Annotated in this window: 58 protein-coding genes, 1 tRNA gene and 1 other RNA gene (1 of these 60 running past the window's edge); 28 read left to right on the top strand and 32 right to left on the bottom strand. The window is 64.4% G+C overall.

Annotated elements, in window-relative coordinates:
- A protein-coding gene (locus OXG30_07255) for a beta-eliminating lyase-related protein (protein MCY4134697.1) crosses the window boundary here: on the bottom strand, positions 1 to 878 show its 5' portion. The gene continues 160 nt to the left of window position 1, outside the view; only the first 878 of its 1,038 coding nucleotides appear in the window; it begins with the start codon at positions 876 to 878; its stop codon lies off the left edge, out of view.
- Between the two features lie 23 nt (positions 879 to 901).
- Between OXG30_07255 and OXG30_07250 the strand changes: the two genes are divergently transcribed.
- From OXG30_07250 to OXG30_07235, 4 genes are read left to right on the top strand one after another with little or no spacing between them, the layout of a single operon-like run.
- Positions 902 to 1,726, top strand: a complete 825-nt coding sequence (locus OXG30_07250; protein ID MCY4134696.1) for an inositol monophosphatase family protein — start codon at positions 902 to 904, stop codon at positions 1,724 to 1,726.
- 46 nt (positions 1,727 to 1,772) lie between these two features.
- Positions 1,773 to 2,453 (top strand): response regulator transcription factor, encoded by a 681-nt coding sequence (locus tag OXG30_07245; GenBank protein MCY4134695.1) that lies wholly within the window; start codon positions 1,773 to 1,775, stop codon positions 2,451 to 2,453.
- A gap of 20 nt (positions 2,454 to 2,473) precedes the next feature.
- Entirely contained in the window at positions 2,474 to 3,931 is a 1,458-nt protein-coding gene (locus OXG30_07240; GenBank protein MCY4134694.1) for a HAMP domain-containing sensor histidine kinase, read from the top strand.
- Positions 3,928 to 4,746, top strand: coding sequence for a GerMN domain-containing protein (locus OXG30_07235; protein MCY4134693.1), 819 nt, complete (start codon positions 3,928 to 3,930; stop codon positions 4,744 to 4,746). The genes OXG30_07240 and OXG30_07235 overlap by 4 nt, the downstream gene beginning before the upstream one ends.
- Before the next feature lie 39 nt (positions 4,747 to 4,785).
- Here OXG30_07235 and OXG30_07230 read toward each other — a convergent pair whose 3' ends face one another.
- The 8 genes from OXG30_07230 to trpD all read right to left on the bottom strand — a co-directional run bounded on the left by OXG30_07230 (position 4,786) and on the right by trpD (position 12,572).
- On the bottom strand, positions 4,786 to 5,817 hold the full coding sequence (locus OXG30_07230; protein MCY4134692.1) for an ATP-dependent 6-phosphofructokinase: 1,032 nt from the start codon (positions 5,815 to 5,817) through the stop codon (positions 4,786 to 4,788).
- A 13-nt stretch (positions 5,818 to 5,830) separates the two neighbouring features.
- Positions 5,831 to 7,006 (bottom strand): aminotransferase class I/II-fold pyridoxal phosphate-dependent enzyme, encoded by a 1,176-nt coding sequence (locus OXG30_07225; GenBank protein ID MCY4134691.1) that lies wholly within the window; start codon positions 7,004 to 7,006, stop codon positions 5,831 to 5,833.
- A 30-nt stretch (positions 7,007 to 7,036) separates the two neighbouring features.
- Complete coding sequence (locus OXG30_07220; protein ID MCY4134690.1) at positions 7,037 to 7,498, bottom strand: SRPBCC family protein; 462 nt, start codon at positions 7,496 to 7,498, stop codon at positions 7,037 to 7,039.
- Positions 7,491 to 7,913, bottom strand: a complete 423-nt coding sequence (locus OXG30_07215; protein MCY4134689.1) for a hypothetical protein — start codon at positions 7,911 to 7,913, stop codon at positions 7,491 to 7,493. The genes OXG30_07220 and OXG30_07215 overlap by 8 nt, the downstream gene beginning before the upstream one ends.
- 116 nt (positions 7,914 to 8,029) lie before the next feature.
- Entirely contained in the window at positions 8,030 to 9,172 is a 1,143-nt protein-coding gene (locus OXG30_07210; GenBank protein MCY4134688.1) for a glycosyltransferase family 4 protein, read from the bottom strand.
- Positions 9,173 to 9,175: 3 nt separating this feature from the next.
- The gene (gene queG, locus OXG30_07205; protein ID MCY4134687.1) at positions 9,176 to 10,222 is read right to left on the bottom strand and encodes a tRNA epoxyqueuosine(34) reductase QueG; all 1,047 of its coding nucleotides are present in this window, start codon (positions 10,220 to 10,222) and stop codon (positions 9,176 to 9,178) included.
- On the bottom strand, positions 10,219 to 11,388 hold the full coding sequence (locus tag OXG30_07200) for an NYN domain-containing protein (protein ID MCY4134686.1): 1,170 nt from the start codon (positions 11,386 to 11,388) through the stop codon (positions 10,219 to 10,221). The genes queG and OXG30_07200 overlap by 4 nt, the downstream gene beginning before the upstream one ends.
- A 125-nt stretch (positions 11,389 to 11,513) precedes the next feature.
- Positions 11,514 to 12,572, bottom strand: a complete 1,059-nt coding sequence (gene trpD, locus OXG30_07195; GenBank protein MCY4134685.1) for an anthranilate phosphoribosyltransferase — start codon at positions 12,570 to 12,572, stop codon at positions 11,514 to 11,516.
- A 45-nt stretch (positions 12,573 to 12,617) separates the two neighbouring features.
- Here trpD and OXG30_07190 point away from each other — a divergent pair, with 45 nt between their 5' ends.
- Positions 12,618 to 14,057 (top strand): FGGY-family carbohydrate kinase, encoded by a 1,440-nt coding sequence (locus OXG30_07190; protein MCY4134684.1) that lies wholly within the window; start codon positions 12,618 to 12,620, stop codon positions 14,055 to 14,057.
- Positions 14,058 to 14,119: 62 nt separating this feature from the next.
- Positions 14,120 to 14,485: RNase P RNA component class A (rnpB, locus tag OXG30_07185), an RNA gene on the top strand.
- A gap of 25 nt (positions 14,486 to 14,510) precedes the next feature.
- Here the strand turns inward: rnpB and OXG30_07180 are convergent.
- The 5 genes from OXG30_07180 to OXG30_07160 form a co-directional block, all read right to left on the bottom strand.
- Positions 14,511 to 15,014, bottom strand: coding sequence for a hypothetical protein (locus tag OXG30_07180; GenBank protein MCY4134683.1), 504 nt, complete (start codon positions 15,012 to 15,014; stop codon positions 14,511 to 14,513).
- A 15-nt stretch (positions 15,015 to 15,029) separates the two neighbouring features.
- Complete coding sequence (locus OXG30_07175) at positions 15,030 to 15,752, bottom strand: C4-type zinc ribbon domain-containing protein (GenBank protein ID MCY4134682.1); 723 nt, start codon at positions 15,750 to 15,752, stop codon at positions 15,030 to 15,032.
- A 16-nt stretch (positions 15,753 to 15,768) separates the two neighbouring features.
- A complete protein-coding gene (locus tag OXG30_07170) occupies positions 15,769 to 18,132 on the bottom strand; it encodes a transglycosylase domain-containing protein (GenBank protein MCY4134681.1) in 2,364 nt (787 codons plus the stop codon).
- A gap of 107 nt (positions 18,133 to 18,239) precedes the next feature.
- A complete protein-coding gene (locus OXG30_07165) occupies positions 18,240 to 18,704 on the bottom strand; it encodes a pyridoxamine 5'-phosphate oxidase family protein (protein MCY4134680.1) in 465 nt (154 codons plus the stop codon).
- A 139-nt stretch (positions 18,705 to 18,843) separates the two neighbouring features.
- Complete coding sequence (locus tag OXG30_07160) at positions 18,844 to 19,179, bottom strand: hypothetical protein (protein ID MCY4134679.1); 336 nt, start codon at positions 19,177 to 19,179, stop codon at positions 18,844 to 18,846.
- Positions 19,180 to 19,239: 60 nt separating this feature from the next.
- Between OXG30_07160 and OXG30_07155 the strand changes: the two genes are divergently transcribed.
- On the top strand, positions 19,240 to 20,400 hold the full coding sequence (locus tag OXG30_07155; GenBank protein MCY4134678.1) for an amidohydrolase family protein: 1,161 nt from the start codon (positions 19,240 to 19,242) through the stop codon (positions 20,398 to 20,400).
- A 16-nt stretch (positions 20,401 to 20,416) separates the two neighbouring features.
- Here OXG30_07155 and OXG30_07150 read toward each other — a convergent pair whose 3' ends face one another.
- On the bottom strand, positions 20,417 to 21,529 hold the full coding sequence (locus tag OXG30_07150; protein MCY4134677.1) for a DUF1214 domain-containing protein: 1,113 nt from the start codon (positions 21,527 to 21,529) through the stop codon (positions 20,417 to 20,419).
- A gap of 97 nt (positions 21,530 to 21,626) precedes the next feature.
- On the opposite strand from OXG30_07150, the gene OXG30_07145 reads away from it, so the two are divergent.
- From OXG30_07145 to OXG30_07125, 5 genes are all read left to right on the top strand, one after another.
- Positions 21,627 to 22,190 carry a M48 family metallopeptidase gene (locus OXG30_07145; GenBank protein MCY4134676.1) on the top strand — a complete coding sequence of 188 codons (564 nt, stop codon included), beginning with the start codon at positions 21,627 to 21,629 and terminating at the stop codon, positions 22,188 to 22,190.
- Positions 22,191 to 22,276: 86 nt separating this feature from the next.
- Positions 22,277 to 23,059: a DegT/DnrJ/EryC1/StrS family aminotransferase gene (locus tag OXG30_07140; protein MCY4134675.1), complete on the top strand. Its 783-nt coding sequence runs from the start codon at positions 22,277 to 22,279 to the stop codon at positions 23,057 to 23,059.
- Positions 23,060 to 23,082: 23 nt separating this feature from the next.
- A complete protein-coding gene (locus OXG30_07135) occupies positions 23,083 to 24,168 on the top strand; it encodes a Zn-dependent alcohol dehydrogenase (protein ID MCY4134674.1) in 1,086 nt (361 codons plus the stop codon).
- 41 nt (positions 24,169 to 24,209) lie between these two features.
- Complete coding sequence (locus OXG30_07130; protein MCY4134673.1) at positions 24,210 to 25,007, top strand: SDR family oxidoreductase; 798 nt, start codon at positions 24,210 to 24,212, stop codon at positions 25,005 to 25,007.
- Between the two features lie 53 nt (positions 25,008 to 25,060).
- Entirely contained in the window at positions 25,061 to 25,837 is a 777-nt protein-coding gene (locus OXG30_07125) for an SDR family oxidoreductase (protein ID MCY4134672.1), read from the top strand.
- Positions 25,838 to 25,847: 10 nt separating this feature from the next.
- On the opposite strand, the gene OXG30_07120 is transcribed toward OXG30_07125, so the two are convergent.
- A complete protein-coding gene (locus tag OXG30_07120) occupies positions 25,848 to 27,059 on the bottom strand; it encodes an aminotransferase class III-fold pyridoxal phosphate-dependent enzyme (GenBank protein MCY4134671.1) in 1,212 nt (403 codons plus the stop codon).
- 62 nt (positions 27,060 to 27,121) lie between these two features.
- Between OXG30_07120 and OXG30_07115 the strand changes: the two genes are divergently transcribed.
- On the top strand, positions 27,122 to 28,183 hold the full coding sequence (locus OXG30_07115) for an LLM class flavin-dependent oxidoreductase (protein ID MCY4134670.1): 1,062 nt from the start codon (positions 27,122 to 27,124) through the stop codon (positions 28,181 to 28,183).
- A gap of 2 nt (positions 28,184 to 28,185) precedes the next feature.
- On the opposite strand, the gene OXG30_07110 is transcribed toward OXG30_07115, so the two are convergent.
- The gene (locus OXG30_07110; GenBank protein ID MCY4134669.1) at positions 28,186 to 29,376 is read right to left on the bottom strand and encodes a cytochrome P450; all 1,191 of its coding nucleotides are present in this window, start codon (positions 29,374 to 29,376) and stop codon (positions 28,186 to 28,188) included.
- Between the two features lie 36 nt (positions 29,377 to 29,412).
- On the opposite strand from OXG30_07110, the gene OXG30_07105 reads away from it, so the two are divergent.
- Both OXG30_07105 and OXG30_07100 read left to right on the top strand, forming a co-directional pair.
- Positions 29,413 to 30,234, top strand: a complete 822-nt coding sequence (locus tag OXG30_07105) for a TIM barrel protein (protein MCY4134668.1) — start codon at positions 29,413 to 29,415, stop codon at positions 30,232 to 30,234.
- Positions 30,231 to 31,430, top strand: a complete 1,200-nt coding sequence (locus tag OXG30_07100; protein MCY4134667.1) for an acyl-CoA dehydrogenase family protein — start codon at positions 30,231 to 30,233, stop codon at positions 31,428 to 31,430. Before OXG30_07105 ends, OXG30_07100 begins: the two co-directional genes overlap by 4 nt.
- 93 nt (positions 31,431 to 31,523) lie before the next feature.
- Here OXG30_07100 and OXG30_07095 read toward each other — a convergent pair whose 3' ends face one another.
- A complete protein-coding gene (locus tag OXG30_07095; protein ID MCY4134666.1) occupies positions 31,524 to 32,306 on the bottom strand; it encodes an alpha/beta hydrolase in 783 nt (260 codons plus the stop codon).
- Between the two features lie 92 nt (positions 32,307 to 32,398).
- Between OXG30_07095 and OXG30_07090 the strand changes: the two genes are divergently transcribed.
- Both OXG30_07090 and OXG30_07085 read left to right on the top strand, forming a co-directional pair.
- Positions 32,399 to 33,445 carry an ABC transporter ATP-binding protein gene (locus OXG30_07090; protein ID MCY4134665.1) on the top strand — a complete coding sequence of 349 codons (1,047 nt, stop codon included), beginning with the start codon at positions 32,399 to 32,401 and terminating at the stop codon, positions 33,443 to 33,445.
- A gap of 99 nt (positions 33,446 to 33,544) precedes the next feature.
- The gene (locus tag OXG30_07085) at positions 33,545 to 35,143 is read left to right on the top strand and encodes an iron ABC transporter permease (GenBank protein MCY4134664.1); all 1,599 of its coding nucleotides are present in this window, start codon (positions 33,545 to 33,547) and stop codon (positions 35,141 to 35,143) included.
- Between the two features lie 82 nt (positions 35,144 to 35,225).
- Here the strand turns inward: OXG30_07085 and OXG30_07080 are convergent, their stop codons facing one another.
- Positions 35,226 to 36,956: a DNA methyltransferase gene (locus tag OXG30_07080; protein ID MCY4134663.1), complete on the bottom strand. Its 1,731-nt coding sequence runs from the start codon at positions 36,954 to 36,956 to the stop codon at positions 35,226 to 35,228.
- An 82-nt stretch (positions 36,957 to 37,038) separates the two neighbouring features.
- Here OXG30_07080 and OXG30_07075 point away from each other — a divergent pair, with 82 nt between their 5' ends.
- Complete coding sequence (locus OXG30_07075; protein ID MCY4134662.1) at positions 37,039 to 37,593, top strand: hypothetical protein; 555 nt, start codon at positions 37,039 to 37,041, stop codon at positions 37,591 to 37,593.
- Positions 37,594 to 38,525: 932 nt separating this feature from the next.
- Here OXG30_07075 and OXG30_07070 read toward each other — a convergent pair.
- Together OXG30_07070 and OXG30_07065 are read right to left on the bottom strand one after the other, a co-directional pair.
- Positions 38,526 to 38,888 (bottom strand): hypothetical protein, encoded by a 363-nt coding sequence (locus OXG30_07070; GenBank protein ID MCY4134661.1) that lies wholly within the window; start codon positions 38,886 to 38,888, stop codon positions 38,526 to 38,528.
- A 21-nt stretch (positions 38,889 to 38,909) separates the two neighbouring features.
- The gene (locus tag OXG30_07065; protein ID MCY4134660.1) at positions 38,910 to 39,095 is read right to left on the bottom strand and encodes a hypothetical protein; all 186 of its coding nucleotides are present in this window, start codon (positions 39,093 to 39,095) and stop codon (positions 38,910 to 38,912) included.
- A gap of 67 nt (positions 39,096 to 39,162) precedes the next feature.
- On the opposite strand from OXG30_07065, the gene OXG30_07060 reads away from it, so the two are divergent.
- Positions 39,163 to 40,851 (top strand): PQQ-binding-like beta-propeller repeat protein, encoded by a 1,689-nt coding sequence (locus tag OXG30_07060; protein ID MCY4134659.1) that lies wholly within the window; start codon positions 39,163 to 39,165, stop codon positions 40,849 to 40,851.
- Between the two features lie 170 nt (positions 40,852 to 41,021).
- Here the strand turns inward: OXG30_07060 and OXG30_07055 are convergent, their stop codons facing one another.
- From OXG30_07055 to OXG30_07040, 4 genes are all read right to left on the bottom strand, one after another.
- Positions 41,022 to 41,444: a type II toxin-antitoxin system VapC family toxin gene (locus tag OXG30_07055; GenBank protein MCY4134658.1), complete on the bottom strand. Its 423-nt coding sequence runs from the start codon at positions 41,442 to 41,444 to the stop codon at positions 41,022 to 41,024.
- 10 nt (positions 41,445 to 41,454) lie between these two features.
- A complete protein-coding gene (locus OXG30_07050; GenBank protein ID MCY4134657.1) occupies positions 41,455 to 41,697 on the bottom strand; it encodes a plasmid stabilization protein in 243 nt (80 codons plus the stop codon).
- A gap of 67 nt (positions 41,698 to 41,764) precedes the next feature.
- A complete protein-coding gene (locus OXG30_07045; GenBank protein ID MCY4134656.1) occupies positions 41,765 to 42,652 on the bottom strand; it encodes a DMT family transporter in 888 nt (295 codons plus the stop codon).
- Positions 42,653 to 42,656: 4 nt separating this feature from the next.
- Positions 42,657 to 42,730 (bottom strand) — tRNA-Val (locus tag OXG30_07040).
- Between the two features lie 100 nt (positions 42,731 to 42,830).
- On the opposite strand from OXG30_07040, the gene OXG30_07035 reads away from it, so the two are divergent.
- Positions 42,831 to 43,142 carry a hypothetical protein gene (locus tag OXG30_07035; GenBank protein MCY4134655.1) on the top strand — a complete coding sequence of 104 codons (312 nt, stop codon included), beginning with the start codon at positions 42,831 to 42,833 and terminating at the stop codon, positions 43,140 to 43,142.
- Between the two features lie 107 nt (positions 43,143 to 43,249).
- On the opposite strand, the gene OXG30_07030 is transcribed toward OXG30_07035, so the two are convergent.
- Positions 43,250 to 44,479: a cation:proton antiporter gene (locus OXG30_07030; protein ID MCY4134654.1), complete on the bottom strand. Its 1,230-nt coding sequence runs from the start codon at positions 44,477 to 44,479 to the stop codon at positions 43,250 to 43,252.
- A 3-nt stretch (positions 44,480 to 44,482) separates the two neighbouring features.
- A complete protein-coding gene (locus OXG30_07025; GenBank protein MCY4134653.1) occupies positions 44,483 to 44,971 on the bottom strand; it encodes a potassium transporter TrkA in 489 nt (162 codons plus the stop codon).
- A 220-nt stretch (positions 44,972 to 45,191) separates the two neighbouring features.
- Between OXG30_07025 and OXG30_07020 the strand changes: the two genes are divergently transcribed.
- From OXG30_07020 to OXG30_07010, 3 genes are all read left to right on the top strand, one after another.
- The gene (locus tag OXG30_07020; GenBank protein MCY4134652.1) at positions 45,192 to 45,482 is read left to right on the top strand and encodes a helix-turn-helix domain-containing protein; all 291 of its coding nucleotides are present in this window, start codon (positions 45,192 to 45,194) and stop codon (positions 45,480 to 45,482) included.
- 1 nt (position 45,483) lies between these two features.
- Positions 45,484 to 46,776: a HipA domain-containing protein gene (locus OXG30_07015; GenBank protein MCY4134651.1), complete on the top strand. Its 1,293-nt coding sequence runs from the start codon at positions 45,484 to 45,486 to the stop codon at positions 46,774 to 46,776.
- A gap of 301 nt (positions 46,777 to 47,077) precedes the next feature.
- The gene (locus tag OXG30_07010; protein ID MCY4134650.1) at positions 47,078 to 47,488 is read left to right on the top strand and encodes an FAD-dependent oxidoreductase; all 411 of its coding nucleotides are present in this window, start codon (positions 47,078 to 47,080) and stop codon (positions 47,486 to 47,488) included.
- A gap of 45 nt (positions 47,489 to 47,533) precedes the next feature.
- Here OXG30_07010 and OXG30_07005 read toward each other — a convergent pair whose 3' ends face one another.
- Complete coding sequence (locus OXG30_07005) at positions 47,534 to 48,169, bottom strand: maleylpyruvate isomerase family mycothiol-dependent enzyme (GenBank protein ID MCY4134649.1); 636 nt, start codon at positions 48,167 to 48,169, stop codon at positions 47,534 to 47,536.
- 94 nt (positions 48,170 to 48,263) lie between these two features.
- Between OXG30_07005 and OXG30_07000 the strand changes: the two genes are divergently transcribed.
- Positions 48,264 to 48,515, top strand: a complete 252-nt coding sequence (locus OXG30_07000; protein ID MCY4134648.1) for a hypothetical protein — start codon at positions 48,264 to 48,266, stop codon at positions 48,513 to 48,515.
- Positions 48,512 to 48,898 (top strand): hypothetical protein, encoded by a 387-nt coding sequence (locus OXG30_06995; protein ID MCY4134647.1) that lies wholly within the window; start codon positions 48,512 to 48,514, stop codon positions 48,896 to 48,898. Before OXG30_07000 ends, OXG30_06995 begins: the two co-directional genes overlap by 4 nt.
- A gap of 159 nt (positions 48,899 to 49,057) precedes the next feature.
- Here the strand turns inward: OXG30_06995 and OXG30_06990 are convergent, their stop codons facing one another.
- Together OXG30_06990 and OXG30_06985 are read right to left on the bottom strand one after the other, a co-directional pair.
- Positions 49,058 to 49,639 (bottom strand): AAA family ATPase, encoded by a 582-nt coding sequence (locus OXG30_06990; GenBank protein MCY4134646.1) that lies wholly within the window; start codon positions 49,637 to 49,639, stop codon positions 49,058 to 49,060.
- A gap of 39 nt (positions 49,640 to 49,678) precedes the next feature.
- Positions 49,679 to 50,059: a hypothetical protein gene (locus tag OXG30_06985; protein MCY4134645.1), complete on the bottom strand. Its 381-nt coding sequence runs from the start codon at positions 50,057 to 50,059 to the stop codon at positions 49,679 to 49,681.
- A 167-nt stretch (positions 50,060 to 50,226) separates the two neighbouring features.
- Between OXG30_06985 and OXG30_06980 the strand changes: the two genes are divergently transcribed.
- Both OXG30_06980 and OXG30_06975 read left to right on the top strand, forming a co-directional pair.
- On the top strand, positions 50,227 to 50,514 hold the full coding sequence (locus OXG30_06980) for a hypothetical protein (GenBank protein ID MCY4134644.1): 288 nt from the start codon (positions 50,227 to 50,229) through the stop codon (positions 50,512 to 50,514).
- A 20-nt stretch (positions 50,515 to 50,534) separates the two neighbouring features.
- A complete protein-coding gene (locus tag OXG30_06975) occupies positions 50,535 to 50,987 on the top strand; it encodes an ASCH domain-containing protein (GenBank protein MCY4134643.1) in 453 nt (150 codons plus the stop codon).
- Positions 50,988 to 51,157: 170 nt separating this feature from the next.
- Here the strand turns inward: OXG30_06975 and OXG30_06970 are convergent, their stop codons facing one another.
- Complete coding sequence (locus OXG30_06970; GenBank protein MCY4134642.1) at positions 51,158 to 54,004, bottom strand: class I SAM-dependent DNA methyltransferase; 2,847 nt, start codon at positions 54,002 to 54,004, stop codon at positions 51,158 to 51,160.
- 713 nt (positions 54,005 to 54,717) lie between these two features.
- Positions 54,718 to 55,308: a hypothetical protein gene (locus tag OXG30_06965; GenBank protein ID MCY4134641.1), complete on the bottom strand. Its 591-nt coding sequence runs from the start codon at positions 55,306 to 55,308 to the stop codon at positions 54,718 to 54,720.
- Positions 55,309 to 55,389: 81 nt separating this feature from the next.
- Here OXG30_06965 and OXG30_06960 point away from each other — a divergent pair, with 81 nt between their 5' ends.
- Positions 55,390 to 56,304 carry an IS3 family transposase gene (locus OXG30_06960; protein ID MCY4134640.1) on the top strand — a complete coding sequence of 305 codons (915 nt, stop codon included), beginning with the start codon at positions 55,390 to 55,392 and terminating at the stop codon, positions 56,302 to 56,304.
- Positions 56,305 to 56,321: the final 17 nt, after the last annotated feature.

Below are 56,321 nucleotides of genomic sequence, written 5' to 3'. Positions count from 1 at the left end.
AAGGCCACGACGTTGGTGAACGGGCGCCCGCAGGTGGCCTCGGCCTCTCCCAGGCGAGCGCCCGGCCACCGCTCAGCCACCACCTCGCCGAGTCGCTGGGCCCGGGCGTGGTCGTCGGCCAGTCGATCGATGTGATGGTTCAGGGCGTACAGCCCCCCGGCGGCAATGACCCCGGCCTGGCGCATGGCCCCGCCCAACCTCCGCCGGTGCAGTCGGGCCTCAGCCATCAGATCACCGGGCCCGGCCAGAAGCGAGCCCACCGGTGCCCCCAGCCCCTTGGATACACACGACATGACCGTGGTCGCAGGGCTGGCCAAATCCTCGGCAGTGGTCCCCAAGGCCACGGCGGCGTTGAACAGGCGGGCGCCGTCCAGATGCACGGGCGGCCCCAATGCGGCAGCCCTGGCCAGTTCACTGCTGCCGATGGCCAGACCACCGGAGGACAGATGGGTGTTCTCCAGGCAGATCAGCGACACCGGGGGCCAAAATCCTCCGCTTCCGGCCGCCGCCGCCTCGGCGGCAGCCTCGGTGTCGACCACACCGCCGGCGTCATCAACAGCGTAGATCTGAAAGGCGTTGTTCAGCCCGGCCGCACCGCTCTCGTAGGACATCAAGTGCTGGCGGCGGCCCACCACCACGTTGCTGCCCGCCGTTCCGTGCAGCCGCAGGGCGATCTGGTTGCCCATCGTGCCCGACGGCACGTATACCGCAGCCGGTTTGCCCGTCAGTTCGGCAAACCGCTCTTCCAAGCGGTTGACCGTGGGATCTTCTCCGTAGCGGTCGTCGCCCACCGGCGCCGAAGCCATGGCCTGCCTCATGGCCTCGGTGGGCTGGGTGAGCGTGTCCGATCTAAGGTCCACCACGCCGCTATTTGTCACGGCGACCAGCGTAGAGTCTCTGTGTGCCAGAACCTGAAGCATCGCCCACGCCGTCAATTCCTGCGTGGGACCATCTGGAGAAGCTGGCGGCTGAGGCCGCTGAAGTGGCGGCTTCGCTGCTGCGGGCCGAATCCAGAGCCGAGCTCCAGATTTCAGCCAAGTCGTCGCGTACCGACCTGGTGACCGACATGGACGTGGCCTGCGAGGCCGCAATTGTGGAATTCCTGACCTCCCGCCGGCCCGACGACGCAGTGATGGGCGAGGAGGGCACGGGCCGCGACGGCACCAGCGGCGTGCGCTGGATCATCGACCCCATCGACGGCACGGTGAACTTCGTCTACGGCCATGTCGGTTTCGGGGTGTCGGTGGCTGCGGAGGCCGACGGCCAGATCGTCGCCGGCGCGGTGGTCGACCCGGTATTGGGCGAGACGTTCACCGCGCACCGGGGCGGCGGTGCTCGGCTCAACGGACGGCCGACCTTTGTCCGCCCCGACGGAGACCCCGCACTGGCCCTAGTGGCCACCGGGTTCTCGTACGCTCACGACCGGCGGCCGCGCCAGGCCGAAGTGCTCAAAGAGCTGCTTCCGCTCATCGGCGACATCCGCCGAGTGGGCGGGGCCGCTGTCGATTTGTGCTCGGTGGCCTGCGGCCGGGTGGATGCCTTCTTCGAAGTGGGGCTGAATCCGTGGGACTATGCCGCGGGAGTGCTGATCTGCGAAGAGGCCGGCGCAATCGTCCAAGACCTCAACGGCGGTCCACCCAGCAGCGAGTTTGTGTTCGCTGCCGCCCCCGCGGTGGCCGAGACCCTGCTGAAACTGCTGCAAGATGCCGAAGCCGACCGACTATGAGCTCCCCCGCCACGCATTTGAGCTGAAAATCAGGCACCATTTCAGGGTGGGAACTCGCATCCTGGCCATTGAGGACGACGAGAGGATCCGAACTGCGGTCCGCCTTGCCCTCGAAGACGAGGGTTGGGACGTTCTGGAGGCGGCCAACGGGCAGGATGCCTTCGACGCGTTCTCGGAGTCGCCAGCCGACGTCGTCCTCATCGACATCATGCTCCCTGATATCGACGGCTTCGAGGTATGCCGCACCATTCGCCGCTCCAGCGACGTTCCCATAATCATGGTCACGGCCCGAGCCGACACCCATGATGTGGTAGCTGGCCTTGAAGCGGGGGCGGACGACTACCTGACCAAGCCCTTCGCTCCCAAAGAGCTCTCCGCCCGCATCCGCGCCCTGTTGCGCCGAGTCCGAACCACCGACACCACCATGACCGAGATGCGCTTCGGACGGCTGGAGATCATGCCCGAACAAGGGGTGGTGACCATCAACGGCGAAGAGGCCCACCTCACCAAGACGGAGTTCCGCCTTCTGGTCGAGCTGGCCAGCAACTCCGGCAAAGTGCTCAGCCGAGAAGTGCTTCTCGAGCGGGTGTGGGACCTCGGGTACTTCGGCGACGGCCGACTAGTGGACGTACACATCCGACGGCTGCGCACCAAGATCGAGACCGACCCGGCCAACCCGCGTTACGTGGTCACCGTTCGCGGCCTGGGGTACAAGCTCCAGGCTTAGAGGCTAGGGGCAGCGCGTCGATGTCCTGGCTCGAAGGGGGTGCCGCGGCCCGCAATCTGGGGTTTTTCTCCCGCATCTGGCACCGGACGGGCTCGCGGGCTCGCCGGCTGCGGCTCCGCACTCGCATCATCCTGGCTCTGGTGCTGACCACCCTGCTGCTGTCGGCGCTGCTCAGCGTGACGGTGTTCGCGCTGACCCGCCAGAACCTGCTCAACGGACGAGAGAATGACGCCCTGGCCACGGTGGGCTTCAACGCCTCGGTGGTGAACCGCCGCCTCAGCCCCGACATCGAGTCCGAGGCCCTCCAGAACCTGGTCAGCACGCTGGCCACCCCCGAGGGTTCTCGCCCAGTCCTGCGGGTGGGCAGCGACTGGTTCCAGCCGTCCTTCGAGTTTGAGCAGGGCGACATCGACGAGCGGCTCCGCCGAACGGTAGAGGGCGGAACGCCAGCGCGCATGCGCTACCGGGTCAGGGACAAGCCCTTCTTGGTGATCGGCATCCCCATCCCAGGCCACAACGCCTCCTACTACGAGGCCACACCGCTGGATGAGATCGAAGACACACTGGGCTCTCTGGGGCTGATCCTGGCCAGCGCGGGCGGGGGTGTGACCTTGGCCTCCGCCGGGGTGGGCTTCTGGGCCAGCCGCCGTCTGCTGCGGCCGCTGGTAGACATCGGCGAGGCGGCCCAGTCCATCGCCCGGGGCGACCTCAGCACCCGGCTGGAGGCTGGGGCCGCCCGGGAGCTGGTTGCGCTCACCGACTCATTCAACGAAATGGTGGGCGCACTCCAAGACCGGATTGCCCGCGATGAGCGATTCGCTTCCGAGGTGAGCCACGAGCTGCGGTCGCCACTGATGACTCTGACCGCCTCATTGGAAGTCATGAACACCCGCCGGGCCGAACTGCCGGAGCGAGCTCGGACTGCCCTTGACCTGCTGACTGAGGACGTCGACCGCTTCGAGCACCTGGTGGAGGACTTGTTGGAGATCTCCCGATTCGATGTGGGTACCGCAGAGCTCGATCTGGACGCGTTCAACTTGCTTGAGTTCGTGGAGAATGCGGTGTCGGCCACCAGCCAAGTAGAGATTCCCATTGTCTGCGACCTGGTCACCGCTCGAACCAGAGTACGGGCCGATAAGCGGCGCTTGATGCAGGTCATCGACAACCTGTTGAGCAACGCGCAGAAATACGCCGGAGGAGCCACCAGAATCACGCTCGGCCACCAGATGAGGGAGGTAGTGATCGCGGTAGACGACTCCGGTCCCGGTGTGGCCGACGATGAGAAGGAGCACATCTTCGACCGCTTCTCCCGGGGCCGCCAGACCGTCGAGCGGGGAACCACCACCGGGGTGGGCCTGGGACTGGCGCTAGTCGCCGAGCACGTTCGGCTCCATGAAGGCCGCGTCTGGTGCGAGGATCGTCCCGACGGTCAGCCGGGAACCAGATTCGTTGTCCAACTTCCCATAGCCGTGCCATGACCAGGCCAATCACCTTCCTACGCCGGCGAGCACCTTGGGGTGCAATTCCCCTGCTGGCCATTGCTCTACTGGTGGCCACTGCCTGCTCGGTGCCCGAGGACAGTCGTCCCCGCACCGTGGATTACTCGCGGCTTCCCGATGTACTGGCCGCGCCAACCGAATCGCCTGAGCCGACGCCGCTCATCACCCAAGAAGTGCTCATCTACCTGATCGACGAGAACAACCTGCTGTCACCCGTCGTGCGCAATGTGGCCAGCCCGGCCCGGCCCATAGCAGTGTTGGACGCCCTGTTCTCTGCCCCCAACGAAGCTGAGTCCGAACAGGCCCTGTCCACTGCCCTGCCGGCCGACGTCGAGGTGGCGGCGGTGAACGTTGACCAGTCCAGCGACCTGGTGACCGTGGCGTTGGAGTCCGAGGTATTCGAAGAGCGCCTAGAGGGCGAGAATCGCCAGCTCGCGGTAGCCCAGCTGGTGTTCACCGCCACCGAGAACACCAGCTCGACCCGATTCTCGCTGCTATTGAACGACAATCCTGTGCCGCTTCCCACCGACAGCGGGGAGAGCGACTTGCCCGTTACCCGGGACGACTTCTACTCGCTGGATCCTGAATACCAGCCGGAGCCCACTCCCGAGCCCACGCCGACCGAGACCCTTGCGCCGACGCCACCGCCCGAGACTCCCACTGCGCCGCCAGCGACTCCGGCGCCCACACCGACAACCACGCCCATAGCCGTGGCGACCCCGACCCCTGAACCCACCCCGACCCTGCCGCCCGGACTACCCCCAGACTTCAGACTGGATTTCGGCAACAACTAGCCGCCGGTGGCGGTCGTCGGCGCCTAGCGGTCAGTGCAGTTAGGGGAAGAAGGCTCGGGCCACCTCATAGAGAGCGGGGCTGACCGGCTTCAGCTCGGCCACCGCGTCGGCCAGCCGCACTCGGGCCATCTCGCCGTTTTGGAAGGCCACCATCGACCCCCAGTCGCTGTCGTGGACCGCGTCGATGGCCGCGATGCCGTACCAAGAGCACAGAACTCGGTCGAATGCAGAGGGGGTGCCACCCCGTTGGATGTGGCCCAGCACGGTGACTCTGGTGTCGAATCCGGTTCGGGCTTCGATCTCCGCGGCCACTAGCTGGCCGATTCCCCCCAGCCGGACATGGCCGAATTCATCGATTTCCGGCTCGGGCAGCTTCAGAGTGCCCTCTTTGGGCCGAGCTCCCTCGGCTATCACCACGATGGACGCCCACCGGCCCCGCTGGTGGCGCCGAGTGATGGCTTCTGCTACCGAGTCGATGTCGAAGGGCTCTTCGGGAATCAAGGTGAGGGTGGCCCCTCCGGCGATGCCGGCCCAGGTGGCGATATGCCCCACATTGCGGCCCATTACCTCTACCACCATCACCCGGTCGTGCGATTCCGCGGTGGTGTGCAGCCGGTCGATGGCCCCGGTGGCGATCTCCACCGCGGTGTCGAAACCGAAGGTGAGCTCAGTGAGCCCGATGTCGTTGTCGATGGTCTTGGGCACGCCGACCACTTTGGCTGCGCCTGCCTCGTACACCCCCACACCCGCCGACAGGGTTCCCTCGCCACCGATGACGATCAGCGCCTCGGTGCCGGTGGACTCCATGGTGGCCCGCACTCGTTCGATCCCGTCGTCATACATTCGGGGAGACATCCGGGATGTGCCCAACACCGTGCCGCCCCGGGGCAGGGTTCCCCGCATGTACTCCACGTCCACTTCGATGAATTCGCCCTCGAGCACCCCCCGCCAGCCGTCCAGAAAGCCGATCACGGAGTCGCCGTAGTAGCGCTCGGCCTTGCGCACGATGGCCCGGATCACGGCGTTCAAACCCGGGCAGTCACCTCCCCCGGTCAAAAGGCCAACTCTCATGGGAAGCTTGCTCCTAATCCAGCTTGGCCAGCGATTGGCGCAGCTGGCGGACGGCCTGCGCCGTGCGCTGCTCATTCTCGATCAGCGCAAACCTCACGTGGCCCTCCCCGCCGGGGCCGAACCCCACCCCAGGAGACACCGCCACCCGGGCGTCTTTGACCAACCAGGAGGCGAACTCCACCGACCCCATCTCCCGATAGGACTCGGGGATCTTGGCCCACACGAACATGGTCCCTTTGGGCGGCTCCACCTCCCACCCCATGCGGTTCAGCCCCGAGCACAAGGCATCGCGGCGACTCTGGTAGATGTCACATACCTCCTTGGGATGGCCGGGCGCCTCGTTGAGGGTCACGGTGGCCGCGATCTGGATGGGCTGGAAGGTGCCGTAGTCCAAGTAAGACTTGAGCTTGCCCAGCGCCGCCACTACCTGGGGATTGCCCACCATGAACGCCACCCGCCAACCGGCCATGGAGAACGACTTGGTCATGGAATAGAGTTCGACCGCCACGTCTTTGGCGCCTTCCACCTGCATGATGGACGGCGGCAGGTAGCCGTCGTAGCCCAAGTCGGCGTAGGCGAAATCGTGGACCAACAGCACATCGTGCTCTTTGGCGAAAGCCACCACGCCAGCCATGAACTCCAAGTCAACGCAGGCGGTGGTGGGGTTGTGGGGAAACGAGAGCACGATGATGCGGGGCTTCGGCCAGGAGTAGCGCCAGCGCTCCTGCATCGTCCCGAAGAAGTCGGTGCCGGTGCTCAACGGGATCTCCCGCACCTCTGCTCCGGCAAACAGCGGGGCATACAGGTGGATCGGATAGGAGGGCGAAGGAACCAGGGCGGCGTCGCCGGGCTGGAGCAGGGTCCACATGAGATGGGAAAACCCCTCTTTGGCCCCGATGGTATTGATCACCTCGGTATCGGGATCGAGATACACCCCGAACCGCCGGGCGTAGTACCCGGCGATTGCCTCACGCAGCTTGGGGATGCCCCGGCTGGCCGAGTAACGGTGGTTGCGGGGGTTGCGGGTGGCTTCCGCCAGCTTCTCCACCGCGATGTCCGGCGACGGGAGGTCGGGGTTGCCGAATCCCAGGTCGATGATGTCGTGGCCGGCCCGGCGGCCCTCCACCTTCAGTTCGTTGATAATGGTGAAGACATAGGGGGGCAGGTTGTTGATCCGGCGGAACTCCACGGGTCCAATCTACTTTCTGAGGGGGCAAATTCAGAGGAGTTTCCCGGCGCCCAATTCGGCTCGGAGGCGCAGGTTCTCCAACGCGGTCTCCATGATTCGCGCCTCGGCCCTGCGCTTTACGAAACCGGGCAGCGGCATCACCATCTGGACGGCGAGGTGATAGGAGACCTCGGTGCGTTCCGGCTCGCCGGGCACCGCATTGAAGCAGTATTCCCCGTCGAGGCGCCGGGTCAAGTCCCCTTGCACCAATCGCCAGGACACCCGCAGGGGGTTGGATCCGTAGTAGTACTCCAGCAAGTAGTTGGTGCTGCGGCCCATGGCCGCGGCCCGAAACGACACCAAGCCGCCCCGGCCGTCGTCGTCCCGTCGGACTATCTCGACCTGCTTCACCTCGGTGGCCCACTCGGGATAAGACTCGAAATCGCACACCACCTCGAAGCAGCGCGCGGGCGACGCCTCAATGGTGATGCTCTTGGTGGCCTGGTCAAACATCGTCACCGTTCCTGCTGGGATCGCCGCGTTCTGAAGTTTCGCCGTCAGGGAGCCGCGGTGGGAATGTCCCGTGTCTGGCACCCCATGCGCCGGACAAGCCCAGCGCATAGACAGGTACCAGGATACCGAACGCGGACGCGGTAAACGGGCGCACCGAGGCTGCGGCCAAGGCCACCACCAATTGCACAGCCAGAGCCGCCATCATCGAGAGGCGCACTGAGCGGGGGGCGCAGCCGGCCAGGAAATAGAGGCCCCCCACCCCGATCAATTCGTATCGGCTGCGCTGCACGGCCCGCTGGAAAGCCCAGAGCATGGCCCAGCACCCGATTGCCAGCAGCCCGAGCGACACCACTGCTATGGGCACCGCCATCGGATCGGGAAAGGCGGTGGTGAGTATGGCAATGGCTGTGAACACCCAGGTACCCGCCCAGCAGGCTTGGAGGAAGGCCGGGCCCTCGACTTCCCGTGGCACCAACCGATCTCGCCAAGACAATGGAATCACTCACCCCGCGAGGCGACCGCGCCGCGCCATCAACGTTTCCTTCGGCGGGCGATGACCTCGGCTATCACGGTCCGAAGCCGCTCGGCCATGTGGTCATAGGAGAACTCGGCCACTGCCCTCAGCCGGCTCTCCAAGCCCATCCGCTGAAGGCGAACCCGATCCGACAGCAGGGTGTCTAGACACGCAGTCACTGCGTCCAGTTGACTGGGCTTCTGCACCACCAGTCCGGTTCGGCCATGCTCCACCGCCTCAGCCGCTCCCCCGCTGTCTCCGGCAAGTTGCGGCACGCCGGCGGCCGCGGCCTCCAAGAACACGATGCCGAACCCCTCCTGCTCCAGGCCTCCCCAGCGCTGACGGCACACCATGGCGAACACGTCGGCACAGCCATAGAGGTCGGGCAGATCCGAATCGGCCACCCGATCCAGCAGGCGGGCCGGTGCGCCCGTGCTCCCGATGATCCGATCCAATCGGGCCCGGTCCCGACCGGCCCCGGCCACGGCCAGGGTGAGCCCCGGATGGCGGTCGGCCAGCCGGGCCGATGACGCAATCAGCACATCCATGCCCTTACGGGGCACCAGCCGGCTGATCGAGACCACCACCGGAGCGTCGACCGGAAGCCCGAACCGCAGGCGGGCCGCCCGCCGCTGGGCCGCGTCCAACGGCTTGAATCGGTCGACATCGACCCCCGGCGGCACGATCACCGCGGGTAGCGGCCCACCGGCGGCCCTCTCGGCCTCAATCACCGAATACCGTCCGGCAGTGATAACCACCTCGGCACCCCGCAGCACTTTGCCCAGCACCTGCTTGGTGCCTGGAAGGCGACCGGGAACGGTCACCTCGGCACCGTGAAGAATCACGCCGTAGGGATGGGGCAGGCGGGGAGCAAGCGCTCCCAGTGGAATCGCAGGGTCGTAGAGCACCAATTCTGCGCCGATCTCTTCCCCCAGATCGGTGATCTCTTCGGCCATCTCCTGGGTTGGCAGAAGGAATTGGCGAGGCGACCGGACCACCCGGTGGTCTTGGCGAGCATCCCACTCGGCATCTCCCGGATGAGAGCGGGTCAACACGCAGACGTCGGCAGGCGGCAGTCGGCGCCACAGCTCCCACAGATAGTTCTGGATGCCCCCCAATTTGGGGGGATAGTCGTTGGTTACCAACAGGTGCCGAGGCATAGCTCAAACCAGCTCCACTGCGGGCACGCCCAGCTGGCGGGCAGCCCAATCGGCGTGGCGCTCCAGCATGGGGTCGGAGTCCGCCAGATAGCGATGCACGATTTTGATCACTTCAGGATCGGCTCCCCGTCCGGAGTTTCCCAGCGCCACCAGCGCGTTGCGCCGTACATAGCGAGGCTCCCGCCGGGGGATATACCAGCGGCCGTAGCGGGCCATCAGGTCCTCGTCGTCGGATTTCAGCAGTTCCACTAGGTCCACCCAGGCGATGCCTTCCTCGTGCCCTTCCCCCGCACCGCTGCTGTCCGACTCAGCCATTCTGTTGGGTGGGCACACCTCCTGGCAGTCGTCGCATCCGTAGAGTCGGTTGCCCAGCACCTCTCGGAATTCCAGAGGAAAATCACCGTCGGCCTGCACCAGCCACGCCAAGCACCGCCGGGCGTCAACCACACCGGGGGCCACAATGGCGCTGGTTGGACAGCCGTCCAAGCAGCGTCGGCACGGTCCGCACTGATCGGGAACCGGTGTCGATGGCTCAAGCACGGCGGTGGTGATCACCGAGCCCAGCACGAACCAACTCCCCCGACCAGGCAGCAGGATATTGCTGTTCTTGCCATACCACCCCAGCCCCGCCCGCCGGGCTGCCTCTCGATCCACCAGCGCGTTGTCGTCGGCCACCACCACGGCTTTGTGCCCGGCGTCCCGCAGCATGTCGGCTATCTGGCCCAGCGCATCTCGCAGCTTGGCGTAGTGGTCTTGCTGGGCGTAGGCGGCCACCCGGCCCACAGCCCGGTCGGGTGGCGGAGAAGCAGAGTTGCGGTAGCCGAGCGCGCCGACCACCAGGGATCGGGCCCCGCCTACCGTGCGGCTGGGGTCGGTGGAGCGGTCGGGGTTGCGGTAGGTGAAGGCCATGCCTCCGTGCAGACCTTGATCCCGCCGCTCAACCAACGTCGCTCGGGTGGACTCGAACGGCTCGGCCGGGGCTATCCCGACGGCGTCGAGCCCAGCGTCCAAGCCTGCGGTGATCACCTCATCGGCGCTGATGGCGCTCACCGGTCTCCAAATCCCGTCCAGCTATCGGGGTATTCCACCTCGAGGCCCATGATCTTCAGCAACTTGCGGGGGTGGACGAGGTTGGCCCCTCGGTCTCGGGCCCGCTCGCGGACCTCGCCGTCCTCGGAGACCACCACAAGCTGCCGCGACAGCGGATAGGAATCGCACTGGTTGATGATGTAGTCGTCGGCGGTCACCCCTGGCTGGGAAAAGCGGACGGTTACCCCGAGAGAGCGGGCGGTGGTGGAGATGTAGTCGTAGTCGGTCTCGGTGCCGTCGAATACCACCACGAATTTCGCCCCCGTGTACCGGGCGCTCAACTCCTCCATCTTTTGGAGAAACCGGTGCCGTTGCTCTTGTACGGGCAGTTTTTCCCAGTTCTTGAAGGTCACGTTGTAGCCGTCGACCAACACCACAACTTCAGGCACCTGTCGAAGCAGAAACTCCGCGGCTTCCGGGGTGTCGTTGAGCAACCCACCGGGCATCGGGACAGGCATGCGCTTGGTCAACGGGGGCGGCTCAGGCTTGGGCTCAGCCTCTGGGGGGAGCTCGAATCCGGCCGCCCGGGCCATGGCCACCTCGTCCTCGGCGGCGGCTAAGCGAGTCTTGAGGCTGCTGACCTCCTCGCCATGCTGCTCGCGGGAGTCCTTCAGCTGCTTGTTCAACCCGTCAACTTGGGCGACAGCGCTCCTGAGCTTCTCGTCGGTGCGGTTCTGCTTTCGCTGCGCCCGGGCTGAGTTGCTCTCGGCGGCATCGAGGGCGGCCTTTGCCTTATCCAATTCGGTGACCAGTCTCTGAGCCTCTTCTTCGGCCCGACGCACCTCGGTACGGGCCTGGGCAGCCTGAATCCGGGCCTCGTCCCGCTCTCGGCTGGCCTTGTCCCGCTGACTGTCAGCCTTCTTCTGGGCGGCCTCAGCCCGCTGGAGCCGCTGCACCAGCTCTTGGGTTCTCTGGGCATCAGCAGCCGCTTCCGATTTGCGCTGGGCTTCCGCCGCCAGCTCGGTGGACTCCTGCTGCCAGCCGTCTGGCCGGGTCAGCCAAAGCCAGCCGAACCGGCCCACCTCCTCTTCGGTGATGGCGTCAATCACCCGATCTCGGAACTCATCGTCGGACTCCACCACCTCGCGTACTTGGTCCATGGCCCGCTCGGTGAACTTCTTGAACATCAAGACCTTCTTCAATCGGGGGGGCGGGTCTATCGGGGGTTTCTCCTTCTGCCCATCCCGAGCGACCTCTACCGACTGCATGAGCACATCTCTCAGTTGTTCAGTCGTAGGACTATCTCCCGGTTTCATCGCTGCTCCTCGGCCGCGGCCGCATTCGAGGCGGCGACAAAGGCATCGAGAGCTTGGCCGGCCCAGCCGCTGTCTATGGACGTGGCGGCTGCTTCCAGCCCGTCTTCCAGCGAGCTGGACACCTCGGCTACCACCAGCGCGGCAGCGGAGTTGAGAACCACGATGTCTCGGTGGGCACCCGGCTGGCCGTCGAGCACCCGCCGCAGGCAATCGGCATTGACGGCTGCATCCCCGCCCACCAGGTCTTCCGCACTGGCCAGCGTCAAGGAGAGATCCGCGGGATCCACAGTGTGGCGATGCAGGTCTCCATCCCGCAACTCCCACACGTCGGTCGGCCCGGTGGTCGACAGCTCGTCCAATCCATCGTGGCCGTGCACGATCATGGCCCGCTCCGACCCGGTGGCGGCCAGAACCTCCAGCATGGTCTCGGCCATCGCCCGGTCGCTGACGCCCACTAACTGCCGCTTGACCCCGGCTGGGTTAGCTAGGGGGCCGAGAAAATTGAACACCGTGGCCACGGCCAGTTCGCGGCGGGCGGGCCCCGCGTGGCGCATGGCGGGGTGAAAGCGGGGGGCCATACAGAAGCCAAAACCAGCCTCGGTCACACACCGGGCTACACCTTCGGGACCGAGGTCGATGACCGCGCCCAACGCCTCCAGCACATCGGCAGAGCCACATTGAGAAGAGGCCGACCGATTGCCGTGCTTGCACACTCTGGCCCCCGCGCCCACGGCCACCAACGCCGCCGCGGTGGACACGTTGATGCTCCCGCTGTTGTCGCCGCCGGTGCCGCAAGTGTCGATGAGTCCAAGGTCTGCGACGTCCACGGGGACCGTCTCCGCAGCCACCCGCATAGCCGACAGGAGCCCTACCAGCTCCTTTGCGGTCTCACCCTTGGTCCGCAGGGCCATCACAAAACCACCGATCTGGGCTGGAGTGGCCTCGCCGTTCAATATCTCGGTCATGGCCGCGTTGGCAGCATCGGTCGTCAAGCTGCCTCCTCCGGTCAGTTGCCGGAATATCCCAGCCCATCCCCCGTATTGGCCCAGGCTCATCGTCATAGTGTGGACCATCGTCATCAGCCTGCCACAATCTCTTTCATGAACATCTGCGTCATTGACGTGGGCACCAGCAGCATCCGCTCGGCGGTGACCGACGGACACCGGGTGATCTGCTTCCGCCAAGAGCGCACCCCGCCCGACATGCCCGAGCCCGGGCTGGTGGAGTTCGACGCCAATGAGATGGCCGCGGTCATTCTCCAATCGGCCACTGAAGTGATCGACGAGGTGGGTGGTGTGGATGCCGTAGCCGTGACCAACCAACGGGGCACCGCAATGGTGTGGGACCGCAAGACCGGCGAGCCGGTGGGTCCGGCGCTGGGGTGGCAGGACCTTCGCACGGTGGGCGAGTGCCTGGCGTGGCAGGCCAAGGGCCTGGAGATGGTGCCCAACGAATCGGCCACCAAGCTGGTCTACCTGCTCGACCACCACGACCCCGATAGAAGTCGCGACCTGTGCTTTGGCACGGTAGACACCTGGACGGTGTGGTGCCTCTCGCAAGGCGCCCATCATGTGGTGGACCCCTCTAACGCGGCCATGAGCGGAATGCTGAGCGACGACGGGACTCACTGGTCAGACGAGATCGTCGACCGGCTCGGGGTTCCCCCCGCCTGCCTGCCCGAGATAGTGGACTCCACCGGAGTGGTGGGCGCGGCTACTGCCCTGCCGGGGTCGCCGCCAATTGCCGGGATCATCGGCGATCAGCAGTCATCGCTGATCGGACAGCGCTGCGTGCTTGAGGGACTGGCCAAGCTCACCTTCGGCACCGGCGCCTTCTTGGACGTGTGTACCGGCCCGGGGAGGCCCATTGCCGACAAGCGCAGCGACCGGGGGACGTTCCCCATCGTGGCCTGGCAGGAGGACGGGGCCATCGTATGGGGTGTGGAGGCCTTTATGATTGCCGCCGGGTCGAACATGAGTTGGCTGATCGACGATGTTGGCCTGCTGGCCGATGCCTCCGAGTCGACCGAGATGGCCGGCAGCGTGGACGACACCGGCGGCGTGGTTTATGTGCCGGCCTTGTACGGGCTGGGCACCCCCTACTGGGACTTTGGGGCCCGGGCCGCGCTGTTCGGCATCACCGGAGGTACCACCGCAGCCCACATCGTGCGGGCGGTGTTCGAGGGTGTGGCCCACCGGGCCGCTGATCTGCTCGAAGCGGCCGAGGCTGACAGCGGCTATCGATTCGAGCGGATCCGAGTGGACGGCGGGATGTCGCAGAATCCGGTGTTCAACCAGATTCTCGCCGATACCCTGGGCCGGACGGTGGAGTTGTGCCCGGTGCCGGAGGGTACGGCGCTAGGTGCGGCGGTACTGGCCGGGCGGGCCCTGGGCCAGTGGTCGAGCTGGCAGGAGGTGGCCGACTCCTGGACACCCCGGGCGGTGGTGGAGCCGCAGGGCGAGGTAGACCGCGGCCGCTGGCAAGAAGCGGTACAGCGGGCTACCCGCTGGTACCCCGAGCTCTCCGATATCGGCCTTTAGGCATCGGCCTCGAAAATCCTCTCGCCTTGCGATAAGAGAGGCTGACAGACTGGAGGAGACGGTGAGTCGGCTGGGTGGCCGCGGCGTCGAGGTCTTGGCCTCGGTGTCGAGGAAGGTCGGGACTCCGCAGGGCAACGGTGCTGGCTAACGGCCAGTCGGGGCGACTCGAAGGAAAGTGCCACAGAAAACAGACCGCCGATGGCCCGGATTTCCGGGTACAGGCAAGGGTGAAACGGTGCGGTAAGAGCGCACCAGGGGCCGGGGTGACTCGGCTCGCTCGGCAAACCCCACCGGGGGCAAGGCCAAGCAGGGGACATGGTGGCCCGCCGCCCCATCAGGGGCAGTCCCCGGGTAGGCCGCTTAGATGGATGGCCATCCACGGTCCGCCAGGACCCGGACAGAATCCCGCCTACAGGCCGACTCACCGTCCAGCATGTTGGAAGACCGTGGAAATCAGCGCCGTCGCGGCCGATCCCGGCCCATACGGGCCCTATCCAGCCGGCCCTGGACGGCGAACAGGCGCAGGCGATCCCGATCAGCCAAGCCGTAACGGCGAAACGCCCAGGCACCCACAGCCAGACCGATCAGCTCCAGCGTGATCAGCATGGCCACCGGCTTGAATTCGGGGAGGTCACCGCTGGCCACATCCACCCCGAACACCGGCCACCAAAACAGGTCGGTGCGCAGCCAAGCTCCATCCAACACCAAGTACAAAAACAGCCCGATGGGCAGCCCCAGCCAGCGGCGGCGGGCCAGCCGCCGACCCCGGGTGGCCAGCATCACCGCCACCAGTACCACCAGCGGCGCCAACAGGGTGTGCAGCGCCCACGGGCCCCCGGCCAGCAGCTCGACCATGGGCAGCACCGAGCCGAGCATCACCATGCGGTAGTCCAGCGCCGGGCTGTCGAACACCAAGGCCACCAGCACGAAGCTGAGGGCCAGAAACCAGAAGAACACCGGTTGACCGTATGGTCAGGTCCGCACCAGGATGCGGCCGCACTCCTCGCAGTGGCACAGCTCATCGGCGGGTGCGTGGCGGATGCGGTCGAGCTCCATGGCCGACAGCGCCAGATGGCAGCCCTCACAGGTGCCGTTGCGGAGTCGGGCCACTGCCACGCCGCCCATGCGAGACCGCAGGGCCTCGTAACTGGCCAAGGCCGCCTCGGGAATTTCAGCGGTCTCAGTTGAGCGGGCGGCGGTCTCCTGGTCGATCTCGGCCTGCACGGTGGCCTCGGCCTCGGCCAGCTGCTGTTGAGCGGAGACCACCTCGGCGTCGGCGGCCTCAAGGCTGGATCCCAGGGTCACCACGTCGGACTCGATTCCCTCGAGCGCCTCCATCAGTTCCAATGCGTCGCTCTCCATGTCCGAGCAGCGGGCCCGCAATCCGTCCACTTCTTCCTGGAGGGTCAGCAGCTCCCGGGTTCCGGTGACCTCTCCGGAATAGAGCCGGTCGTGCTCTCGCTTGGTCCGGCCTTCCAGGGCGGCCAACTCGTCCTCGTTCCGCTTGAGGTTCCGTTGAAGCTCCAGCTGCCTCATCTGCAAGGCCTCCCGCTGGTTCACGATCCTCTTGCAGTCTTGTTGTCGGGCGGCCAGGGCGGCCCGCTCGGGCAGTGTGTCGATGCGGTGGCGGAGTTGGTCGATCCGGGTATCGTGGTCCTGCACCGACAGCAGGCGTTGGAAATGATCGTCGCTCACGGTGCGATCTTAGGGGTCAAGCTTCGGGATCAGACACCGTGCCCGGATCAGGTCCGTCTACGGATTCAGGCCCGACGCCAGATTCGGGCTCGACGCCGTCGTCGGCCGGAAGATCTGTACCGGTCCCCTGCCCCACGCAGGTGTCGGCAACGCCGTCATCGTCGGAGTCCAGGGGGAACTGGCCCTCGAGACACTCCACCTCGATGGGAGAGGGCGTACCGCAGTAGAGCGGGATGGGATCCCCGCCCTCCACCGCGAACTCGCTGAAACCGCAGGGCTCGACACCCTCTGTTACCAACAAGTCCACGCACGCGTCGTGAGTCCCGTCGCCGTCGGTGTCCAGCGGCACGATGATCGGCACCACCACCGATGGGTCCTCAGGCAACAGCGGCGTGGCACACGGGACGCCCACGGTGAACACATCCTCCAGTTCAATCAGGTCGCTGATCCGGGGCTCTCGGGGGCAACCCGGGAAGTCCGCCACTTCTAGACCCTCGTGATAGCTGGCCATGAATCGGCCCCAGGCCACCGCCGGATAGGAGCTGCCGGTCACTTTGCGCATGGGAATGCGCTCGTTGGGGTTCCCCAGCCACACCGCGGTGGCCAGATGGGGGGTGAAGCCGACGAACCAGGCGTCGGCCGACTCCTCGGTGGTGCCGGTCTTGCCCGCCGCGACCTGCTGGGGCAGCTGGGCCCGGCGCCCGGTGCCGTTGACCATGTTGTTCTCCAAAACGTCGCTGGCCCAGCACGCCGAGCGTTCCGACACCACCCGCTGGCCCGACAGCTCATGGCGGTAAAGCACGTTGCCCTCCCGGTCGACAATCCGCTCGATGAAGTAGGGCTCGTAGCGGATGCCCCCCGTACCGATAACTCCGTAGGCCGACGCCATGTCTATGGGGTGAACCTCCTCTGAGCCCAGCGGCAACGACGCCACCGGCTCCAGTTCGGTGGTGATGCCCATCTTGGATGCGGTTTCGACAACCGGCTGAATCCCCGCCACCCGGCCCAGCCGCAGAAACGCGCAGTTGGAGGACACCCGGATCTGGTTGGTAATGGTGTCCACCCCTCCGGGCGAGCTGGCGAAATTGTTGGCCACATAGGGATCGGGCACGCCCCCGGGATTGGGGATCTGGCAGGGACCCCGGCCGCTGATCCGGTCGCCGGGCTGGTACCCCTGCTCGAACAGGGTCACCATCACGAAGGTCTTGAACGCCGACCCTGGCTGACGGGAGCCTTGGGTGGCCAGGTTGAACTCCTCCTCGTCTTGGGCGAATCCCGGTCCGCCCACCACCGCCCGCACCGCTCCGGTGTCGGGCTGGAGGGCGGCCAGGGCCATGGTGGCCTCGACCCCGCCGTGTTCGCCCTGGTTGTATTCGGCCAAGGTGGCGGCCACCGCGGCCTCGGCTTGTTGCTGTGAAACGGGATCGAAGGTGGTGTAGATGCTGAGGCCGCCGTTGAAGACCAGGTTGAAGCGATCTTCGGGGCTGCCGCCTAGATACCGGGGATCGTCCAAGAGCTGCTGTTTGACCTCCTCCACGAAGTAGCTCTTGGGAGGCAGCTCGATCTCGTTGACCTCCTTGGGCAGCGGCTGGAGGTGGTACGCGTCGGCCTGCTCCTCGGTGAGGTAGCCCAGCTCGGCCAGACGGTTCAGCACGATGCGCCGCTGGCGCAGGGCCCGCACCGGGTTGTTGATGGGCTCGTTGCTGCTGGGATTGCTGATGAGAGCGGCGAGAAGGGCCGCCTCCCCCCATCCCAGGTCAGCGGCGTCCAGCCCCCAGTACACCTCGGCCGCGGCCTGGACCCCGTAGGCGCCCTGGCCGAAATACACCGTGTTCAGATACAGGTTGAGAATATCGTCCTTCTCCATCTCCTGCTCCAGGCGCTTGGCCATCGCCATCTCCTGGAGCTTGCGCTCGGCCTCAACCTTGTTGCCCACCACCAGGTTCTTGATCAGCTGCTGGGTGATGGTGGAGCCACCCTGGGTGATGCCCCCAGCCCCCACATTCTCGAGACCGGCCCGGAACACCGCGCTGAGGTCGATGCCGGTGTGCAGGTAGAAGTTCTCGTCCTCGATGGCGATCACCGAGTGCTTCACCTCCTCGGAGATGTCGTCGAGGTCGACCAGCACTCGGTTCTCCACGTAGCTGAAGACATCTATGATCTGGCGGTTGGCGTCGTAGACGTACGACCGGATGGCAAGCTCGTCCAGGCTCACGTCCTCGGTCAGGTTCACCTCCACCGGGGTGGACTCCCAAGATTTCAGCACGTCGGCGGTCGGGGGCCAGACCACGAACAAGGTGGCGGCCAGGGCCAGTGCCAGCATGGGCATGAGCACGGCCAAACGGAACAGGTGGGACAGCCACCTCAACAAGTCCTTCACCAGACCCCTAGGTTTACCGGTCTCGCTACAAACATTGGACTCACGCGGTCCGCATGTGTACCCAGACCCCCAACGCTACCGGCTGTGGGGCGGGGGCAGGTGCGCGCTCAGTAGCTGCCGCCCAGCTTGGTGTGGTCCCAGCTGATGACCTTCTCGGCCTTTATCACCACCGCGGTGCGCTTCAAGGCCATGCTCTCAGCCGCCTTGGACAGCATCTCCCGGTCGATGTCGGGGTTGTTGCGGTCCATCACCTCCAAGGCATAGCGGTGGACCACCTCGGGATCGGTGTGCAGCTCGGCATGGCCGTTGATCGCCACCCCGCGGAGCTTGTCGTACTCCAGGCCGTCCTCCAGAAGAAGGGCGATGCGGCTGTCCCGCTCCAGGTTCTTGATCTTCTGCGACTTGGTGTAGGTCTCGAACACGATGTCGCCGTCGACCACCGCAAACCACAAGGTGCTCAGGTGGGGTGTCCCATCCTGGTTGATGGTGGCCACTTGGAGGCTCTTCTGCTCCTCGATGAAGACTTCGAGCTCTTCGGGGGTCAGGCGGATCTTGTCGCGTCTCTTAGCCATGCGCTCAGCTTCTCACACCACCTGGCGAGGCGGTCATTCGTCCAATAGTGCTCGGGAGCGGATCTTGGAGATGGGATGTTTCAGCCATGCCGGCTCCGGTTGGATGCGGAAATCGTCCAATGCGGCCGATTGACCATGGTCAGAAGATATTGGGCTCCGTCAGCCACCACCACCATCCCGCGATGGCGACCGCTCCCGCGACCAAGGAGACAATGAAGGCCCGCTTGGCCAGCTTGTACAGAAACACCAACGTGGCCAGCACGGCAACTACCACTGCCAAGACGGCGATTTGAGGGTTGGCGGTGGCGAGATCGATCAGTTCGGGAGGGATGTCGTCGCGCACGTTGGGCGGCACGCAGTCGAGGGCGCTCTCGGGGAGCTTGTCGATCACCCCGCCGCGTAGATCTTCCAGTAGCTCGGGATCGACGCAGTCCAGCCCATCGGGCAGCACCTCGGTCTGACCCAGCAGTTGCATCCTGCCATTCTCGCCCGCCGACGGGCTGATTCCGCGCACCCCTCCGGCAGCAGGCAAAGTATGGAGATGCAAGTCCAGCTGATGATCTCCGCCGACTGCCATGCCAGCGCTCTGCCCGACACCTACCGGCAGTACCTAGATCCCGGCTACGACGATGCCTACGGCCAGTGGCTGGGCGACACCGAGATGAAGAACAAGCGCAAGGCCGAGCACACCGGAGCCGCCATCTACAGCGACCAGGCTCTCGAGGAGTTCAGCGAAATCGAGGAAGTGGCCGCCGGCGGGGTCGACGGGGGCTGGGACTCAACCCGAAGGCTGCGGGAGCTCGAAGCCGACGGCACCGTGGCCGAGGTGTTGTATCCCGGCGCGGGCGGCCCGACCGTCACCCCCTTCGACGTGGGGTTGATGACCTACCAGTACGAACAAGACCCAGCCCTGTGGCTAGCCGGTTGCCGGGCCTACAACCGCTGGCTGGGCGATTTCTGCAATGACGCTCCCGGGCGCCGCGCCGGGGTGGGCCTGATCACCGTCGACGACATCGACACCACCGTGGGCGAGATTCAGCAGATGCGTGATTTGGGACTGTTCGGCGGCGTTCTGCTGTGCAGCGGCACGGGCGACAACCCCCTGTACAACCACCCCCGCTACGACCCGGTGTGGGCGGCCTGTGCTGATGAGGGCCTGCCGGTTCACACCCATTCGGGCTGGACCCCCAACTACGGCGACTTCACCGGCTCGCTGGGCATCTTCCTCACCGAGATCTCTTGGTACGCCCACCGCCCGTTCTGGCTGCTCATGTGGTCGGGGGCATTCGAGCGCCACCCCGGGCTGCGCATGGTGATGAACGAGCAGGGTGCCACTTGGGCTCCGGCGACGCTCGACGAACTGGACCATTTCTACGAGCTGCGGATGTTCGACCAGCTGCGCCGGGATCTGCCGCTCAAGCCCAGCGAGTACTTCCGCCGCCAGGTGTTCCTTGGCGCGGGGTTCACCGATGCCGACGAGGTCGGCGTCGTAGACCGACTCGGCGCCGACCATCTCATGTGGGGCTCCGACTATCCCCACATCGAGGGCACTTGGCCAAACTCCCAAGAGATGCTGAGCCAGCAGTTTGCCGGACGGTCCGACCAAGAGGTTGCCCGGCTAGTCGGGGGCAACGCCGCCGATCTCTACGGATTCGACCAAGACGCTCTCACCGAACTCAGCGCTGGCCTGGCCTAATCGGAGCCTGAAGGACTCAGCGCAAATCGGCGAGCTTGACCAGTTTGGGCTCGATGCGCTCCACCGATCCGGTGGGCAGGAAGAACCGCCAGAAGATGCTGCCGGAGGGGCGGCCCTCGGTGTCCAGCCAGTTGTACACGCCGGGGTCCTCATGGGCGATGACCATCTTGAAGGTGCCGTCGGCCTCCAGGGTGGTGTTGGCCCGATTGCGGCTGGTGGTGCGGTTGCCGTAGTCGTAGGTCTGGCCGGACGCGGTCCACAGGCACACGTTGCCGAACTTGCAATCCGGCCACCGTCCAGTCATCACCAGGGCCTCGTCGGGGGCGAGCACGTAACGGCCCAGGGTGTAGTAGGCGTCGAATGCCGCGAAGCCCATGGTGCCGGGCGGCTGTGGGTCGGGCAGAACGTTGGGCTCGCGGCTGACCCACGAGGGCATGGGATATGTGCCGGGAATGGGCTGCTGAAGAGTCTTGCCCAGCACATGGTTGGACACCCGGCCAATGGCCGCAGCCACCGTCTCGTCGGTCCACAGCGTGGCCGGACCCACCGGCGACAGGCACTCGATGGCCAGGGGAATGTGGAGGGACTCATCGGCTGCCGCGGGCTTGGGAACCTCGAAGTAGTGCCGGGTGGTGATCCGGCCCGATTCGGGGGGAAGGTCCAGCCAGTTCCGATCCCGGGGCTCGCCGCCGAGGAACACCTCGTAGTTACCGTCGGCGTCCACGTCGATGTCGTCATCGTTGAGCACCCCGCCGGTGCCGGTGGCATATCGCCCCTCGGATGTGCCCAGCTCCACGGTGAACGACGTGTAGACCGCTCCGGCCAGATTGCCGGTAATCCGATAGGCCAGGTCGCCTCTTACCGGGGCCTCGAAATACACCGCATCGGCGTTGTCGCCGGTGAACTTGCGGGTGGGCGACACGATGCGGCGCCAAACCGGCCGTTCCGGGTCGAATTCGGCGTGGGCGAACAGCGCCGACTGGAGGATGTGCAGCACCAGCCGATGGCTGTCGGCAATGTTCTGTTCACCGGACACCCCCCACTCCTCGCCGCAGAACCGTTCGCTCACCTGCCCCAGAGCGTCAACCATGTCGGCCCACGCGGCTTGGGTCTTGGTCTGATCTGCCATAACGATCTCCCCCTTGGTTTTCGCCGGGACGATATCGCAGCAGCCTCAACCCGCCACCATCCACCAAACCGTCACCCTCCGTAGATATGGTCGCACCGTGAGTTCAGCCCTCGTGGACACGGCATTTGACGCCGATTCGGCCTCGGCCTCCCTGGCGCCGCCCCAGCTTCCGATCCGCGTGATCCGCAGCCCGAGGCGCCGCAAGACGGCTGCGGCCAAGGTCCAGCCCGACTGCATTGAGGTTCGGGTTCCCGCGGGAATGACTCCCGACGCCGAGGCTGAGATGGTGGCCAGCCTGGTCACCCGCCTCGAGCGCAAGCGAGCCGCCGAGGCTGGCGGGGTCAACTTGGCCGAGCGGGCCATGAAGCTGGCCCGCCGCTACGGACTGCCCCATCCGGAGTCGGTCACCTGGGCCGAGCAGAACGACCGCTGGGCGTCATGCACCTCTTCCCGAGGCACCATCCGTATCTCCACCCGGCTGGCCCGAGTGCCCTCCTGGGTGCTCGACGCGGTCATCGTCCACGAACTGGCCCATCTCTCCGTGCCCAACCACAGCCCCGCCTTCTGGGAACTGGCCAACCGCTACCCCCGCCAAGAGCGAGCCTCGGGCTTCTTGGAAGCCATGTCGGCCGGCCACTCCGACCCCTGCCACACCGTCTGAACCCCTCGGAAATCTCGATCGCCGCTGGCTGTGACCCTACGCCCTGATCGCGTCCCGTTGGCGGGAGTGGGGCAGACTGAGGTCTGATGGGCGAGCGGATCTTCTATGCGGCCAGCGTGCATGACGAGGCCGAGATCGAAGCAGTGGTGGAGGTGCTGCGGGGCACCCCAGCTGGCACCCGCAGCGACCTGACCGTCACCAGCTTCGCCTCCTCTCACATCATCACCTGCGCGGGCAACGGTGGTATGGTGCTGCTCGACGACGAGGATCTGCGAGATCGAGGTCTGCTGCTGCGCCGTTGGGGGCGACGCTCCGAGCTGCACTTCTACGGCTCCAAGCGCCGGGACCGGAACTTCTGGGAAGACCTCGACGGCATCCATTACGACAACCAGTTCATATTCGACGAGCTGGCCTGGAACTTCGAGCCCTCCGAGATCGGTGCCGCCTTCGGTCGCCAGCAACTCGACAAGGTGCCGGCCAACTTCGCCCGGCGCACCCGCAGCTTCGACCTGTACACCGATTTCTTCTCCGCCCACGCAGACCGCTTCCGCCTCCCCCGCCAGACCGAGGGGCTGGACACCGCCTGGCTGTGCTACCCGCTCACCATCGCCCACGACGCCGGCTTCGTGCGGGCCGACCTGCAAGCCCACCTGGACGGCAACGGGGTGGACACCCGCACGGTGTGGACCGGCAACGCCACCCGCCAGCCGTTCTTGTCCGGAGTTGACTTCCGCCAACCCCCCGGCAGGCTGCCCAATGCCGATGCCATCATGGAACGAGGCGTAGTACTGCCCATGAACCATTCCCTGGATGACGACGACATCGGCTACGTGATCAGCCTGATAGAAACTTTCTTGACCACTACCTGAACCCCACCATCAAGGAGAACCCCATGCGCGGCGCCGTTTTGCACACCAGCCCTGGCGAACTTGCCGTTGAGAATCTCACTGTCGACAAGCCCAACCCCAACGAGGTGCTCATCAGCACTACCCACGCGGGGCTGTGCCACTCCGACCTGCACTTCATGGACGGTCATTGGCCGGTGGCAGAGTCGATGGTGATGGGCCACGAGTCGGCCGGAGTGGTGGCCGCAGTGGGCGAGGACGTGACTTATGTGAAGCCCGGCGACCACGTCATCACCTGCGTGTCGATGTGGTGCGGGGTGTGCCGGACCTGCCTTCAGGGCAAGCCCTACCTGTGTCTCGACGCCGACTCCATGCGCTCGGGCCGCCCAAACCCCTCGCTGCGGTTCGACGACGGCCGGGGCTGTGCTGCCTTTGCCGGGTTGGGCTCGTTCGCCGAAGAGCTCCTGGTGCATGAGCGGGCGGTGGCCAAAATCCGCGACGACATGCCATTGGACCGGGCCGCGCTTATCGGCTGCGGGGTTACCACCGGGCTGGGCGCGGTCATGCGCACCGCGGCGGTTCCCGCTGGTTCGAGTGTGGTGGTGATCGGCTGCGGGGGCATCGGGCTGTCGGCCGTGCAGGGGGCCCGCATTGTGGGGGCCACGCCGATCATCGCGGTGGATCTGGTGGCCTCCAAGCTGGAGATGGCCCGCACCCTGGGCGCCACCCACACTGTGAACGCATCGGAGACCGATCCGGTGGCCGCGGTCCACGAGATCACCGGGGGCGGCGCCGACTACTCGTTCGAGGCCATCGGCCTGTCGGCTACCGCCGAGCAAGCCTGGGCCATGATCGGCATCGGCGGAACGGCCACGGTCATCGGGATGCTGCCCATGACCAGCCAGGTGACCATCCCCGGCGGGGAAATCATCTTGAGCGAGAAAAAGCTCCAGGGGTCGCTGATGGGCGGCAACCGCTTCCGCCTGGACATGCCCAAGTTCATCGACCTCTACCTGGACGGGCGGCTCAAGCTAGACGAGATGGTGTCGGCCACCATCGATATCACTGAGGTAAACGACGGCTACGCCGCCATGAAGGCGGGCGAGACCCTGCGCTCGGTGATCGCCTTCTGAGCAACCTCTCCCCTGCTGCAACATTGAGAAGGAGCACCACAATGGGACAACTGGACGACCGGGTGGCGGTGGTCACCGGCGGAGGCGACGGCATCGGACACGGCATCTGCCGACGGTTCGCGGCCGAAGGGGCCACGCTGTTGGTCACCGACATCGACAATGCGGCTGCCGAGCGGGTGGCTGGCGAACTGCGCGACGAGTTCAATGTCGACGCCCGTCCGATGCGGGTGGACGTGGCCGACAAGGACGAGGTGCTGGCCATGGTGGACGCTGCGGTCGACCAGTGGGGCCGTCTGGACGTGCTCATCAACAACGCCTGGGGCGGAGGGGAGCTGTGCCGGGTGGAGGTCAAGACCGACCAGCTCATGAACGACGCCATGCACGTGGGGCTGTACGGCCCGCTGTGGGCCATGCAGGCCGCCTTTCGGGTCATGCGGGATCAGCAGTACGGCCGGATCGTGAACCTGTGCTCGCTCAACGGGGTGAATGCCCACATGGGCACGCTGGAGTACAACTGCGCCAAAGAGGCGTTGCGGACATTGAGCCGCACCGCGGCTCGAGAGTGGGCCCCGTACGGCATCGTGGTGAACGTGATCTGCCCAGGCGCCAAGACCGCGTCGGCCCGCCGGGTGGAGCAGATGATGCCCGATCTCATCCGCAACGCCGAGGCGGCCAACCCCATGGGCCGCATGGGTGACCCCGAGGGTGACATCGCCCCGGTGGCCTTGTTCTTGTCTTCGGAAGATGCCCAATACGTCACCGGCAACACGCTGTATGTGGACGGCGGCAGCCACATCAACGGCGCCAACTGGGCTCCCGACATGCCCGAGACTGAGTAACGCCGACGCCGCAAGCGTCGGACCGAAGGACCGAAGTGAACAAGGACATATCAATGGCTGGCAAGGTGGCCATTGTCACCGGGGCGGGGCCGGGGGTGGGTCGGGCTAGTGCGCTGGCCATGGCTGCCGACGGGGCCGACATCGCTCTTGCGGCCCGCCGCGCGGAACCACTTCAGGCGCTGGCCGCTGAGATTGCCGACGCCACCGGGCGGCGGGTGATCGCGGTGCCCACTGACATTTCCGACCTCGCATCGGCCGCGGCGCTGGCCGACACCACGGCCGAGGAGTTGGGCCGGGTGGATGCGGTGGTGAACGTGGCCACCGCCGGTGGTGCCCGCTCTGCCGTGGCCGACATCGACTGGGGCGAATACCGGTATTCCTTCGAGATCAATGTGCTCGGAACCTTGGAGGTGAGCCGCCGGGCCGCCGAGCACATGAAGGCCGCCGGCGGCGGTTCGATCGTGCAGATCAGCACTCTCAGTACCCACTCAGTGCCCGAGAAGATGGCCATCTACACCTCCACCAAATCGGCCATGCACACTGCATCTATGGTGATGGCCCGCGAGCTGGGGCCCCACAACATCCGGGTGAACATCGTGACTCCGGGCTACATCACCGGCGACAACCTAAACCGGCTGTGGGGCAACATCGCCGAGCAAACCGGCAAGAGCGCCCAACAGGTTTCCGACCGGGCGGCCCGAGCCGCGGCCCTCAATCGCCACGTCGACCCCGAAGACATCGCTGAGGCCGTGCTGTTTCTGGCCTCCGAGCGGGGCCGAGGGGTGACCGGCCAGGAGATCAGGGTGGACGCCGGTCAGGTGATCGGTTGAGCCAGCCGGCCTAGGCCTGTCCGTTGGACAACACGTCGGCCATGGTGTCGAACAGGATGCCGATCTCGTGGTCGGTGATCACCAAGGGCGGACAGATGGCCAGCCCGGTGCCCACCGGCCGCAGCACAACCCCGGCCTCCAGCAGCCGCATCCGGGCGGCTGCGGCGTCGTAGCCCAGCTCAGCGGCGTACACCGCCCCGGTCCCCCGGTAGCTCTGGATGATCCCGTCGGCCTGAAGGGCGGCGAGACCCTCGGTGAGCTTCTCGGCCAGGTGCGGCACCCTCGCCACGAGCTGTTCTTTCTCCATCAGAGCCAGGTTGGCCACCCCAGCAGCCATACCGGTGGGGTGCCCGGCGTAGGTGTAGCCGGTGCGCAGGGTATATCCGGGCTGCTCCAACACATCGCACACCGCTCGGCTGGCAATGACACCGCCCACCGGCTGGTAGCCGGAGGTGACCCCTTTGGCAAACGTCATCAGGTCGGGCATCACGCCGTAGTGCTGGGCCCCGAACCACGAGCCGGTGCGGCCGAATCCGCATATCACCTCGTCGAGGATCAGCAGAGCTCCGTGCTGGTCGCACAGCCGCCGCAGTCCCTCCAGGTAGCCGTCGGACGGCGGATATACGCCTCCGGCGCCCTGCACCGGCTCGGTGATGACGGCTGCCACCCGGCCCTCGTTGGCGGCCATGGTGGTGCTCACCGCCTCAATGTCGTCGCGGGGCACCTCGATGAAGTGGGGGACCAAATCGCCCCACCCTTCCCGGTTGCCGGCGATGCCCTGGGCGGAGGTACCTCCGAAGTTCGTGCCGTGGTAGGCGTCGGTGCGCCGGATGATCACTTGGCGATCGGTATCGCCCTGGAGCTGGTGTACCGCCCGGGCGATCTTCAGCGCGGAGTCCACCGCCTCCGACCCCGAGCCGCAAAAGAACACCCGTCCATCGGGATGCGGCGACCGCTCGACCACCATCGAGGCCAGCTCTTCAGCGGGTTCGTTGGTGAACGGTGCAAACGTCTGATAGGCGTCCAACAGCCGCATCTGATCGGCCACCGCGTCGATGATCTCGGCCCGGCCGTGACCCACCTGGCAGTACCACAGGCTGGCCAGAGCATCCAGGTATCGCTTCCCCTGGTCATCCCAGAGCGTGCAGCCCTCAGCCCGCACGATGGTGATGAAGTCTTCGGCCGCGGGTGGAGCGAACCCATGCAAGAACTTCGTAGGCACCGTCGAATTCTACCCACCGTCAATTCACTAACCGACCACTGGGAATGAGATAGTCAGGGCCTATGAAGCTGGGAATCGGGGTGGACATCTGGAACCAGGCCAGGCTGGATACTGCGCTAGCCCAAGAGCAGTTGGCCAGAGTGCAGCTGGCCGAGCGACTGGGGTACGACTCGGTGTGGTCGGCGGAGATCTACGGCATCGACGCCATCACCCCGCTGGCCTGGATCGCGGCCCACACCCGCCACATCCGGCTGGGCACCGCGGTGTGCCAGGTGGCGGCCCGGCCGGCGGTGACCGCCGCCATGCAGTTCGGCACGCTAGAGGCCCTGGCCGGGGAGGGGCGGGCCATCTGCGGTTTGGGACTGTCGGGCCCTCAGATCGTGGAGGGGTGGTACGGCCAGCCGTGGGGCAAGCCCAATGCTCTGCTGCGCGACTACGTGTCCATCATCAAGAAGGTGTTCGCCCGCCAGGGGCCGTTGGCCCACGATGGATCGCAGATCAGCCTGCCCTATGCCGGCGAGGGATCGCTGGGGGTTGGCAAGCCGCTGAAGTCGATCTTGCACATGAATCCCGAGATCCCCGTATTTCTGGCCACCGGTGGGCCGGCCAACACCGCTCTGATGGCCGAGTTGGCCGACGGGTGGCTGCCGCTGGGCTACACCCCGGGCAGCGCCCACCTCTACACCGAGGCCATCCAGAAGGGACTTGACCGGGCCGGACGCACCTGGGATGACATCGAGATCCAGGCCGGGGCCCGGGTGTCGATCACCGACGACGTGCAAGGGGCCATCGACGAGGCCAAGCCTCAGTTCGCCTTCCTGGTGGGGGGCTATGGCACCCGGGAGTACAACTTCCACCGCGACGCCATGATGCGGCGGGGATTCGGCGAGGCCGCCGAGCGCATCCAGGAGCTGTTCATGGCCGAGCGCCGGGAAGAGGCGGTGGCCGCGGTGCCCGATGAGTACATCGACGATGGGGCGCTGATCGGCTCCCGCCAACGCATCAAGGAGCGCTTTGGCCGCTGGTGCGACACCAAGGCCACCGGCCTGACCATCCGGGCCAACACCGACGAGGAACTGGCCTACATCGCTGAGCTGGCCGAGGCCAGGCCTCGGACCGACTAGGACTACTTCGCCTTGAGTTTGGCCGGGATAGGCAGATGCGACATGCCGCCGGGCAGCGGCGGATAGGTCGCCCCATCGATCACTGACATCTCCCCCACCCGGTCGCACAGCACATTGACCGCGCACGATGCCTCGATCCGGGCCAGGGTGGCACCTGGGCAGATGTGGGGGCCGCCGCCGAACCCCAAATGGTCGCGGGGGTCGTCTCGGTCCAATCGGAACACGTCGGGATCGTCGTACACCGTCTCGTCCCGGTTGGCCGAGCCAATGCCTACCTCCATCCAGTCGCCAGCCTGCATCTCGACCCCATCGAGCTCAACCTTATGGGTGCAACGGCGGGTGGTGGCCTGCACCGGAGCATCATGACGCAGTGACTCCTCCACCAGCGGAGCCACAAGATCTCTATCAGCCGACACCCGCTCGAACAGCTCCCTGTCTCGCAGCAACCGGTGGGCCAAATGCACCAGCAGCGCCCTGGTGGTGTGGACCCCGGCCATCACCATGAACTGGAGCTGCGTGACGATCTCGGTGTCGCTCAGCGGCACCCCGTCGATCTCGGCGTTCATCAATCCGATGATCACGTCGTGGGGCTGGTCTTTCCCCGCGGTTGCCGATATCCGGCGCTCGGCCAGCGCCTCTCGGAAGTAGTCGAGGATCGGCGGCCCGGTCGGCTTGATCCCCGGCGTGCCTGGGCGCTGCATCAGCGTGCCGTCGAACGACCAGCCCATGAACTTCTCCCCTGCCTCGGAGGGCAGCCCCATCAGGTCGGCCAGGGTGGCGCTGGGGATGGGCATGGCATAACCGGCGTGCAGGTCGCCCTCACCGGCGGCCAGCATCGGGTCGAGCAGGCGGTGGCAGGTTCCGGTGACGAATTCCTCGGTGTTGCGCAACCGGTGGGGGGCGAAGTTGGAGTTGTACAGCCGGCGGATGCGGCCGTGCCGGGGCTCGGGAATCTCGCTCAGAAAGAGCTCCTCGGGCGGAACCACCTCGGTGCCGGGCAGTCCCGCCATCGGGGCCAAGTCGGCCACAAAGGTCTCCACCTCCTTGAGGGCGGTATCGATGTGGCGTCGGGTCGAGAGATACCAGCCGCCCTTGGGCAATGGGCAGATGGGCTGCTCGTCGCGGATGCGGGCCAGCGTGTGAAAGGGGACTCCATCGATCTCATGGGCAGGGTCGCGGGCGTCGAACTCCATGGGGGCACGGTAGTGCAACCGGCATAGTCTCGGGCCATGTCTCATCCCCCCTACCTGTGCACAGGGACGCTGGGGCGAGTGCCATGGGATGAGAAGGCTCGGGCCGCGTCGGCCGCCGGCTTTGCCCGCCTGTCGATCTACGGGTGGGAGCACCGCAAGCTGCATGAGCGGGGATGGGACGACGCGGCCATCGTGAGCCTGTTGCACGAATTGAACCTTCGGGTCGCCGAGTACGACGGGGTGGTGATGACCATGCAGACCCCCGAGGGCGCTAAGGAAGCGGTTGCTGCGGCCGCCGCTCTGGGCGCTCGGTCTATCACCGTGTTGGAACACTCCGACTGGCAGCCAGGCGAACACCTGGACCAGGCCGCGGCCACACTGGCCGAGATCGCCGACCAAGCCGCTGGACACGGCATTTTGGCCCTGATCGAGCCGTTCGCCTGGTCGCCGCTGGACGACCATCGGGTGGCCGCTGAGATTGTCGGGCGGGCCGATCGGCCCAACGCTGGGTTGCTGATGGACATGTGGCATCTGTGGCGAGGACCGGAGCGGGGCCAGTTGGATACCTCAATCGACCCGGCCATGATCAAGGCCATCCAAGTCGGCGACACCGGCCCGGATCCTGTGAGCCAGCCACCCCCCGAAGAGATCGCCTACGAGTGCATCCATCACCGCCTGATGCCCGGCGAGGGCCACGGAAACATCGCCGACCTGTTGGCTGATCTGGTCGGCCGCGGCGTCGACGCCCCCCTTGCCATCGAGGTTTTTTCCGACGAGTTGAACGCCCTTGATCCCGAAGCAGTTGCCCACAAGTCGATGGCCTGCTTCAAGAAATTGAACGCTAGATTGGCCCTGTGAGCACTGACGCCATTCCCCAAGAAGTCGACGACGCCATCGACGCCCTTTTGGCCGAGCACGATCCGACCACCATGTCGGTGGAGGAGTTCCGCGGCTATCAGTACGACGCTGGGCTGGCCTGGGTCCATTTCCCAGTGGGATTTGGAGGCCTTGAACTCGCCCCCCGCTACCAACGCCACATCGAGGCGCGGCTGCGCGACGCGGAAGCCGGACCGGCCGATCCCGGCGCCTTTTTCTTCACCTTGGCCGGTCCCACCGTGGTGACGCACGGAACCGATGAGCAAAAGCGGAGGTTCTTGCGACCCATGTTCACCGGCGAAGAGCGCTGGTGCCAGCTGTTCTCCGAGCCGGGCGCAGGCAGCGACTTCGCCGGCCTGGCAACCCGAGCGGTCCGAGACGGCGACATCTGGACGGTAGACGGCCAGAAGGTGTGGAACACCCTCGCCCACCTGGCCGACCGGGGCATGTTGGTGACCCGCAGCGATCCCGACGCGCCCAAGCACAAGGGCATGACCTACTTCGCGCTGGACATGCACGCTGAAGGGGTAGAGGTCCGCCCGCTGCGCCAGATCACCGGCGAGGCCGAGTTCAACGAGGTCTATATGACCAGCGTTCGGGTGCCCGATTCCGACCGTATCGGCGACGAGGGCGAGGGCTGGAGGGTGTCGCTCACCACGCTGATGAACGAGCGCACGGTGATCGGGGGTGGGAACTCGCCCAAGCGGGGCTCGGGCAGCATCGCAGAACTGGTGCAGGTGTGGTCGGAGCTGCCCGATGAGCAGCGCACTTCGACACGATTGGACCGGGTAATGAAGCTGTGGAGCCAAGCGGAGACCCTGCGGCTTACCAACATGCGGGCCTCTCAGAACCGCCGGGCCGGCAACCCCGGCCCCGAGGGCTCTGTGGCCAAGGCCATCCACGCCGAGCTGAACAAGGACATCTTCGAGGAATGCGTGAACCTCCAGGGACCGGCTGGCTCAGTGGAGTTCGACTACACCTTCCGTCGGCCCGACATCGTGTCGGAAACCGGGGCCGAGAACGGGATCGGCCACGCCTTCCTCCGGTCCCGGGCCAACTCCATCGAGGGCGGCACCACCGAGATCATGCGCAACATCCTGGGCGAGCAGATTCTCGGCCTCCCCGGCGAGCCCCGGGTGGACAAGGCCATCCCCTGGAACGAGGTCCCCCGGAACTAACTCGCTGCCCGGGCGCCTGAATCCAATCAGACGCCGGCTCCGATTCGGCGGCGGTTGAGCCAGTCGATAACCGTTTTGGCCACAGGCGGACGTCTACGCCGAGGCCACATGGCTCGCAGCGCGGCGGTTGAGCCAGTCGATCACCGTTTTGGCCACCGCTTCGGGCTGCTCGGGCAAAAGGGCGTGGCCGGCGTTGGGGATGGCCACCACCTCAACCCGGTCGCCGACGGCTTCGACGAGAGCGTCGGCGTTGGCCGGCACGGCTAGCCGGTCGTCCGCGGGCTGCACCGCCAGCATGGGAGCGAGGCCTCCCGCCCACCAGTCGCCCACCGGGGTCGACACGGTGGCCTGCTCTTGAGCTCGGGCCAGTTTTCCGAACCAGCCGTCGACCCACACGCTGGCGTCGTTGCCCGGCGCGAAAAACGCTCGCCCTACCGCATCGAGGCGGACATCGGGAGGATTGCGGGGGTCGAAGATCGTCCGCATGGCCACGGCCATCTCGTCGGTGACCGGGATGAACCCGCCGCAGGCCAACAGCACCAGGCTCTCCACCAGCTCGGGGTGGTTGGTGGCGGTCATGCGGGCGATCCGATTGCCGTAGGCGTGCCCCACAATCACCGCGGGTCCCCCTCCGAGCTCGGCGACCACCGCGGCCACATCGTCGGCCAGCGTGGCCAGGGTCTCCTCTCGGTCGGGCACCGCGCTGGTCCCGAGGCCACGAGGCTCAGGGCAGGCCACCCGGTAGCCGGCGGCAGCCACATCGGCGGCCAACCGGTCGAAATCGGCCGCCCCCCGGCCCATCGACGGCAGCATCACCACCAGTGGCCCCTCACCTTGGACATGCACTTCGATCGGTCCGAATTCGGTGGGCACCATCACAATCCGGGACTGTAATCCAGAGGCAATGAGGTCGAGCAGGCCAGCACATGTGACTGGCCTCTGATATCGCCGGTTAGCCTGTCGGCCAAGTGTCAGTCGCCGATTCCGCTGCTCCGCTGCTGTCCGTCGAGGGCGTGTACAAGTCGTTCGGCGCCACCAAGGTGCTGATCGACTTCAATCTGACGCTGCATGCCGGGGAGATGCTGTCTCTACTGGGGCCGAGCGGATGCGGAAAGACCACCCTGTTGCGGCTCATCGCCGGTTTGGAGCAAGCCGACAAGGGCAAGGTGGTATTGGACGGGAACCCTGTGGACGGCCACCGCTCCTGGGTCCGGCCTGAGGACCGCCAGGTGGGCATGGTGTTCCAAGACTGGGCGCTGTTCCCCCACCTAGATGTGGCCGGAAACGTGGGCTATGGGGTCCCCCGACGTCAGCGAATCGCAGAGGTGGCCAAAACGCTGGAGTTGGTGAACTTGCCGGGAATGCAGGAACGCACCCCCGACACCCTCTCGGGCGGCCAGCAGCAGCGGGTGGCGCTGGCCCGGGCCATCGCCCCCAAGCCCAAAGTGCTCTTGCTGGACGAGCCCTTCTCCAACCTGGACGCCGCTCTGCGGCGCGAGGTTCGCTCCGAGGTGCGCGAGCTGCTGCGCGATGCCGACATGACCGCGGTGTTCGTGACCCACGATCGAGAAGAGGCGTTGGTGCTGGGCGATCAGGTGGCGGTGATGGACGCGGGCCGCATCGTGCAGACCGGGTCGCCCTCTGAGGTCTACCATCACCCGGCCACACCCTGGGTGGCGGCGTTCGTGGGCGCGGTGTCGATGTACCCCGCGGAGGCTGCGGGCTCCACAGCCGAGACCGATTTCGGGCCTGTTCCCCTCCTCGAACCTCGTCAGGGCCCGGTTGAAGTGGCGGTGAGGCCCGAGGACGTGGACTTGCGCGCCGTCGAGGGCGAGGTTGCCGCCCACACCGTGGAGAACTTCGAGTTCCAGGGTGCTGATGCCGTGGTTACCGTGGCCAACCCCGACGGAATCCGTCTCCACGTACGAGTCAGCGGCACGCAGAGCTTCTCCCCCGGCGACCGGGTCGCCCCCTCCTACATCGGTCCGCCTGCGGTAGCTTTCGACCGCGGCTGATCCCGACCATCAATCGACGACAGCAAACTCCAGCCCGCTTCGCAATAGATGTAAAGCAAGCTTTACCCTCTTGGACTCCTGTGGATAAAGTCGCTCTTTGTGCGGTCGCCGACAATCCACTCCCCGGCACTGCTGAAGGTGCTCGCCATCGTGGTAACCGTGGGATTCGCCTTTCCCGCCGGCTACTTGGTGTGGCGCAACTTCACTTTCCACAGCGATCCGCTGGGCGTGCTGTTCTCCCAGCGCACCCAGGGGCCATTGTTGCGCACACTGCGACTGGCCGTGCTGGTCTCGGCCTCCACCGCGGTGTTCGGCACCGCTCTGGCCTGGCTGACCACCCGGTGCGACGTCCCGCTCAAGCGCATGTGGCAGGCGCTGCTGCCCCTTCCGCTGGTGTTCCCCACGTTCATCGGCGCCGCGGCCTTGATCCGGACCCTCAACCCCGGCGGACTGCTGGCCGACTGGCTGGACAACCTGGGCCTGGTGTGGGACGTGGAGATACGGGGCCTATTCGGCGCGTGGCTGGCGCTCACGCTGTTCACCTATCCCTATGTGTACCTGCCCGTGGCCGCCCGGCTGCGGCGCCTGCCCGGGTCGGCCGAGGAGACCGCTCGTCTGCTGGGCGACAGCCCGCTAACCGTCATCCGCAGAGTGGTCTTGCCCCAAGCGGCGACTGCCATCAGCGCCGGCACCCTGCTGGTGTTCCTCTACGCCATCAGCGACTTCGGCGCGGTGCAGCTCATGCGTTACGACACGCTGAGCCGGGCCATCTACACCACTCGGCTGAACAATCAACCAGTGTCGATGGCCCTCAGCGTGATCCTGCTGGTGCTGGCTGCGGTGGTGGTGCTGGTTGAGCGGGGCGCAACACGGCGATATGAGCACGCCGCACCAGTGCGATCGCGGAGCCCGGTTGTCTATCGGCTGGGCCGCGCCAAACCGATTGCGGTGGCGTTTCTGATCGGATCGGTGGCGATAGCCCTGTTGGGGCCGATCGCATCGCTGGCCGACTGGACCATCGATGGCATCAGGCTGGAGGCCTCCGGCGGACGAGACCTTCTCGTGGAATGGGATGACGTGTGGGCGCCCACCTGGCACACCGCCTACGGGAGCCTTCTGGCCGCGGTGGTCTCGGTGGCTCTGGTGCTTCCCGCCGCCTACCTCGTCGTCCGCCACCGATCCCGGATCGGCACGGTTGCCAACGCCGTGATCGTGTCGGCATTCGCACTTCCCGGAATCCTCATCGGACTGGCGCTGCTGTTCTGGACCCTGAAGACCGACATCGGCAGCCACCTCCGCAACACCCTGGTGTTACTGGTGTTCGCCTACATGGTGCGCTTCGGCGGCCAAACCATGCGCACCTCCCAGGTTGCGGTGGCTGCGGTGTCTTCTCGGCTGACCGACGCGGCCCGCACCCTGGGAGCCCGATGGTTGCGCCGCTTCCGGTCGCTGGAGCTGCCGCTCATAGCCCCGGGGCTGTTAGCCGGGGGCGGGCTGGTGATGCTTTCGGTGATGAAAGAACTGCCCATCACCCTGCTCATCGCCCCGTTCGACTTCCCCACCCTCACCACCAAGGCGTTCAACAGCATCGAAGAGGCCTTCGTGGCCGAGGCTGGCATCTGGTCGGGTGTGCTCGTGGTGCTGTCGGGGGTGCTCACCTGGCTCTTCATCGTCCGCCGGGCAGATCACTTCGACTAGCGTCGGATAGGCTGCCCCTTCGGCCCTTCGAGCAGCCCGTGCTGTTCACCGACGACCTGCGGAAATTCGGCCGCCAGTTCCGCTAGATCACTTGAGCGCTGCGACGGTCCACCGTTCGATGGTTCATCTCGATGATCTCGGTCACATAGCCCAAATCGAGTTTGCTGAGATCCCATTCAGAGCAGAAGCCATGCCGGAGTAGTTCCAGATACAACAGGCTGGGGCTGGTATCGGCGTGCTCGGCAAGGTGTCGTTGGACGATCGGCTCAACGACTGATGCAGGAGGGTCGACCAGATCCACCGACGTTCTTTTAGCAGCGCGCATAGTGAGCATGAGGTCGAGCGTGGCTGTGTTCTCGAAGCCGGACGCAAGGCCCTTCACTGATCGTTGCCCCTTGTCCAGCACGGCAATAAGCTCCGGAACCACCTCTAGGCCGGAAGTTGCAATCGAGCGCTGAAGAAGTTGCCACACCTTTCCTGAGCTGTTGCCAAACAGCAGGGTGATGAAGCCTCCTGGCTTGACGACTCGAAGGCACTCTCGAAGTGCATCCGTCATCATTCGTTCGTAGCGATCAACCGTTCTGAGTTCACCCGTATCGACCCGGTCGATGACTGCCTCTTCGCGTGGGTCGGTGAACTCCGACAACCAGGCCTCCTGAAAGAGGTTCATGTCCGAGTAAAAGATGTTGGCCCCAAAAGGAGGGTCGGTAAACACGTAGTCGACTGAATGATCATCGAGGGGCAAGCTATCTGCGCTCGCAAGGAGATAAGTGACACCGGGATCGTCGTCGCAAGACCATTTGAATCGCGCTCGCCGTTCGTCACTGATCCACAGGTCGGATCGGATCGCTGCTTCCACTTTGCGGCTGAAGAGATCGAAGACGTTCCACTCGTAGAACACTGGAGCAACGTAATAGTTGGCGTTCGCCGCATTGAGCGGACGCTGACGAGACCACTGATACCGTTTGCTCGCCCTGGTCAGGATGGCCGTGAATGCGAACCGCAGCTTGTCGCGCAGGGGCTCTTCACTCACCTCGTCTATGGCGGCATGTATTGCAGCAAGAGCACAGAGATTGCGATATGAGTAAAAGGACGCTACAGAAGTTAGGCCGTGCCGACCGAGTGCTGAAGCGACATACATTTGCCGGAATTCCTCGATTGCCACATCGGGCCACCTCAGTCCCGCCGAATCAGGCTCCTGGAGCGGAGTCCGATGAGGTTGCTCAATCTGGGTGCGAGAACAGCTACAACTGATCGAGTCCACCACCGGTCTCTCGCCCAGACGCCGACACCTGCTGGTCACATGAGCACCACACAGAGAGCAGGCCATCTGAGACTTTTGCCAGTCCGAAGCCTCCAAGCTTCGATAGTAGATAACCCCTTCCCCGCAGCCAGGGCACTCCATGACTGCCGACCAGACCGTCTTTGCGACTTGAGCCATGTCGCCACACTGTTCGCACTGCACTGCGTATACCTGTCCGATGCGCTCCCCCGCCTCCGCAATGACCTCATCAGCCCGCTTGCGCAAGTGCTCTTCCGGTACTCGATTGACATAGTTGGTTCCAATGTGGCGTCCCAGTACAGACACATCGAAAAGCCGTGCTCGCCGACCTGTCATGAGCGCGGCCACTCCAGTCATCCCCGACCCAGCAAATGGATCGAGCACGATCTCACCCTCGCTGGTGAATGCCTCAATAAAGGGCACAATTCCCGCTACCGGCACTTTTGTGAGGTACGCATGAGCCATGTAAACGGGGTCGCTGCGCTTGACAGACACCATCGAAGGCAGGACTGGAAGCACGCAATCGCTCACACTCCGACCTTACCTAGCAGGGGTGACAGTTGCGGGTAATGCACCAGTACACTCCAGCAGGCATGAGCGCAGGTAGGGCATAGTGGGCTTCAAGGAGGACGCTGATTTCGCACGGTTCGTGTCCGTCGGAGCGATCGGGACAGCAGCAGTAGCCAACCACCTGGAAAATCAGTTCGGCCATCGACTAATCGAACTCGAGCGCTACGCAATGGCCAACAAGGTCTGGCAGACAAAGGTCAAGAGGCTGCGCCTTCCCGATCTCTTGTGCGTGCGGTGCGGGCTGAGGGTGGAATCTCGGGCGAAGTCGAAGTTTAAGATCATGCTGTCGCATTCAGAATCACCAGGCCGCAAATGGGACGACGGTGGGATGCGGAACGAAGACCTGTTCGCCTTCCTCCTAGCTGACATCAACCATGACCCTCCTCACTGCGGTCCTCCGATCTTCTTCACGACCGCGGCTCTTCGAGCCAGCATTTCGAATGCGAAACAGTCTGCTCCTAAGGCTGCATCAGAGGGTTCTGAGATCACGTTGACATGGCCTTGTTGGGTGCCGGCCAAGAGAGGGCGGTTTGTCCACGTCGACAAGGAGGACCGGATCGTCTTTGAAGGCGCAGACGGCAAGGTGCAGCGGTACTAGCACTGGCGGAACTGGACAGAGCCGAGATTCGTCTATTCGAACCCTGGCGACTTCTTCCAAGGAGACGAGAAGGTTCTTGCAGGGGTTGTCGCACAGGAATCGAGCCCGGTGTGCTCTGATGACTCCTGGGATCTGGTCACTGCGTTGCACTCAAGAGACCTCGTGGAACGATATGCGGCGATCAAAGCAGCGGGAGCTACGGAGCATCGAGAGCTCGTCGGCATTCTCTCTGATATAGGCGGAACCAGCCTTGAGGACTGGCGGATTCGACTCGAAGCGCAGGTAGCTCTGGCTCGACTTGAACCGACGCCATGGATCGGCCAGATCATGAGCAGATCGACCAACCTGAAGCCGAAGCTGATCAGCAGATGGAAGCGGTTCTCGCAATCTCTGAGCTCTCATCTGATGCCGCTGCCGAGGCCCTTGCTGAGATAGCAGCTCATTCAAGTCTGCCAACAGAATTGAGAGCTGCTGCCGCCTGGGGATTGGGTCAGGGTGCAGCGCGAAAGCCGGAATTGCTCCTCGACAGAATCGTCGATGCAGAACCCCTAGTGGCACTGCACCCGATCTCGGCCGTTGACGAGCTAACAAGTGGTATCCAGCGAACACTTGTCGGCTGGATGGCAGGAGATGACCCGATCCGAGCATCTGCTGCTACTCAACTTCTACAGCGCCATAGTTGTGTCGACTCGCTATTGGATGCTTGCCTAGGCGGTGGCAATGCCCGTCTTTGGTCACTTCGAGCACTCGGAGAGCTGCCACCTGCGTTGGTTAGGTGCTTGGCTGGAGATCGACTCACTCCAGACATCGAAGGGGTACTGCTCCCCATGTGGTTGGGTCAAGAGGATTGGCTCAGACAGGACGGCAAAGAGGGGCTAGATGCCCTAGACGTCCAAAAGATCCGATTCTCCTGATCAGTCTCCCTTAGCGGGCTAGGCGAATCGGGCGGAGCGCATGGCCAGGATGTCGTCTTCGCTCTGGCCGTTGCCCTCCATTGCCTCAAGCGCTTGCTCGGGGCCCTTCATGCGCAGGGGGCAGGAGACCGACACGTCCATCACCTGATTGATGCGGCCGAAGGCGATCCAGCAGCCGATGGACAGGGTCATGTCCACCATCAGCTCGTCGCTGAAGTGCTCCACCATGCGGTCCATGAACGCCTGGTCGATGGCCAAGTGGTCGGTGGCGTACTTCTCGCAGTACTCCAGGGCGTCCCGTTCGGCCTGGCTGTAGCCGTCGTATTCGTCTCTATTGCCGACGTGGAGGTAGTCGTCTTCGCTCAGATCATGTTGCGCCAACGACGCAACCCGGGTGTCCAGTCAAACCACGCAGTGGTTGATCTGGGCAATCCTCATCCGCAGCAGCTCCCGCAGCCGCACCGACAGCTTGCTCTTGTTGTACACCGCCGCGCTGAACGCCGATGCCGGAGCGGTGAGCTCCGGGCACATCATCCACAACCGATGGAGCTCCTCCGCGGGGCCATCGGGGATCTTGATACGGGCCATGCCTCCTCCTTGGCTGGGGTGCCAACACAATACCGCCCCAGTCGCCTCCAGCCCGTACAGTCGTTCCATGGACTGCGGCTGGTGGGTGTCACGGCAACTGGTGACTGTTCTTCTGGCCGCTGCGTTGGTTCTTGGGGCTTGCTCCTCGGCAGAAGATTCAGGAGAATCAACGCCACCCGCACCAGCACCCGAAGAGTCTGTTGAGCCCACGCCCACACCGGCCACGCCCGAGACCACCGCCGAGGCCCAGCCGACTGCTGAGCACACCGCTGAGACCGCCCTATCCGGCAGCCCGCCCGAGGTCATCGAGCATGCCGACGACTGGCCGCTGCCCAACAGAGATGCGGCCGCCACTCGAGCCGTGTTCAACAGCCCGATCGAATCCTCCACCGTCGACCGCTTCGAGGTGGCCTGGACTGCGGAGGTCCCCGGCGGAAGCACCTGGGGCAATCTGGCTACCACGCCGCTGATCCTGGGCGACCGGGTCTATGTTGCCGGTCTCGACGGCGGGGTCCACGCCATCGACCGCCGCACCGGAGAGAACCTGTGGACCGCCGGGCGCCGAGGCGGCCTGTACGGCCCATCGGGAGTGGCAGTGGGTTGGGGAAAGGTCTTCGCCATCAAGATCGGCGACCGAGAACGAGGTCAGATGATTGCGGCCTATAGCGCCGAGACCGGCGAGGAGATCTGGGCCACCGAGATCGCGGCGGGAGGCAGCGAGCTCAACGTGCAGCCCTTCGTGTACGACGGGATGGTGTTTGCCTCCACCAGCGGGTTCCCCGCCGGGGCTCGGGGCACCATCTACGCCTTGGACCATGCCACCGGCGAGGTGGTGTGGACGTTTGCCACCGTGGAAGACGAGACCCTCTGGGGCAACCCCGACGTCAACAGCGGGGGCGGGGCGTGGTATCCCCCGGCTCTGGACACCGACACTGGCACGTTGTTCTACGGCGTGGGCAACCCCTATCCGTTCCCCGGCGCTCCTAGCTGGCCCGCGGGGTCGAGCCGCCCGGGCGACAACCGCTGGACCAGCGGCACCGTGGCGTTAGACGTGAACACCGGGGAGCTGCGCTGGGGCTTCCAGGCCTTCCCCCACGACATCTTCGACCGGGATCACGTGCTGGTGGCCCTGGCCAAAGCAGAGGACCACGGCCTCGACCACGACGTGCTGGTGTCGGCGGGCAAGGGCGGGGTGGCGTTCGGGCACGATCCGGCCACCGGCGAGGTGCTGTGGCGTACCTCAGTGGGCCTGCACCGCAACGACAACCTCGAGGCCTTCAATTCCCCCGTCGAGGTTTTGCCGGGTGCCCAGGGGGGGATGGTCACTCCAGTCGCTATTGCCGAAGGGGTGTTCTACGCCGCGGTGGTGAACGCCCCCTCCTACTACGAGTCCGACCAGGTGAGCAGCGGCGGCGAGGGCACCCAGCTGTTCACCCGCCCCAGCAATGTGGTGGCCATCGACATCGCCACCGGCACCATCGTCTGGGACGTGGAGATCATCTCCAAGTACCCGGAGGTGCCCTCTGCCGACGTGCTTGGCGGCATGACCGTGGTGAACGATCTGCTGTTCACTTCCGCCTTCTTCGGCGAGCTGCTCGCCCTCGACCGCCACACCGGCAAGGTGGTGTGGCGCCATCAAGCCGAGGGCGCCACCAACGGGTGGCCCGCGGTGGCCGACGACATGATCATCTATCCCATCGGCCTGGTCGAAGAACCTGGAGTCCCCCACCTACTGGCCCTGCGGTTGAAGCAATAGCGGCGAAGAACCGGCTGGTCGGCTCGACTCGGGTGCCGCCGTCGGCAGCAAGGCACCGATGAAATGCGGCGCCAGCTGATCGGCCATCACAATAAAATATGTTGAGCTTGGCCACAACCCGCGAGCGTACTGCTGGTCAAGACCTCTCAGTTAGCCTCCCAACGGGCTGTTCAGCTTGCTGCCCAAGGGTCGACGAGGTCGACAGCCATGCCTTCATAGTGCCGGACATTGCGTGTTGCCACCGCCATGCCGCGAGAACGGGCGATAGCTGCGATTTGACCGTCGGACTGGGACACAGGTCGTCCTGCGGCCCGGCAGGAAGCAGCAATTTCCGCATAGGCGCGCGCCGCGTCACGGTCGAAAGGCAGCACACGACCAGAAAAGTCGTCACGCAGCATCGCCTCAACCTCTGACTCCAGAGCGTCTCGACGCTGGCCCGCTGGCATGATGGCGACGCCGTAGAGCAACTCTGCCTCGCTCACTGCGGAGAGAAACAAGGTGGTCGCGGCACGGTTAGCCACCCATGCTTCAACAGCCGAATCCGGCAGCCGGCGCATCAATTCAGAGACAACATTGGTGTCGAGAACAATCACCGTGCCTGCTTCAATCGAATCGAGGCGGCTCTGGCATGGCCTCTCTTGAGGGCAATTCCAACTCCACCCCACCGAGATGGGCGAAGCGTTCGCGAATAGCAGCAGCTAGATCGGCAGGACCCGCGTCCTGCTCAACGGCATCGCGCAAAATGAGCCGGGCCTCCTCTTCCATCGACCGACCGTGACTGGCAGCCCGTATGCGAAGCCTGATCTTGACTTCGTCGTCAAGATTGCGAATGGTGATACTCGCCATTTCTTGCCCTCTCTGGCTCCCCAAGAGCCTACCTTGGCTGAGTGATTGCAATGCAATCACTCTTCCGTTAGCTCGGAACAGCTTGAGCTCCGGGCCGGGTGGTGGCGATGGTGCCGTAGAAGACGCCGATTAGCACGATGACGGCGCCGACGGCGGCGACTGGGCGGGGCAGCTCGTTGAAGAATGCGGCAGCCCAGATGGTTCCGGCCACGGTCTCGATGGGGGCAAACAGGGCCACGTCGGCTACTGGGGCGAAGCGAGGGGCGTTGGACAGGGCCAGACGACCGAAAGGGTTGAACAACAGGCCCATGGCGGCGATCGACAGGTAGGCCCGCAAGTCGAGTGACAGCGGCGCTGCCCAGTACACCAGGGCCACCACGGTCATCACCCCGCCGATGGACAGCCCCACCAGGCGGCTCATGTCGGGATACCGGCGCCACATCGTCAGGCTCACCGCAAAGCCCAGGATGGCCAAGACGCCCAAGAGATCGCCGGTGAGGGTGGGCTCCCCCACCGAGCTGGACACAATCGCTCCGATGCCCGCCATGGTGATGGCGATGGCGATGGCCGTTGCTCGGCTGATGCGCTCCCTCAGCCATATCCAGGCACACACCGCGGCCATCAGCGGTACCGCGGCCACAATGGCCACCACGTTGGCCACTCGGGTCTGGGTCACGGCAATGACGAAGCACAGCTGGCTTCCCCCGGTGAGAGCCCCGATCACCAGCTGCTGCCAAGGATGGCGGCGGAACGCCTCCAGCGGCCAGCAGCCGTCCACCCGGTGGCTCAGTGAGGTGTAGAGGGGCACCGAGCAGCACGCCACCCAGAAGGAGACATCGACGGCGTCTGCCTCCGATAGCCGGACCCACAGCGAATCGGTGGAAACCGAGAGCATTCCCACCCCGGCGAGCAACCAGCCCAGCCGCCTTCGATCACTGGACTGGGCGACATCCATTCGGTGGGCCGTAAGGGACTCGAACCCCTGACCCCCTGCGCGTCATGCAGGTGCTCTAGCCAACTGAGCTAACGGCCCGGAATGAGTCAGGCTAGCAGGATCATCGCAACGCACAGCGACGCAATTGTGGTACAACCAGGTATCGCACCCACGGTGGGACCAGGTTGAAGGAGCGAAGATGTCAGACGCAACCACAATGGAGAAGTGCACGGTTGGCTTTGTCGCTGTCAATCGCTTCAACGCGATCGGGCTTGCTGCCATGGCGGGCATCAATGCCCTGGGGATCGCGGCACTGGGCTTGTTGAACGCAATGGGCCTGGTGACATTCGGCGCAGTCAACTCGATGGGAATTGTCACCGTCGGCGGGGTAAACGCCATCGGCCTGGTCACCCTGGGAGGGGTCAACTCCATCGGCATCGTCGCCATCGGCGGACTGAACGCCACCGGAGTCGTCGCCATCGGCGGGGGCAACGTCACCAGCATGGTGTAGGCACGGGAGCGCCATCGACCTCTGGACCAACGGCGGCCTCATGTACGTCCCGCGCCACCTCTAGAGGCCAGAGCTTTCAGACCGCTTGGGCGTCTCTGGTAGAAGAGCTAGCGAGTTGGGGACCAGCGGCGCTTGCGGAGCCGTTCGGCGAGGCGGGATTTTCGCTGCCACCGGGCCCGGTAGGACTCGCTCGGAGTGTGGAGGGTTATGGAGTCGGAGTACTGGTAGAGAACCGCGCCGACAAGGGTGAGGATGATGACGTATGTGGCGGCGAGCGCGCCGAGGTCGCTCTCGCGGGAAATGCCGAGCTCGGCGATGACGATAGAGAACTCTCCGTGGGCGATGAGGGCGGCGCCGGCCCGGGCCCGACCGGGCCTGCCAATGGCGACTCTTCCCGCGGCGACCCAGCCAGTGGCGAACTTGGTGGCGACGGTCACGGCGGCGATGACGACAGCGGCCACGGCGACATCGGGGACAAGGTCAAGATCGACTTGCAGGCCGAAGAACACGAAGAAGACGGCGGCAAAGAGGTTCCGCAGTGGCAACAGCAGCCCGCGGGCATGCGAAACGATGTCGCCCGACAGTGCCACGCCCACCACGAAGGCCCCCACCGCCGTTGACAGGTTGAGGCGCCCGGCGATGCCGGCGAAGAGCAGAGTGCCGCCGAGCAGCGTCAACAACAGCGCTTCGCTGGATTGGCTCAACGCAATGGCGCTCAGCCGGTCGCCGAACAGGTAGGCGGCACCGAGCACGCCAACCACCACGAGCAAAGAGACTATGACGGTGACGGTGGTGCTCAGCGCCGAGCCGCCAAAGAGCACCCCGGACACGATGGGCAGATACAGCACCATGGCCAGGTCTTCGATGACGAGCACGCTCAGGATCACCGAGGTCTCGTGGTTGCCGATGCGGTCGAGGTCGGCGACGAGCTTCGCCACGATGCCCGACGAGGAGATGTAGGTCACGCCGCCGAGCAGGACGGCAACGATGGGGTCGAAGCCGAGCAGCAGCCCCGCGACGAAGCCGGGCGGGAAGTTGAGGGCCAGGTCGACGGTCCCGGCCAGCGTCGACCGCCGAACGTTGTCGATCAGCTCGTGGGCGGAGAACTCGAGCCCCAGCATGAGCAGCATCAAGATGACGCCGATCTCGGCGCCCACCTCGATGAACTCCTCCGACGCCGGCAACTCGACGAGACTGCCCTCGCCCAGGGCCAGCCCCACCAGTAGGTACATCGGAAGCGCAGGCAGGCCGATCCTTCGAGCCAGGCGGGCGACGATGGCCAAGACCAACACCACCGCCCCGAGCTCGATCACAAACAGATCGCCGCCCGTGTGCATGGGCTAGCCCGATTCGTTCAGCAGCTTGGTGGCCGCCTTCACCGCGGCGGGAACGCCAACGACCACTGCCGTGCCACCGGCTTCGAGGCGGTCAGCTCCGCCTGGGATGGGAATGGAGCCCGAATCGGTGACCAGCGCGACCACGCCCGCCCCGGTTCGCGCCCTCAGCTCGGCCTCAGCCAGGGTGAGCCCGGCGAGGGACGACTTCGGGTCGACCGTTACCCACGAGATCACGAGATCCTCGAGGCGGTGCACGACGTCGTCTAGATGCTCCAGAACCGGGTTGCCCCCCAACAGCTCGCCGAGGGTGTGGCCCTCGTCCTCGGTCAACACCACGCTCTCGCAGGCGCGGTCAACGTCCTGTTCGTCGTAGACCACCAGATCGCGCCGACCGGTCTGGTGGACGACCACACCGACGCAACGGCCCGCGCTCGTTTCCAGGTCGAAGCGAACCCCCACACCGGGCAAATCAGTTTCGGTTGCCTTTCCCACCGGTCTCTCCTTCCAGTCGTCGTCGAGGCGTCATCCGCCATATTGACAGAACAGCACCGCTAAAGGGGCCTGGATGGGTGTTCGCAACGGCTAGCGTTAAGTCACGTTCGTCGCTGCTCTGCTACCGTTCGGTGTCGCTGTTGCTATGTTACCGTTCGGAGGCGTAATTTCGTTGTGAGCGTTCGGTGTCACGTAGGGGTTGAGCAGCTAGGATTGGCCCATGCCAGCCGACGAGGCATCCGCAACCGGTGTGCCGGTGTTCACGCCGTCTGATTTGGGGCACGCCATCAGATTCGCCCGCCAGGACAAGAACATGACCCAGACTGCGTTCGCCGCCGAAATGGGCGTGTCACGCAAATGGGTGTCAGAGGCGGAGAACGGCAAGTCGAGCATCGAGGTCGGGCTGGCCATCGACGCCCTCCGGCAGGCGGGATACATGCTCGTGATGGTCAAGCGAGCCGAGCCGGAGTTCGACTTCGAAGCGCACCTGCGGTCTTTGACGGAGTTCTAGGGTGGAGCTTTCCGTGCTCATCGGCGGGAAGGTCGCCGGTTCCCTAGACCTCACCGACCGTCATCCGTCGTTCGAGTATGCGCCCGCCTACATTCAGGCAGGGGGTCCGCCCCTGTCGATCCGGTTTCCCCTGTCGAGGCTGCGGGCCGAGGGAACGGAGCTTCGCTGGTGGCTTGAAGGGCTCTTGCCCGACGACACCGACACGATTCGCAGCCTCAAAAGGGAGCACGGCCTCCAGGGCGGGGACTACTTGCGGATTCTGGGCACCCCGATGGGAGCGGACTGCGCTGGAGCAGTTCAGTTCTGTCCGCCCGAGAAGGTCGATCACCTGCTCTCGGAAGCCGGCGAAACAGAGCCGACCACCGAGGATGAGATTGCAGCGTGGCTGGAGCGGATACGCGTCGATCCCGGCAATCGGGCCTTTCGCGTCGGAAGGGCCGACTCCGGATTCAGCTTGGCCGGAGCGCAACCGAAGGTGGCGGTGCGCCGCACGCCTGACGGCGGCTGGGTTGTGCCAGATGGGCCGATACCCACCACCCACATCATCAAATTGGCAAGACAGGACACGTTCGCCCACGAGGCCGTGACCGAGCATCTGGTCATGGAGACGGTTCGGCGCATGGGGGTGGCAGCAGCCCGCACCAAGCCCGCCCGATTCGGCGGGACAGAGGTGCTGGTGGTCGAGAGGTTCGACCGTACCGGCGATGGCACGGCCCGCATCCACCAGGAGGATTTCTGCCAGGCGCTCGGATACAGGCCAGACAGGAAATACGAGGGTGATGGAGGCCCTGCTCCCGAGGAGATCGCCCGCGTGCTGCGGCAGGCTGACCCCAGCAACGCCGATGCGAACCTGAGGAGGTTCAGGGACTCGCTGCTTTGCCAATGGCTTGTGGCCAGTATCGACGGCCATGCAAAGAACCACTCTGTGATGCTTCTTGGGCAGGGAACAGCCCATCTGGCCCCCGTCTACGATCTCAACAGCTGGCTTCCGTACCGGCAAACCACCCCAACACATCTGCTCCGCATGGCGATGAGAATCGGAAGCGATTTCACAATCGAAAGTGCCGACTCTCCCGAGGCCATGACACTCACCGCCGAACGGCTCGGACTCAACCCGAAAGAGACCGCTGAGCGGGCCGCTGAACTCGCCGACAAACTCCCCTGGGCACTAGGCGAGACCGCCAAGTCGCTGCCTCAGGAAATGGGTAAACTGCCTATAGTCGGACTCCTCCACGACGACCTGTCGGTCCGCGCTTCCGATTGCAAAGAGATAGCAGAGACAGCCGCCCAATAGGCCGAAATGGAGAGACAGATTGCCGACGGTACGTTTGGGTCTGATGCTGTGACAGATGAAGAATTGGAGAGGAAGCTACTCGGCTAAGGCCTGTTCGACACGTATGAAATCGCTGTGTGCGCCGATACGGGCGAGGCCATAGGATATCGCCAGCGCCAAGTGGTCGCGGTTAGTCAAAGACCTAGAGGAACTCCGCCAAGCAGCCCAACGAACGGCAGAACGCCTGGCTCAATGACCGATTGGTCAAGCTTTCCGACCATCCGAATCACCCCAGAGACCCGGCTTTGGCGCATCCACAACCTTGGGAATCATCCGGATCACCTTTCTGCCCGCATGCGCGCCTCCGGGCAAGAGCATCCTCGACCTGCTCATCGGCCTCGACCGGGCCAAAGAGCTCATCCCCCAAGACCACGAAGAGGTAAAGCGCCAAATGCTGGGCGCCGCTCGCCAAAACGCCCCGCCCGGCTCCGCTCTTCCCGGCGACGAAGAGGGCCTGTTCTACCGCGTCTACCGCTGGGAAGAGGCCCTGTGCATGGGAAAGCCCGGAATGCTCGCCAAGATGGCCGAGATCCCGGGCCAGCTTGCCGGACGCATCGACAACCTGTTCTTAGCCGGCGACTACATGGGCATCCCCTCAGTCAACGGCGCTCTCTCCAGCGGCCATCGCGCCGCCACCCAGGCCGCAGACCTATTGGCGTCTCGCGCCAGCTAGGCAGGGCGACCGGCGCTGGTGACGCTCGCCCCGACTACAGAGGCTTCAGCCGAGGCGGTTACCCAACATCTCGGCGCCGTCTCCGCTCAATTCGGACAGTGCGATGGGCCGGTTGGTGACCGCCAACAAGATTGCCTCTGCCGGTCCTGACACCAACGCCCCGTCACCGACCGACCAATCCATATCGGATGCCTCGAATCGAAGGCCCTTGGTCCGCTTTCCCGGCACAAAGCCAATAGCGCGACCACCGCAGCAGTAATCGAGAGCGGCACGCAATCCCTCAGGGTGCAGCGTTGCTGAGATACCGAGCGGTCGTTCGATGTCGCGGGTATGGATCAGGACATCGGTCAAAGGCGCTATGGGGCCGACAATCGGCGGAGCAATCCGCTTGCCAGCCAGCTGCTGGCGATACTTCGCCAGCAGCTGGCCGGGGTCTTGCGAGCCATATTCGCAAGCCACGTCGGCGGCGTAACCGTCGTAGCTCCGGGCCCGAAACGACCGCCACAAGAAACGTCCAGCGGGAATGTCCAAGATGGTGACCAGGTGACCCACCACATCGCGCACCCGCCACTTCTCGCACAACGACCGCGCGTTCCACTGCTTATCGCTCAAGTCGTCGAGAACGCCGATCAAGCGATGGCGCTGCGCCGTGACAGCATCGAACAAAGCCGCTTTCTCCATCGCCGAACCATACAGATGAAGGGACATCCAAGCCTTCCATTCTGCGGGGTTAAACGTGAACTTCGTTGTCCGAGAGTGTGTGTATAGTAGGCGTATGCCGCGCATGCAGGTATATCTGCCGGTCGAACTCTACGACGCAGTCAAGGAACGGGAGCTTTCGCCATCGGAGCTTCTTCAGGCATCGATACGCGCTGAGCTTCGACGCGAGGCGCTGCTTGAAGAGACTGTCCGATATCTCAGCGAGCTTCTCGAGGATGTTGGCGAACCCTCTGAGAAGGCCATCGCCAAGGCAGAGGCCCTGTCGCAACGCATCCGAGCCAATGTCTCGGCAACCGCGGCGCGTTGACCAGGCTCGTTCTCGACTCGGGCGGCGTCAGCCATCTCGCCACGCGACGCCAGAAGGCAGTTGCTCTGATTGCAGTGTTCCAGCGCGATGGGCTGTGGCCGCCTCTTGTTCCCTCCGTCGTGCTCGCCGAAACGGTCACTGGCCGACAACACAATGACGCAAACATCAACCGCTTCCTGAAGACCTGCAACATCGTTGAAGAGGTGTCTGAGGGTCTCGCCCGTCGAGCCGGCGCCTTGCGTACAGTGGCGGGTCAGGGCTCGGCCATCGACGCCCTCGTGGTCGCCATAGCCGAACCCGGCGGTGCTGTACTCACCACCGACCTCACCGACCTTCGTGCCTTGGCCAGCCATAGCGACGGAGTCCACGTACACCGGCCCTGAGAATTCAGCACCTGTTACCGTCCAAATTCCACCTGCCTCGTGGTAGGTTTCCTATACCACCCCTATCGCTTCGCCGGTAGGGTCGAGACCGCCGTCTGACGGCGGTCTCTGTCATTTTGCGGACGCGGCGAATTCGTCTTTCGGATTGCTGCCAGGCGATCAGCGTCCGAGGGCTTCCAGTTCGGAAGGCACCCAGTCTGGCCAGGCAGGGATCCCGACGGGTACTCCCCTGTCGAGCTCGGCCACCAGTCTGAACGGGTTGCGGGCTGACGTGTTGTCGTAGAAGAAGGCTTCGTCGCACATACCTGCCGCTTCTGCCACCAGTCCCCACAGACGCCGGTACCGGCCCCGGATCTTCTCCTCGGGGACCCGGTGCCCTCCGGAGCGGACGCGGGTGCGAACCCGTGCGACCGCGAGGTCCTCCGGCACCATGACGACGTGCATGGCCACGATGTAGCCAACTTCCATGGTGGCGCGGACGAAGTCGACTTTGGACGGGTGGGAGAACACAGTCTCAGCTACAAACGACCGCCCTGCGGCGATCAGCTCAAAGCGCCGTTCTGCAGCAGCAGCGGCAGCCTCATAAGCACGGGACTCTTCTTCGCCGGGCCATCGCTCCGCGGCAATCAAGTCGGCGTTCACGAACTCAAGGCGGGACTGGGCCGCGAACCGTCCGGCGAACAGGGTCTTGCCAGCGCCGTTCGGCCCTGCGACCACGATCAGCGTTCGGGCGCCATCCACCTGCTCAGCCCGCCGCAGCAGACGACCCGGCTACCATGATTAGCGACTGGGCACAGCTGTTGAGCTAGCCGGCTCGCGGACGACAACTTCACCGCTCTCGTCCAGCTCGGCGAATGGGAGGCCCTTGGCAACGAACTCCGCCTCCAAATCGAGCGATTCGCGCCAGTGCTTCATCTCCTCGGCCCACACGGCCCGCACTATCGCCTGGGCGCGGGGGTCATCGAGGTCGTCGTAGTGGGTTTCGCCGTTGAGGACGGCGGCAATATCGCTGTGGGGGATTTCGCGCGACCTCTCCATTTCGCGCCCGATCCGAGCCCAATGGGATATCTGCTGGGCAGCGCTGCGGTCCATGGCCGGGGCCGCCGCCTTGGCCGAGGCGTACACGCCGTCGTCGATGCGAATGGGAATGCTCAGTGGCATGCCAAGACCTCCTTGCACAATCGTAGCAGACAGCTACAAAGATGACAGACTGCAATTCCCCACGATTCAGTGTCAACTTTTGTTGACATCAACCTGATGGACCGTTACCTTGAACAGGCCGTCATCGCGCCCAGTGCTCGCAAACACGGCATCGGAGTGTGGAACTGATGAACAGTCGAGAAAAGCGGTTGGCCGAAAAGCTGGCTGCCTTTGAGAAATGGGCTGACGAGGTCGACCCGGCTGATCTGAAGTTCATTGACTCATCATCACTGAAGCTGGTGGAGAAGCTGGCCGACCAACGCGACTGGCTTGAGACTGAGCTGGCTCAAGCAGTTGTCTCCGCTCGAGAAGACGGCTGGTCATGGGCAATGATCGGGATAATGCTCGGCGTCAGTCGCCAGGCAGCTCAGCAGAGGTATGGCGCAGCCGCCGCCGAACTGGCACAGTCGCAGTAGCCCGTCAACGTTGAGGCGAAATGACTGAGGAGATTGAAGCGCTCGATCAGAACCGGATGATCGTCCTCTCGCTCAAGCCGAGATTCGCTGAGGCCATCCTTGCCGGGACAAAGACTGTCGAGCTGCGCCGCACGACACCAAAGATCGAAGTCCCGACGCGTGCGCTGTTGTATGCGTCGACACCGGTGCGGGCGTTGCTTGGCACATGCATCATCACAGACGTCAGAACGGCCAACCTCACAGCCCTATGGCGCGAGTACGGCTCAAGATCCGAGTTGTCCCACAACGAGTTCAAGCGTTACTTCGAGGGACTGGACATCGGCACCGCGCTGGCCTTGTCGCATCAGCAGCCCCTAGACAGGATCGTGCCCCTCCAAGACCTCCGGGCAAAACCAAGAGGTTTCCGACCTCCACAGAGCTTCGCCTACGTCGACACCAAGACCGGCAACCGACTTCTAAGGATGGCCGCCTAGCCCTTTAGCCCATGCAAGATGTGGTGCGTGAGGCGAACCCAACTCAGTGGCGGGGTGAAGCTCCCCCAGGTTCGCACGAGCTGGTTTGATTGGGTCGTGGTCTCAAGGTAGGGCTCTTCTCACACAGTCCTGGCAAGTGTGCGAAGAGCGCAACTCAAGCCATAACCAATTCAGAGGGCGGCGTTGAGGTCTCGAAGGTTCCGGAGGGCGGAATCATCCGAAATGTCGGTTGGCCAACCGTAGGCCCCAGCGACGGCAGCATCTAGGGCAGCATGTGCATTGTCTAGCCACTGCGGGCGGTCGTTGTAGAGATTCGTCAAGGTGCGCTTCTTGAGTTCCTTCGCGGCATTCTCATTGCGGGGTTGGGGCAACCTTGGATATCCGGGAACTGGAGCTTCCACCCATTCGACCCATTCAGGCGGGTTGATCCACCGGTCACGAAGTGCGACAAGTTCGCGTGCAGCTTCGGCGATCGCTCCTGCCCTGGGGTCGGACGCGCACTCATCAGGAGCAATATTCGGCGTCAATCCGCTAGGAAACGGGAAGGTAGCAAAGGTCGTAGTGTGGGTGTAGCGCGGTCGGTCTTCCAAACTTGTGCCAAGCCTTAGCGACCAAATCTCGTGGAACCGACTGTGGAGGATCCCGAAGGTCGTGTCATCGTCCCGAGCTATGACGATCAGTTGGTGATCAGGGCAGATTCGAGTGTCGTACCAGACAAAGACGCGGTGTTTGGCGACAGTGGGTGTTGCGATGTAACGCGATACCCCCTCAAGTGCATTCCACATTCCCTGCCTCGGCTCCACATGGCGCCACCAGTGCTCGCGATATGTGGCTCGACGGTTGTTTTGCCGCATCGGCTTGACGTGCTGCTCCACCCATTCGAACGGCTCTTCATACAAAGCGGCTGCGTACTCAGACATTACCCAGCCGAAGTCGATGATCCATTTGCCAGCTGGCCGTCGCGTTACGTCCATGCCATTCACCCACGGCTTCAGTACGTCGGTGTTGTTGCGACCGTTCGGATTGGCAGGCAATTGGAGCCATTCGAGGGCGAGGTCTCCCCCGATATCGAAGGCTCCTCCTTTGGTATCGCCCATGTAGGCAACATCGGCATTCTGCGGGAGTCGTCTGATTGTCTTGGGATCAACACCTTCGCTGCCGTGCCGTGCTGTCAGATCGGTGTAAATCTCGTCGACTTCCCGTCCATCGAGTAGGACTTGCCCAACCGCGTCGACATCTCGCGAAAAGCAAATGAGAGAGACTCGCACAGACGCTCCGTCAATGGTCCACTGTTCGTCGCTCCACGCGTCGAAAATTGGCCTGTTTTCGGTAGCAGCCTGAAGAGTCCTTCGGTTCGCGCCACCCCTAATCGAATTGGTTGCTACCAGCCCAGCGCGCTTCGCCTTTCCCTCTGCAATCTGCCTACCGGCTTTCTCGAACCAGTAGCAGACCAAATCCGCTTCTGCAGGGACGCGGTTTGAAAAGACGTCGAATAGGCGGTCCACATAGTCCTCGCCAAGATGCGTCTTGAGGAGCTTTCCACCGAGAAAAGGCGGATTTCCTATCACCACGTCAGTCACTGGCCAATCTGGCTCGGCGCCGTCCGCTGTCATGATCGCGTCACGACACTCGATCGTGTCCAGGGGCTTCAGAATCGGCTCCTCGATTCCCGTGAAGCCGTTGCGGCGCATCCACTGGATGTGGCCAATCCAGACCGAAACGCGCGCCAGTTCCGCGGCGTAAGGATTGATCTCAATTCCCTTAACGTTCGCGGGATCGACTTCGGGAAAATCGCGCTCAAAGCCCAGCGCCTCCGCTTCCACCTGCACTTGATGCTCGAGGTCCTTTAGCGCATGCAGGGCCAAATAGAGAAAGTTCTCCGAGCCACAAGCTGGATCCAGCACTGTGAACGAACGCAATCGGCTAAGAAACTCCCGGTACCGCCGCTCGGCCCTATTGCGCTGTGTCGTCCGGGCTCCAGCTGACTTCGCCGCTTCGGCTCGTTCCAATTCCGAGGCGATTTCAGCTAATTCTCTTTCCCACTCAGCGAGCCACGGTCTGATCACCACCGGATCGATGAGCTGCATGATCTTGTCGCGATCTGTGTAATGCGCCCCGAGTTGCACGCGTTTGCCGGGGTCGAGCCCGCGCTCGAAAAGCGTCCCAAGGATCGACGGGTCGATTTCTGACCAGTCGAGCTTCGAGGCTTTCAACACCGTCTCGATATCAGACTTCTCCAATGGCAGCGCGGAATTGTCCTCGAACAGGCCTCCGTTGAAGCAGGCAACCTGCTCGAAGCCGACCCGGCCACCAGAAGCCATCTCTTGGAAGAGATTGCCCGCAAGGTCAGTAAAGCTCTCGGGCTCCTTTCGGGCCTGTTCCAACATCCGTTCAAACAAGTTGTTCGGAAGCAAAGAGACATCGTCAGCGAACATGCAGAAGATCAGACGATTGACGAAATGGGCGACTTCCTCTGGGTCGTGCCCACGTTCCCTCAGAGCAAGAGCCAGAGAGGCGAACGATTCCGCAGCGTCCTCTGTCAACGACTGCCGGGATTGGCCCGGCCGTAGCCGCTCAGGGTCCGTGAATGCCCATTTGAGGATGTCACGGGTCCCTGCGTCATTCAGGTCCTCCAAGGCAAACTCGTAGGTCTTGCTGACGCTGTTCGTCCAATTGGTGCGAATCCGGATGCTCTCCATATCGGAGACGATCAATAGCGGCGGGTTCTCCAACGCGGAGGAATACTGCCGCAACTGCTCAAAGGCCTTGTCGAGATTGGCCTTCTTCCCCTTGTATTCCCAAGCGAAATGGTGGCGTTTCCACACGTCGGCCCAGCCATCACCGCCGGTCTCCTTGCGCGCCCCCCGCTCAAAGCAGTACTCCTCGCCAGTAGGGTCAGCCTTTGCCGGAGTCAACTCGCCTAACAGTTCACACAGGTCTATGAAATGCTCCTGCGACCCTGAGCTCTCCTTGAGCGTGGATGACCCCCACTTGGTGATGAAGTCCTGCGGCGTCACGGTCAGGCCCTCAGCAACTCCGTGTGGTGGCAACGGCGGAAACCATTCCCATCACGAGCAGCCAGCAGCCTGCGGCCGCCTATACGTCCAACGACACATGGCATGCCTTCACCGGAGCTTCGGTCATATGTCTGCATCCCGTGGCCACCGCAGTCGTCTTGCTGCATGAAGCGCGATCTTAGGAGCGGGTCAACCCATTGTGACACTGGAGGCACTCGCCCAAAATCCAGGTTGCTTTGTTACGGAGTCGTGGCAAGCCCAAGGTACGGCTGGATGTGGAACACCCTCGCCTGGCCAAACCAAGGATCACGGACCAGATCGACCAGCCGAAGGTCTACCCTTCTCCCATTCCTTCGCCGCCTCTCGCGTGGTTCGCCGTCCTACCTGTCGAATGTTGCCGCTGCCGTGCTGACGACGCAGTTCGCCTTCTCTGCGATCAAGATCGTTCGTGATCCCCGAGTGAATGATCCGGTCATTTCGATCTACAAACTGGTACTTGTAGGTATCTCGTTCCGGCACCATAACCGCCTTTCTGGTCCCGCTTAATCACATGCGTGTAAGCAGTGTACCACCTGTTTTCTCGTTCACAACATGGGCGTATTGGGGCTGTCGCAGGCACGCCTGAGAGCCAGGTGCTGCCTGTCTCCACTTAAGGATAGGCCTTCACAAAATCGCTTCCCAGGCTCAAGGCCCTTTGGCCATACCAGGGCAGTTCAGTGTCCACGCAGAGAAGTCTTTGGGAGTACCGCCCTGCGCTCAGGTCGGTGTTCATTTATCTCATACTCATCCCCGCTGATCGGCCATGCTAAGCCCCTATAGGGAACGTCTATTGATACTGCCGCGGGGTAAAGGCACTGAGCATCAACCGTGCGAACGTCTTCAAGTATCGTCAGCAGCGCTTCCTCTTCGATCTTGACGGTCAGTGGTTCACTCTGGTCGTGCGTCTCGCAGCCACAGTCTGCATAGAACTTGAGGCACTGGGGGCATCTCAAGTGCCTACTGATGCGCTCCCATTTCTTTGGGGGTGGGGTATGCAAGAGATATCCCCGGAAGGGCTGCACGTTGGCGTGCCCCAACATGTTGCGCCATATGACGACCCGTTCAACGGCTTCCTGGGTGTCTTGACCCAAATTCAGTTGTGGCACGGCAGCCAGGAATCGTTCCTTGATGGTCGCGAAATCGTGCTTACCCAACTCCATCCTCTGACGGGAGAAGTCGCGGGGGTGCGGCCCCCGCCCAAAAGCGCTGGTGTAACGGAATCGCATGTCTTCATCGCCCTCGCAGAGCACAACAAGATCAACCATCGCAGTTTCACACCAGCTAAGGAACATAAGGCCCTTGAGGTTCCCCCCTTTTCGTGGAGGCATGCTCTATGAGGAGGGGCTGTGTCCAGACTGCGAAGGAGTTTCGACCGGGGGTTCCGTGATGGGGCTGTTCGGATCGTCAAGGAGGCCGGCCGGCCGGTGGCCCGTGTGGCCCGGGAGCTGGGTGTGAACGAGGGCACGCTGGGGAACTGGGTTCGCCAGGACCAGGCCGCGCGGTCCGGCGGGCTGTCGGCCGATGAGCGGGCCGAGCTGGCGAGGCTCCGCAAGAGGGTGGCTGAGTCGGGGGATGGAGCGCGATGTCCTCAAACGATCCGCGGTCGTTTGGGTGAGCGGGGCAACGCGGTGACCGCAGGGTTCATCGCATCCCAGAGGACCGACCACGGTGTGCCTCACGCGGTGTCGTTGCGGGCGCTGGATGCAGCTTCCTCGACGTTCTACAAGCACCTCGACCGGCCGCTGACCCAGATGCAGGTCCGCCGCCGGGCGACCGACGCCGAGGTGAAGAGGGCGTTCGACCGCTCCCAGGGGACCTACGGGTCCCCCAGGGTGCGCGCCCAGCTGCGCCGGGACGGCCTGTCGGTGTCGAAGAAGACGGTGGAGGCGTCCATGGCCCGCCAGGGCCTGTCCGCCCGCCCCAAAAAGAAGAAAGGCCTGACCAGCCAGAACCCCGCCCCTGCGGCCCCCGAGGACCTGCTGGGGCGCGACTTCAGCGCTGATGGGATCGACCAGAAGCAGTTTGGGGACTTCAAAGAGGTCAAGACCGCCGAGGGCCCGGTGTTCTCAGCGACGGTGCTGGACCTGTGCTCGCGGCGCATGGTCGGGTTCGCCACCTCCGATGACTATCCGACCGCGGAGCTGGCCAAAGCAGCGATCAACACCGCCGTGGCCACCAGGGGCGGGAACATCGACGGCGTGATTTTCCACTCCGACAAGGGATGGGTCTGTCAGGAATTTTGTGTATCGGGCGTGATCTGAGGGTCCGCGGCCGGGTG

Source organism: bacterium, assembly GCA_026708015.1.
In the GTDB taxonomy this organism is placed as follows: Bacteria; Actinomycetota; Acidimicrobiia; order Acidimicrobiales; family Bin134; genus Poriferisocius.
Note: the sequence above shows the minus strand (reverse complement) of the source record. Positions and strands in the feature narration are given on the sequence as shown.

What these genes read in the sequence shown, in the direction of transcription:
- OXG30_07190 (MCY4134684.1), top strand. Translation starts at nt 12,618, where the DNA reads ATGAACATCTGCGTCATTGACGTGGGCACCAGCAGCATCCGCTCGGCG.
- OXG30_06985 (MCY4134645.1), bottom strand. Translation starts at nt 50,059, where the DNA reads ATGCCACTGAGCATTCCCATTCGCATCGACGACGGCGTGTACGCCTCG.
- OXG30_07045 (MCY4134656.1), bottom strand. Translation starts at nt 42,652, where the DNA reads ATGGATGTCGCCCAGTCCAGTGATCGAAGGCGGCTGGGCTGGTTGCTC.
- OXG30_07240 (MCY4134694.1), top strand. Translation starts at nt 2,474, where the DNA reads ATGTCCTGGCTCGAAGGGGGTGCCGCGGCCCGCAATCTGGGGTTTTTC.
- OXG30_07050 (MCY4134657.1), bottom strand. Translation starts at nt 41,697, where the DNA reads ATGGCGAGTATCACCATTCGCAATCTTGACGACGAAGTCAAGATCAGG.
- OXG30_07200 (MCY4134686.1), bottom strand. Translation starts at nt 11,388, where the DNA reads ATGTTCAAGAAGTTCACCGAGCGGGCCATGGACCAAGTACGCGAGGTG.
- OXG30_07235 (MCY4134693.1), top strand. Translation starts at nt 3,928, where the DNA reads ATGACCAGGCCAATCACCTTCCTACGCCGGCGAGCACCTTGGGGTGCA.
- OXG30_07000 (MCY4134648.1), top strand. Translation starts at nt 48,264, where the DNA reads ATGCCGCGCATGCAGGTATATCTGCCGGTCGAACTCTACGACGCAGTC.
- OXG30_07035 (MCY4134655.1), top strand. Translation starts at nt 42,831, where the DNA reads ATGTCAGACGCAACCACAATGGAGAAGTGCACGGTTGGCTTTGTCGCT.
- OXG30_07155 (MCY4134678.1), top strand. Translation starts at nt 19,240, where the DNA reads ATGGAGATGCAAGTCCAGCTGATGATCTCCGCCGACTGCCATGCCAGC.
- OXG30_06980 (MCY4134644.1), top strand. Translation starts at nt 50,227, where the DNA reads ATGAACAGTCGAGAAAAGCGGTTGGCCGAAAAGCTGGCTGCCTTTGAG.
- OXG30_07030 (MCY4134654.1), bottom strand. Translation starts at nt 44,479, where the DNA reads ATGCACACGGGCGGCGATCTGTTTGTGATCGAGCTCGGGGCGGTGGTG.
- OXG30_07065 (MCY4134660.1), bottom strand. Translation starts at nt 39,095, where the DNA reads ATGGCCCGTATCAAGATCCCCGATGGCCCCGCGGAGGAGCTCCATCGG.
- trpD (MCY4134685.1), bottom strand. Translation starts at nt 12,572, where the DNA reads ATGAGCCTGGGCCAATACGGGGGATGGGCTGGGATATTCCGGCAACTG.
- OXG30_07115 (MCY4134670.1), top strand. Translation starts at nt 27,122, where the DNA reads ATGAAGCTGGGAATCGGGGTGGACATCTGGAACCAGGCCAGGCTGGAT.
- OXG30_07130 (MCY4134673.1), top strand. Translation starts at nt 24,210, where the DNA reads ATGGGACAACTGGACGACCGGGTGGCGGTGGTCACCGGCGGAGGCGAC.
- OXG30_07020 (MCY4134652.1), top strand. Translation starts at nt 45,192, where the DNA reads ATGCCAGCCGACGAGGCATCCGCAACCGGTGTGCCGGTGTTCACGCCG.
- OXG30_06965 (MCY4134641.1), bottom strand. Translation starts at nt 55,308, where the DNA reads ATGGTTGATCTTGTTGTGCTCTGCGAGGGCGATGAAGACATGCGATTC.
- OXG30_07005 (MCY4134649.1), bottom strand. Translation starts at nt 48,169, where the DNA reads ATGGAGAAAGCGGCTTTGTTCGATGCTGTCACGGCGCAGCGCCATCGC.
- OXG30_07165 (MCY4134680.1), bottom strand. Translation starts at nt 18,704, where the DNA reads ATGGCTAAGAGACGCGACAAGATCCGCCTGACCCCCGAAGAGCTCGAA.
- OXG30_07140 (MCY4134675.1), top strand. Translation starts at nt 22,277, where the DNA reads ATGGGCGAGCGGATCTTCTATGCGGCCAGCGTGCATGACGAGGCCGAG.
- OXG30_07150 (MCY4134677.1), bottom strand. Translation starts at nt 21,529, where the DNA reads ATGGCAGATCAGACCAAGACCCAAGCCGCGTGGGCCGACATGGTTGAC.
- OXG30_06975 (MCY4134643.1), top strand. Translation starts at nt 50,535, where the DNA reads ATGACTGAGGAGATTGAAGCGCTCGATCAGAACCGGATGATCGTCCTC.
- OXG30_07060 (MCY4134659.1), top strand. Translation starts at nt 39,163, where the DNA reads ATGGACTGCGGCTGGTGGGTGTCACGGCAACTGGTGACTGTTCTTCTG.
- OXG30_07230 (MCY4134692.1), bottom strand. Translation starts at nt 5,817, where the DNA reads ATGAGAGTTGGCCTTTTGACCGGGGGAGGTGACTGCCCGGGTTTGAAC.
- OXG30_07110 (MCY4134669.1), bottom strand. Translation starts at nt 29,376, where the DNA reads ATGGAGTTCGACGCCCGCGACCCTGCCCATGAGATCGATGGAGTCCCC.
- OXG30_07095 (MCY4134666.1), bottom strand. Translation starts at nt 32,306, where the DNA reads ATGGTGCCCACCGAATTCGGACCGATCGAAGTGCATGTCCAAGGTGAG.
- OXG30_07135 (MCY4134674.1), top strand. Translation starts at nt 23,083, where the DNA reads ATGCGCGGCGCCGTTTTGCACACCAGCCCTGGCGAACTTGCCGTTGAG.
- OXG30_07105 (MCY4134668.1), top strand. Translation starts at nt 29,413, where the DNA reads ATGTCTCATCCCCCCTACCTGTGCACAGGGACGCTGGGGCGAGTGCCA.
- OXG30_07160 (MCY4134679.1), bottom strand. Translation starts at nt 19,179, where the DNA reads ATGCAACTGCTGGGTCAGACCGAGGTGCTGCCCGATGGGCTGGACTGC.
- OXG30_07125 (MCY4134672.1), top strand. Translation starts at nt 25,061, where the DNA reads ATGGCTGGCAAGGTGGCCATTGTCACCGGGGCGGGGCCGGGGGTGGGT.
- OXG30_07220 (MCY4134690.1), bottom strand. Translation starts at nt 7,498, where the DNA reads ATGTTTGACCAGGCCACCAAGAGCATCACCATTGAGGCGTCGCCCGCG.
- OXG30_07210 (MCY4134688.1), bottom strand. Translation starts at nt 9,172, where the DNA reads ATGCCTCGGCACCTGTTGGTAACCAACGACTATCCCCCCAAATTGGGG.